Genomic DNA, 56,633 nt, shown 5'->3' on the forward strand with positions numbered 1-56,633 from the left:
GATTGACCGGGCGCGGCATGTCATTGGCCAGGTTGAACTGCCAGAAGCGGTATTGAAAACTATTGCCTGGTTGTGCTCCCAGGTCGACGTTGATGGAATGCGTGCCGATCTCGTGATCACCCGTGCTGCCATTGCCCACGCAGCATGGGAGGGTCGGCAGAGAGTCACTGGCGGCGACGTCGATGTCGCCGCCAGGCTCGCCCTACCCCATCGGCGGCGGCGCCAGCCCTTTGAGGCACCAGAGATGGAAGAGAGGGAGATTCGCGAGACTCTGGAGGAGGCCCGGCGCTTCTTCGAGGACAATGACGATGGCGGTCCGGCGAGCGAAGCCACGGACGAGGAAACCGGAGCTGAGGTTCTGGTGGACAGTGAGACCGCGTCAGATGAACAGGCGATGCAGGGGCATTCCCAGGCACGGGCGGATTCAACGGGGAAGGTAGGTACCGCCGGTTCCGGCGAACCCTTTTGATCCGCGCGTGTTTCGCCTGGACCGCACGGGCCATGAAGATGCTCCTGCTGGGCGTCGGTCACTGGCGCACACCCTCCACGGAGCCGACATCCGCCCGGTGAAGGCCGGACATGGTGTGAACCTGGTCGGTACTCTCATGGCGGCGGCTGATCGGGGTGCCGGACTAACTGACGGCCTCGTTGATCTTCGCCCAGATGATCTGAAGTGCTCTCTGCGTCGCGGGCGTGAGTCGAATCTTATTGTGTTCGTCGTGGACACCTCAGGGTCGATGTCTGCTCGTTCACGTGTCCGCGCTGTCACCGGCGCAGTTACCTCGATGCTGACCGATGCTTACCAGCGCAGGGACAAGGTCGCTGTCATTGCCGTGAATGCAGGAAGTCCTACTCTGGTACTTCCTCCGACCGGATCGGTGGATACGGCTCGACGCCGGTTGGATGACATACCTGTAGGAGGCCGCACCCCGCTTGCGGAGGGGCTGCTGATGGCACTGGACCTCCTGGAACGGGAGCACCGGCGCGAACCCGGGCGTCGTGCGCTTCTTGTGGTCCTGACCGACGGGGAGGATACCTCCGACGCAGGAAGCGGGGGATTGGTGACGGCAAGTCGCCGCATTGTCCGCGCAGGGTTGTCGGGAAATTTGGTCATCGACTGCGAGGGAAGGATGAAGGTGCGGAAGGAACTGGCGTATGCGCTCGCCGAGCAGCTCGGAGGGGCGTGCGTCAGGCTGTCGGAGATGAACTCCGACAACCTGCGTGCCGAGGTCCGCCTGTGACGGAGAAAAGGTTGGTGTGCTCAGCCGTTGTACACCTTGGGCACTGCCACCGCTTTCAGCCCCTCGGCACCGAATTCCAGACCATAGCCGGATTGCTTGATGCCTCCAAAGGGAATCCTAGGGTCGGGCTTCGCGTGACTGTTGATCCAAACAGTGCCTGCCCGGATGCGGCGGGCGACGTCCATCGCGCGCTCGCGGTCTGATGACCACACGGAGGCTCCCAGGCCCACGTCCAGCGAGTTGGCGAGTTCAACAGCCTCATCGACGTCTTTGACGCGGACGACTGGGAGCGCCGGCCCGAACTGTTCTTCCGTGACGAGCGGGTTGTCCGGGGAGATGTCGGCCACGATCGTTGCCGGGTAGAAGTTTCCGGGACCGTCCGACGGATCTCCACCCGTGAGGATACGTGCACCACTAGTGCGGGCCGCCTCTACAAGATCAGCGACGATTCGGTACTGGGCCGGATTCTGGAGCGGGCCGAGTACATTGTTCTCGTCGGACCCCGGCCCCATCGGGACCGCGCCCGCGATCTCCGCCAGTGATGCGCAGAGTTCGTCGTAGATGCCCTCGGCAGCATAGACGCGTTTGACGGCGGCGCACGTCTGCCCGGTATTAATGAACGCTCCCCAGAAGAGATCCTCAGCGATGGCGCGGGGGTCACAGTCGTCGAGGATGATCGCTGGGTCATTGCCTCCGAGCTCCAGCGTGAGCCTCTTGAGGGTGCCTGAACTCGCCGCGGCAATGGCGCGCCCCGTAGCGATGGAGCCGGTGAACATGATCTTGCCGATCTCGGGGTGCTCGCTCAGACGAGCCCCAACGTCGCGGCCACCGGAGACTGCCTGCAGCACACCGCGTGGCAACACCGAATTAATGACGTGTACCAGAGACAGGACGCTGAGTGGAGTGTATTCAGAGGGCTTAACTACCGTGGTGTTTCCCATGCGCAGGGCTGCCGCGAACTGCCAGACGGTGATCATCAATGGCCAGTTCCACGGCCCGATTGCACCCACGACCCCGATCGGCTCGTAGGACATCGTTGCATATGATTCGCCGTCGTCGACGAGCGTGTCGCCCGGGGTATCGAATCCGGCTGTCGCTCGCAACCAGTCGCTGCACATCGCAACTTCCATGCGGGAGTTCGGCCCGTTGAGTGGCTTCCCCGATTCGCGGCTGAGAAGCTGCGCCAGGTCTTCCGCGTTCTCGTCGATCGCTGTCGCTGCAGCCTTGAGGATCCGTGACCGTTCCTGATGGCCGAGCTTCTCCCACTCGGGTTGAGCCGCTGATGCCGCGGCAACGGCGTCGTCGAGATCATGCGCTGACTGATCCGGTGCGTATCCGAGAACTTCATCCGTGGCGGGATCCGGAATCGGCCGGCCTGTGGTCGAGTCTGCCCCGATCGCCTGCAATAGGTCTATGTACATGCTCAATATCTCCTCTTCGCACCGTCCGACGGTGTTGGTCGACTGTCTGCGTTCCGACTGAACCGCATGGTGAGGACAATTCTTCCTGCATGTGACCGTAAGGAATTGCTTTATTGTGCAGGACTTTTGTGCTGTAGCGTGCTGTAGTCGTTTTATCCTGAAAGTAGTCCGGGATGACGACCCGGACGTAGACGCCCCGCGGTAGGAGGAAGACGTGACGACCGGCGTAGAAACAACCAGAACGCACGACTTCGTGCAGTGGAAAGAATTGATAACCCAAAACTTCAGCGGTATTCGGGTAAGCAGCCCGTCTCCGGGATTCACGGCAGAGGCCCGCCACGTGCACCTGGGCGAAGTGGAGATTTTCGACATGCTGACCGATGCGCATACGGTCGGCCACCCGGACGCGCCATCGGTGGGGCCGGTTTCCTCGGCGGGCGGCGAGGGGCGGACTAGTCCCATGTGCAAACTCAGTCTCCAGTTGGTGGGGACGTGTCTCCTTACCCAGGACGGGAGGGACTGTGAACTCCGCCCGGGTGATCTTGCGCTGTATACCGGTGAGAGGCCGTACACACTGGATTTCCCGGAAAGGCAACGAAGCCTCGTAGTCTTCTTCCCTCGGTCGTACATTCACCTACGCGACGATGAAATCAACGGGGTTACTGCGACTCCGATCTCGGCTGATGAGGGCCTCGGAAAATTTGCCGTGCCTCTCTTTCGTCAGCTGGCACACAATCTCGATGAGCTAAGTGGTAAGCACGGCCAAGCATTTATCAGATCATCATTGGACATTCTCGTGACGGTGTTGGCCGACCATGCTCAGCGGGCGGGGCGTGGCGACGGGTTCACCGCGCCGACGAAGACCTTTCAACGGGCAGTGAGGTACATAGATGTCCATCTGGCAGATCCAGAATTGTCTCCGTTAGTGGTGGCGCGTGAGCTTTACGTGTCCGTGCGGAGCCTGCATGCGCACTTCGCGGATCAGCAGCTCACCGTCGCGTCCTACATCCGCTCTCAGCGTCTCAGTGCGATACGTTCCGATCTGGCGGACCCACTACTACGGGGAGACACAGTCCAGTCGATCAGCGCACGGCACGGCCTGTTTGACGCATCGCACGTGTCCAAGGCATTCCGGTCCGAGTACGGGGAATCTCCTCGGGCCTACCGAACCCGCTTGTGTCGGTAGGCGGAGACTGAGGGGCCGATACGGGTAGTCAGGACAGATCCCGGATTACTCCCCGTGCGGTGGTAACCCCCATTTCAAGCGCTCCGTCGACGCACACACCGCGCCACCCGTTCGCCCAGTCGGAACCTGCGAACCTCAGCCGCGTCTCGGTACTGCGGAAGTGGTGCCAGCTGTCGGTGAACTGACCTTTACGGGGTGTCGCCCACGCCTGGCCGCTCCACTGGTCGGAGACCCAGTCATGCCCGGTGCAGTCCGTCACTTCGAGGTCGGGGAGCCACTGGTCAATAACGTTCTGCGCCGAGGCGAGGTCGTTGAGGTCGAGCTTGTCATGGTACGCCCCGAAGCCGACGATGATCGTCGAGTCATCGGAAAGTACCTCTGACCGGAGCATGTTTATCGGGGCCGGTTGAGGGGCCATCCCCATAAAATTGTGACGGCCTTTGACCTTTATCCAGATCTTCGCTCCCGTCGAGTTCCATTTCTGGTCGACAACCTTCCTCATTTTGTCGGGCAGCGGAGGGTCGAAGGTGACCGTACTCAGTGCGCCTACCGGAACGGTGACAATGACGGCGTCACAAGTGATTTCTTCGCCTCCATCCAGTGTGACCGTCGCTTGGGTTGGCGAATGTGACACCTTCGATACAGGTGATGAGAGTCGGACGGGATTCTTGAGGTCTCCCGCGATGGATTCGTAGAGGCCTCGCATTCCGTTGTTCAGTTTGTACCCCAGTGTTTGGGCATCGACGGCGGCCATGTTGTGGTCGCAGAGGGCGGCCCATTGCTTGGCCATCAGTGATGACCCCTCACGTGGTTCGCCGATGAAACCACCTGACCAGTATGCGTCGGTCAGATCGATTTCTTCCTGGGAGAAATCTTCGCCAGCAAGTTCGTCGAAGACACTCCTCTGGTCGGCTGCTAGGAACTTTTCACGTAGCTTGGGGTCATCCAGGGCGGAAAGCTGATCATAGGGGTTCGGAAAAAATTCCCGGGAACCTTCGTAGATCCGGTCCATTGCGCGGAGTCGCTTCCGGTCTATTTCTTCCTCAGTGCCTGAATGGACTTTCCCGCCGGTCACCCAGTAGGCCCGGTCGACATGGGGACTGGCGTAGATCCCTTGTCCATACCGGGTGATTTCCGACCAGATGTGAGGCTGATGCCAGTGCACCCACGTAGCACCGAGTTCGAGCCTCGCCCCCATGCGCTCATCGGTCCAGGCCCTGCCTCCAATACGGTCGCGGGCCTCGACGACGTCCACATCGAGTCCGGCGAGCTGCAGTTCGCGTGCGGCGACGAGTCCGGCGAATCCGGCTCCGACGACAACTACTTTCTTGGTCATTTTGATCTCCTGACGAGATGATGTTGAGTATGGAACGGGGTGTGTAGTCTGGGATGTAGATTTTCTACGGTCAGAAGGAGACGGTTGGTCTCTCTTCGGATGTGACGTCGGGATGCGTCTGGTGGGGGAGAGGGTCCGTGTCGACAGGCTGCTTCGGGAAACGAAGTGACCAGAGGCTTCCGAGGACCCCCGCGCCGATGATGATTCCCGGCATGATGAACACCATCGACCGTGGCGATTCTTCTCCGATCATGATGTCGAAGTTCACGAGGATCAGGACCGCCACGATGAACATCGCTATCGCCGAGATGACTGGTGCGATTACTCGGGTGAATACGCTAAATCCGTGATGGTTGTGTCGGAACCAGTTCGCGACGGCCAGCGATGTCACGGCGAGCAGGAATACAAGGCCGAATGCCGCGGCAGTTGAGAACCAGGTGAACAAGGTGATCACGGGGAAGAGTTCGCCGAGTTCAGACCCCCGACCGGCGAGTGCGAACACCGCGACGACGATGACTCCGATCGCTGACTGCGTGAGGGAACCGGCGACGGGAGCCCCGTTCTTCCCGGGGGTGCTGAGGGCGCGGGGAAGTGCTCCCGAGCGGCCGAGTGCGAAGAAGTAACGTGCAGCGGCGTTGTGGAATGCGACGAGTGCCGCGAGAATGCTGGTGACAAAAAGGAGGTGCACGACGTCGGAGAGCAGTGGTGAGAAGTCTCCGAGCCACACGAACACGAGGTCTGGACCGTATTCGCGTGATTGATCCACGATCCCGGAGGGGCCGACGCCCATGGTCAGCGCCCACGTCGAGGCTGCGTAGAACAACGCGATGATGCTCACGGCGATATAGGTTGCCCGCGGTACAGTTCTGCTGGGGTCTCTGGCTTCTTCGGAGTAGATCGCACCGGATTCAAAACCCATGAAGGCTGCGATTGAGAAAGCAAGGAGTACGCCGACTCCTGGAGCCAGAAACTGGTCGGGTTGTAGTGCATCTGTTCCGACGCCCTCTGGCGCATTTATGAGTGAGTATCCCATTACGACGAGAACGACGAGGAACTCCAGGGATACGAGTATCCCGAGTACCTTCGCAGAGAGATCGACGTTACTTACACCCATCATCGCGACAATGAGCCAACCGACCGCGCCGGCTACCCACCAGGGAACGCTAATTCCCGTCCATGTCGCGAGGGCCGCGGACAACGAGAACCCGAACAACCCGTAGAGGCCGACTTGAAGCATGTTGTAGACGACGAGTGCCAGTATCGCTGCGGCGATACCGTGTCGTGGCCCGAGCCCTTCGGAGATGTAGGCGTAGAAAGCGCCTGCGTTGTGAACGCGTGAGCTCATTGCGCAGTACCCCACGGCGAAGATGATTAGTGCCGCGCCGAGGACGAGGTAACCGACGGGGAGCCCGAGTAGCCCTGAGACGGCGAACGTGGTGGGCGCGCCCCCGGCCAGTACGGTGAGTGGTGCTGATGCTGCGATGATCATGAAGACGAGGGCTGTGGTGCTCAGTCTTCCCTTTTTTAGGGTTGTAGTGTCCGTCATATGCCATTCTCCGCTCTGTGGGACCAGATCCCATTCAGTATGACGTGGAACACATGACTGTTTTTTGCTTGTAGTGCGGCTTTGTTGGTGTTGTGTGTAGTGGGTTTTCGTGTCGAAACGAACTGCAGCGCGCAGGCTACGATGTCCCGTCGTCCTGCCGTGAGGGGACCTGTGGGTCGTGTGAACTCGGTGTACTCCGCGGAGTTCCGGAACACCGGGACAGCGTCTTGAGCGATGAAGAACGCGCGGAGAACGCCTACATGATGCCGTGCGTGTCCAGGTCGTTGACGCCGGAGTAGACGGTGGAGCTGCCGGAGTAGACGGGCCATCTCTACCGGCTTACGCGCCGCCCCGCCCTGAATTACCCTGGCGGCATGAACCCGCAGACGCCGCAGAACCCGCAGCCACCGCAGCCCCGGTTCGACTTCTTCGACGAGGGGATCCCCGAGCGCCGCCACCTGCGCCGCGACCCGCTGCCCGAAGCGCATACCTTCCGCCTCACCGTGCAGATCAATAACTCGGACCCGTCGATCTGGCGGGAGATCGAGGTCCGCTCGGACGTTCGCTTGTCCCGCCTGCACGATGTCATCCAGGCGGCGTTCCTGTGGCAGGACTACCACCTGCACCGGTTCTCTCTCGGCGGCGACGACTTCGACCCTACCGCCGAGCTCTTCCTCTGCCCGTTCGACGTCAACGAACCGGAACCGTGCATCGCCGGGACGCCGGCGCGCGACGTCCGGATCGACGAAACCGTGCAGCGCCCCGGCGACGTCCTGCACTACCTCTACGACTACGGCGACAACTGGGACCTCACGATCACCCTCACCAGCGTCGGGGCCCAGACACAGGCACAGGCGCAGGACGCCCCGGCGGTCGCTTTCGTCGCCGGCGAGCGCGCCGCCCCGCCGGAGGACTGTGGCAGCCGCCGCACCGCCGAGGAGCTGGCGGGCGTGCTCCTCAACCTGGAGGACGTCGGCGAAGAGAAGATCCGGGATCGCGTTGCCGGCGTGGACTGGGCCGTTCGGGCAGAGTCGGATCCAGAGTGGGCATCCTCCCTGTTTGGCGGATTCCCGTTTTTCGAGCAGCTCCGCGGGGAGCTGAGCGATACGTTCTTCGCCGGCTGGCTCGGGGTGAGGCTGGAGGCGCTGTCGCAACCGCGTCCTGAACTTTCCACCGAGGACAAAGCAGCCGCGCTCAGCGGCATCATGCGGCTGCTGGATCTCATCGACGGCGGCGGCGACGGGGTGAAACTGACCGGCTCCGGCTACCTACCGCCGGCGATCGTCACGGAGGCAATCGTGGATCTGCCCGCGGCCAACAATCGGATCGCCAGGGGCCGTACGGAGTCGAAGATGGCGCAGATCCTGAAACTGCGCACCGCGCTGACTGCGGCCGGTCTGCTGCGTAAGAGTCGCGGTCACCTGAAACTCACCTCGAAGGGGAGGAAGGCGCTAGTGGACCCGCAGGTGCTGTGGGACCAGCTGGTGTCGCGCTTTCCGCAGCAGGTTGTCAGTGACGATGCCACGTCCTTCGACGAGGAAGTCACCCCGCTCGCCCTGCTCTCCGTCGCCACGACGCGGACACCGATGGCGGAGCAGGAGATGATCGCAGATCTGCTCACACTCTGGGGTTGGGAGACGCGGGACGGCAACCTGATCACCGGGCTGCCCTCGTATGCTGCGCGCTCGAAACATCCGATGATGCCGCTGCTGGACTACATCGGCCCGCTGGAAGGACGGGACTGGTCGCCGAAGGTGTACAGCGAGGCGGCGTCCGCGCTGGCCCGCGAGGTGTTGTGCCGGCGGTAGCCAGGCCAGCCCGTTAGCTCGGCGCGGCCTTCCCGATGCGCCAGTAGCCGCAGAAGGTCACGTTCGATTTCGACACGCCGCGGTCGCTGACGAGGTGGCGGCGCACGGCCTTGATCAGGGCGGACTCGCCGACGGTGAAGCCGTAGATATTGGCGGGAACTTCCAGTGCGCGCAGTGTCGGTAGTGCGAGGGTGCCGGGGTCGGACGTCGCGTCGCGGGTGAGCCAGTGCACCGTCATACCGGACGGGGCGTCGACGTCCTGCCTGTCGCGCTCATCGAAGATCTCGATGATGGCGTGGCCGACGGCGTCGCGTGGCATGTCGCGCAGCACGCCGAGGGCGGCGGGCAGTCCGCTCTCGTCGGCGACGATCACGGACTGTTCGGCGTCCACCGGTGCCCAGCCACATCCCTGGTCGATGATGGCGACTTCCGCGCCCGGTTCAACGGAGGCCGCCCACGGGCCAGCCACGCCGGAATCCCCGTGGATGACGAAGTCCACGTCCATCTCGGCGGTCTCGGGGCGAAACTCGCGGATGGTGTAGTTGCGGATCACCGGGCGGGTGCCCTTGGGCAGGGTGAGGAACTTGAGCAGGCCACCGACGCCGAATTTCGCCGGAAGGTTGTCCAGCCGGTCGTCCGAGCGCACGGCCAGGGCGAGGCGGAACCACTGGTCGAAGCCCTGGTAGTCGAGTTTCTCAAGGTCGCCGCCGGCGAAAGTCACCCGCATCATGTGTGGGGTGATCAGCTCCGAGCGGGCGACGCGGGTGTGCATGAGTCCGGTGTCCGCGTGGGTGATCGTGATATTCGGCAAGGTGCGTCCTCTCTGGGGTATTTCGCTTAGCTTTACCTCAAGAGGGTGCCGCTGGCAACGGCCTAACCCTCCACGTTGGCCTCGAGCCAGTCGATGGTCTGCATGCCGAAGAGGTCCGTCCCCCAGCCGTAGGGGTCGGTGACCAGCTTCTCCATGGAGCAGTCCGTGGGTTGGTAGCTGACTGCGGTCCCGCCGTCGCGGTAGGTGTCGGCCAGCGCCCTGGCGTCGGCGGCAGGGACCAGGGACATGGGGGAGTCGTCGGCGGCGCACGAGGCGATCAGTACCGCGGAGGATGGCGCCGACCCGGCTCCGAGGAGGTTGTCGTCGTAGACGTGACGGAACGCCGGATTGTCTGCCGGAGCGACACCGTCCGTGAAGAGCGCGGACAGGGGGACGAACGGCATCGTGAAGTACGTCGGGGTCTGGCATGCGGTGCGGTACTCGTCGGCGATGATTTTGCCCAACGGGGTCAGGTGCGAGTCCAGGTCCATCTCCGGGTACTTCGCCTCCAGCCCGACGAGGGTGGCGAAGGCGAAGCCGGCACCGACCGAGTTGTCGGCGGTGCGGATGAAGTTCTGTTGGTTGATGACCATGCCTTCCAGCACGGTGGCCTGCACGTTGAGCTCCGGGGCGTACTCCGCCTGCTTCTCCGCGGCGAACGCCGCGCCCACCCCGCCACCGGCGATGCCGAAAAGCCCCACCGGGGCGTCCTGCCGCAGGCCAGCGTCCTGCACGGACAGCGCCGAGCGGACGCCGTCGAGCATGGCGTTGCCGGCGTACTTCCCGGCGAAGACGCCGTGCGGTTCTGTCTGGGCGTCGTTGCCGACGTCGCTGATCATCACCGCCCATCCGCGCTCGAACATCTGCGCCAGCGGGCCCAATGCCGACCAGGACGCACCGTCCAGCGGGTTGCTGCCGGTCCACTGTGTGGAGGGGTGGCAGCGCGCGCCGACCGAGTCGTTGGCCTCCTGGTAGCCCACGACGGTTCGGGAGGCGTCGTCCCGGCCGTCGTCGGGGATCATCAGGATGCCCGTGCTGATCGACGGGCTGCCGTCCATCTCACGGGTGACGTACATCGTGCGCCACGCGCGCAGGTTGCCCGGACGGAATGCGGCGAACTGGACCTGGACCGGTTGCGTTTTCAGCAGGGTGCCGGCGGCTTCGTCGCCGGTGAGTTCGGGTTCGTCGTAGAAGTCGTCGCTGATAGGACGCAGCGGGTCCATAATTTCGGACGACGTGGCGATGCGCCCGTCGGCGAAGGTGGAGATCACGTGGTCGCCGAAGACCTCGTCGATCCCCGGTGTGCGGTTCGGGGTGTCCACCGGGTCCGCGACGGCCGGGACCGCTAGCGCGGTCGCGGTCAGAATGGCGGTGACGGCGGTGAGTGCGGGCAAAACGGGTAGGACGGATCGGTTACGTCGGGTCATCGGATCTCCACGGTGAAGGTCTGGGCGGCGTTCATTGCGATGGTGTCGAGGCTGAACAGGGGACGGTGCTGCTGCATCTGCACGGCCATGGGGGTATCGAGCTGCACGGTGAGCTCGTCCCACCGGTTGGTAACTTGGTCGGTGTAGCCGGGGAGGAGCTGGTCGGTGATGTAGTCCCAGCGTGAGGGCAGTACGGACCAGTCCCAGTCGGGCAGGGGGACGGTGACCTCGGCGGTGCGTCCACCGGGCAGGGGCTGGGTGAACTGGATCGGGCTCCAGGAACGCATCGGTTCCACGCCGCCGACCGACGGCGATCCGACCATGGTGCTGGCGTAGGTCACGGCTTCGCCGAGGCCGTTACGGTAGGTGCGCACCTGGTTCCAGCGTTCGCCGATCACGGTGTCCTGCTCCCGACGCAGCAGCACCGCGTTACCGGCGGCGATGCGTGTCGTGTCACCGGAGGCGATGTCCCGCCAGGCATCCAGGACCTGGTTCGGGAACACCCCGGCGTCGGCCATCTCTTGCAGGGCGGGGAGGCCGCCGTCGGTGTAGGCCTGGTGCATCGGCATGAGGTCGCAGAAGATGGCCTTCTGCATAACCAGGATCTCGCCGATGAGGTGGTCCAGGTCGCCCGGGGTGAGCTCCGGGGCGGTGGCGAGGGACCTGAGTCCGGACGGGAGCTGGGCGACGGCGTCCGGGCCGGCAGCGTCGCGGACGGACGCGACAATCTGCCGGGCGACGGGCTGGACACCGTTGATGCGGTAGACGGTGGCGGCGAGGTCCATGTCGAGTAATCCGCCGCCGAAGTCGGCCCCGGAGAGCCCTCCCATCCCGGCCCACTGCAGTTCACGGTGTTCGCGTTGGAAGCGGACGTAGCGCTCGTAGCTGCGTTCCAGGTTGCTGGTGTTCGCGGCCACGCCGTCCCGGGGCTCCCAGGTGTCGAGGTCGATGCCGGCGGTGTCGGCGACGATGCGCAGCCAGTGGTCCTGCAGCTCGGCGGCGGTGCCGGTGAGCTCGCCGGTTGATCGTTCGGGGCAGGCGATCGCTGGGGCAGTGGTGGGGGAGGTGGCGGCTGTCGGGGCGGTTGCAACCGTGGTGGCGAGGATGGTGGCGAGCACGGTGGCGAGTGCTGTGGCGAGTGGGGTGGCGGTGCGCGGGGGCATGCTGGCTCTTCTCTGAGGTCAGTGTTGAGCTGATGCTATATGCGCCCAGGGGTATATATGCGGTGAATGGGATAAATCGCCGATGAGTTGCCGCTCAGTTCACCGCGTGACCCTGCGCCGCAACGACTCCAGGTGCAGGGCGGTGGTGTCCAGTTCCTTGAGGTGGTCGATTCGTTGGTCCCAGTCGAGCGGGGCATTGGCGGGGCTGAGTAGTTCCTCGCCGTACTCGACATGGAAGTTGATGTCGTCGAAGAGTTCCCGGGTTGCGGGGTTCACGGACTCGGCGAAGTAGGCCTTCTCTAGCAGGGTGCCCACGCCACGGTTGCGCTGCAGGTCGTCCCACGCGGTGATCGAGGAGGACAGTCGGCGGGAGGACTCCAGCGACAGGCTCGTGAGGGTCTCGTCGAATTTATCGAGAGATGCCTGTGTACGGGGGCGCTCGTAGACTCCGTGCCAGAACAGGATGAGTGCGCCGAGGGCACCGACGACGCCACCGATGATCAGTGCAACGCCGAGGACTACCAGGCCGATCTTGATGGCCCATGCCAGGATGAAGATCGCCACGGCGAACAGGATGATCAGGCCGCATCCGCTATTGTCGGACTGGTTTTTGCTGCTCATGATTCCCAGCCCCTTAGCTTCCGATGTCCATGTTGACGCCCAAGTTGAATAGCCAGATTCCCAGCAGTACGGCCAGGATTGCGCCGGCGATGCTCAACACAGAGAATCCCAGCGCCTTTTCCCAGGTGTAGGTGTGGGAGTGGGTGACGCGGAGGGCCTCGCCGATCTTCTTGAGGTCGTCGGTCGTGGACTCGAGGGTCTGGGTGACGAGTGCGCGCCGTTCGACGTCGTCATCGGAATCTGCGGCCATCGGGATGCCGATGCGGGGCGCGGGCGGTGTCGCGGAGAATGCCTGGCGGCGCTGCTCCACCACGGCGTCCAGGTCCAGTTCATTCTTCATGAAAAATACCCTACAGGGCACTGTGGACATGGAAAACGCGGGAGGATCTGCTCTCGAACGTGTGGACGATAGAGCCGTGTCTGGTTGTCGAAGGTATGGGCCTTAGCTTCTCAGGGGGACCTCGTCATAGTAGGCGGAATGGCTCTTCACCTGCGAGGAGACATCGTGGTCGACGATGTTCGGGTAGTCCGAGCCGATACCCGAGTGGCCTGCGGCGACCTGCCCGAGCTGTGCGCTCCGGTAGAGATAGTGCAGGATGGGGTCGTTCACCGAGTGGCAGTTGTGGACGGTCCCAGAAACCGCCTCACTGACCGGCCGCCACGAACGTTTCGTGCCGATGGCTGCGCCCATCAGGTGGACGTCGCGGATCTTTGGGGTGGACCCAAAGCCAGCCATGGCGGCCGCGGCGGTGACCATGACGCGTCCGCCGAGGCTGTGGCCCATCAGGACGAACTCCTCCTGCTTCGACTTGGTGAGCAGCGCCGCCAATGCCGCCCCGGTCTGGTTCGCGCGGTTGACCGCGGTGTGCCAGGGATTGCTGAGTAGGGCGCCGCCGGCAAGGACGGGGGCGACCGGGGCGATCTTCGCCGCGGCCTTCTTACTTGCCCTTCCGACGACGGCGAGCAATCCCTTCTTGCCGACGTGGCCGAGGCCCATCGCGCCGGCGATACCCGCAAGGTTCTTCAGCTCCTTGCTGCCCCAGTTCAGCAGGTACACAGGGGAATCTGGGTACCTCCTGGTCGCGGCGCGAACGGCAGTGTGCCAGTCACCGTTGGTCTCGTTCATGAACCCTCGGGCGATGACCACCGGGACACCGTCGCCGTCCCGGATTTTCTCGATATTGAAAGAGGAGTCATCGCCGATGTAGCTGCCCAGAATTCGGTCGCCGTAGACGCCGCCGAGCAATCCCCCTGTGGCGGCGACGACATAGGTGCCGCCGGCCATTCCCAATCCGCCGGCGGCCACGGCACCTCCGCCGAGCGTTGCTAGTCCTGCATTCGTGGCCACCGCACCGGTGAATCCGAGGAACTGAGCCCCGACGAACCCGCCGATTGCAGGGGCCGCGAGCCAGGCTCCTCCGGCGAAGAGCCCGACCGCACCAACTCCCATCGTTGCGCGGTTGGTGGCGCGGGCCAGGTTGGGCTTCGCGAATTCGACGGCGGTCTTCCACTGCTCTAGATCATCGATCTGCTCGCCGGCGCGCTCGAAAGAAGGGATGTCGTGCCGGTGTTCGGCGCAGTAGGGGACTAGTGACTTTAGTCCTGTGGGCTTTACCGCGAGGTTCGCGCAGCCCGGTGCAGTGCAGTGCACGGTAGGGGTTCCGCAGTTGTGGCACAGGTAGCTGCTGCGGACGCCGCCGGCGTTGTCGATCTGGTGGTGGGTGCCGTGCTCGACACAGTTCGAGCACCATCCGGTGGTCGACTCCTCGCCGAGCGACTCGGCATATCCGGCGATGGTCTGCGACTGTTTGGCGAGTTCCTCGGCGGCCGCGCGGTGGTCATCGGCAATCTCGCTGGCCGTGCGGGATGTTTCCTCATCGGAGTCGGTCAGCTCGTCGGGGAGGTTATCCACCGTCGTTTCTGCATCGGATTCCTCCGCGGCGTCCTCCATCGCTGACGCCACGGCGTCGGCGGCCAGACTCTGTGCATGCTCGGTCGCCGCACTCCACAGGCTCTGGACGATCGCAGCATTGCAGGTCAGTTTCTCGTCGCCGCTGACGCGCGGCTCCGGGGCGCCGAGATTGCCGTGGACGCGGGCGAAGAGTCCCTTTGGGGACCAGACTTCGGCGGTGAAGTCTCCGTCGGAGGTCGCCGGATCGAAGTACACGGTGTCTGAAAGCTTTTTCACCAGACTCATAGTACTGCCTTCGAAATGATTACCGAATCGATCACCGCGCACACGGCGCGCCCGGTCCCGCCGGTGCCCGGTCTACCCGACCGGTGCGTCCTCCCGGTGGTGTGGCAACCACCGGAACACCCACGGGGCGGCGAGGATCGCCACCGCGAGCACAAGCGTCGCGGCACCCAGGCCCAGCGTCCAGCCGGCGATCACCGCGATGGGCGCGATGATCGTCATACCGATCTCGAAGGGGGCGAAGCCCACGTAGGCCACGCCGTATTCGGACATCGTGCCGGATTTAAGCTTCGGGTCCACGATCTTCAGCAGGGCGATACCGGTCGCCACCGCCGCGGTCGCCCAACCCCAGCCGAAGAGGCCACGCTCCACCCAGTTCTCACCGAAGAACGTCGGCGCCATGATGCAGCAGAAGAAGATGCAGAAGATCACGCCCAGCACGAACAGCACCACCAGCGGGATCCAGTAGTCCGCGATGGCCGCCGGCACGATCGAGGCGATGCCGAAGGCAATCAGGTAGTCGGTGGACGCCCCGGAGATCGACGACACCGTGTCGCGGTCCAGGTAGTCCGGCGTGCGGAACGCCCGCAACAGCAGCTTGCCGATGATCCCGATGACGAAGGACATCGCGAACAGCGGGATCGACACGTCCGGGAACACGCTCGTGATCCCCTGATTGACCAGGTAGGCGACCATCACGGTGAGTGCCAGGATGCCGACGTGCAGCGCCAGTGGCTCTACCGACGACGGGTTCGTGGTCGCCCGGCCGATGGAGGGACGCTCACTGACCTTGTCGATGTAGCCGGAGCGCAGGTCCCACGGCAGCTTCGCGGGGAGTTCCGTGGTCTTGCCCTTGCGGATACCCCAGGACGCGAAGATAATGCCGCCGACGATGGCGGCCAGCGTGCCCACCGTCGCCGAGGTGAAGCCCAGCGAACTGGCGCCGGCAGCACCGGCGGCCTCCAAGGAGGAGCCGACGGCGGCCGCTGTGCCGAAGCCGCCGACGAAGCCGACGGGCAGCATCATGCCGAACCAGTCCTCCGTGCCCCATACGGGCTGGAAGAGCAGCACGCCGAGCAGGATGAACACACCCCACTGGGCCAGAAACATGCCTGTGGAGAATGACCACATCGTCCTCGCACCGGTGCGCACCGAACGGTCGAACTGCATGGAGTACGGCATCGCCGCGAACACCACGGCGATGAGCAGGGTGGTGTAGTCGCCCATCGCATCTGATAAGCCGATCAGGCCCAGGACCTGAGGGCCGAGGATCAGCCCCAGCAGGCCGGCGATGATGGGGCTGGGCAGCAGCAGTGACCGGAACACCGGCACGCGTCGACGCAGCATGCTGCCGATGACAATCAGCAGGGATATCCAACCGACGTCGGTCAGCATGGTGAAAGGGGTGTACTCCACATGGCCTCCTGGAGGGGGTCGGGACCGGGATGTTTTACCGGGTGATCTCCCGGGTCGGTCCTATGGCAGAAGCCTGCCGTCCCCCGTAGGTGTGGGGGACGGCAGGCGGAACTCGCACACCCTATCCTGTGGCGTGGCCCATAAGCGACACGGCAGGGCGGAACGTGGGGGAGGCGGGGGAGGAAGGTTCAAATCCTGTCAGTCACCCCACCCGCACCCTCACACCCGGAACACCCCGGCCCCGTGCCGCCAGCGGTAGTACGCCAGGCAGGCCAGTGTGAAGGGCACACCGAAGTACAGCGACGCACGCTGCGACGGGTCGAAGCCCACCCCGATCAGCGAGGCGATGAGCAACACCAGCGCGGCGCCCGGCACCCAGGGGAACAGCGGGGAGTGGTAGGCGAGGTCCTCGACCAGCCCTCCTGAGGCGGTGTAGCGGCGGCGGAAGGCGATCTGGGAGGCGGCGATGGCGATCCACACCGCCACCACCGCGAAGCCGGCCACGGAGACCAACCCAAGGAACAACGAACCGGGTGCCACCACGCTGGACAGCAGCGAGGCCAGCCCGCCGAGCATGGACACGCACAGCGCGAGCATCGGGATCCCGCGCCGCGTGGTGCGCGCCAACGCCGCCGGTGCCTGCCCCTCGGAGGCCAGCGAGTGCAGCATGCGGGTGCAGGAGAACAGTCCTGAGTTGCCGGCGGACAGCAGCGCGGTGATGATCACGAAGTTCATCACGTCGGCCATGTGCGGCAGACCCACCACGTCGAAGACGGTCACGAACGGGCTCTCGTCCAGCCCGGCCGTGGAATAGGGGATGATCGCGGCGATCACGGCGATCGCGCCGATGAAGAACACGGTCAGGCGGAACACCGCGGTGCGGATGGCCTTCGGGATCGTCTTCTCCGGGTCCTTGGTCTCACCGGCGGCGACACCGATGAGCTCGGTGCCGGAGAATGCGTAGAACACCGCCAGGGTGGTGATCAGGATGCCGCCGATGCCGGTGGGCAGCAGCCCGTCGGGGGTGTTGAAGTTGCCGAGCCCGATCGCCCCGTCCGACAGCGGGTTGATGCCGATGATCGAGGCCGCGCCGACCACGATCAGCGCCACCACGGCGATGACCTTGATCAGCGACAACCAGAACTCGGATTCGCCGAAGACCTTCGAGGACACCGCGTTGAGGGCGAAAAGTACGGCGGCGAACACCGCACACCACACCCACACCGGGATGTCCGGGAACCAGCGCTGCATCAGGATGCCGATGGCGGTGAACTCGCTGCCCAGGGCCACGGCCCAGCACAGCCAGTACAGCCAGGCGGTGGTGAAACCCCAGGCAGGGCCGAGGTTCCGGGTGGCGTACACGTGGAATCCGCCGGAGACCGGGTACACCACGGCCAGCTCGCCGAGGCACGTCATCACCAGCCAGGCGACCAGCGCGCCGATGGCGTAGGCGATCACCGCGCCCAGCGGTCCCGCCTGGGAGATGGTGTAGCCGGAGGACACGAAGAGCCCGGAGCCGATCACGCCGCCGAGTGCGATCATGACCAGGTGGCGCGAGGCCATGGTGCGTTGCAGCCCGGTGTCCGACGTTTCAGGAGGTTCGGATCTGTCCGGGGCGTCCGAGGAGACTGTCATGGCTGACACTTTACGGTCCGGTCTACAGTGGACCGGATGATAGACCCCTTTCTTCCCCGAATGATTCTCGACGGCGGCCTCGGCACCCGCCTGGCCGACCGTGGCAACGACGTCACCGGTTCGTTGTGGTCGGCGCAGATCCTGCGCGACGACCCGGCCGAGGTCACCGCCGCCCACCGTGATTTCTTCGATGCCGGTGCCGACATCGCCACCACCTGCTCCTACGAGGTCACCGTCGACGGCCTCGTCGCCGCCGGCGTCGACGCCTCCGAGGCGCCGGACGTCGCGGAGTCGCTGCTGCGCCGCAGCGTCCAGCTCGCGCAGGACGCTGCCCAGGAAAATGCGCAGGACGCAGCGGGCGACGTTCTCGTCGCCGCGTCCGTCGGCCCCTACGGCGCGGGCCCGGGGCAGGGCACGGAGTACGACGGTGATTACGGACTGAGCACTGCCGAACTGGCGGCGTGGCACCGTCGTCGGATCGAGATCCTCGCCGACACCCCGGCGGACGTCCTGCTGGCGGAGACCGTCCCGTCGATCCGTGAGATCGAAGCATTGGCCGAGGAACTCGACCGGGTGGGGCGTCCGGCATTGCTCAGCGTGACTGTCGCGGCCGGACGTGACGGGGTGCTCAGCGACGGCACGGACCTGGCGGAGATCGCCGCCGTGGCGTCCGGCTCGTCGGCGATCCGCGCGGTCGGGGTGAACTGCGGGTCGGCGGGGGACGTGCTGGCCGGTGTGCGCCGGCTGGCCGAGTTCACCGACCTCCCGCTGATCGCCTACCCCAACAGCGGTGAGACCTGGGACCACGTGAACCGGGTGTGGGTGCCGCGCAGCAGCGAGGGCCCGGGCCTGCTGCAGAGCGTGCCGGACCTGCTGGACGCCGGTGTGCACATCATCGGCGGCTGCTGCCGGGTCACTCCGCGCGAGATCACGGCGCTGCGCGATCTCGTGTCCGCTCACTGAACTCCCACTGACCGGAGCGGGAATCCTCCGACACATCACTAGCCCTACCGTGGTGTAGTAGACGCTTATGTTGGACGTGTAACCTGGCTCTCCATGTATGATTCACCAGCTTATTTGGTTGGGGTTCTGGCGGTGTCGATCGTCCTGCTGATCTTCCTGATCAACTGGCGCACGAAACTCCACCCGTTCCTCGCGCTATCCGTTGTGTCCTTCTTCGCCGCCGTCGCCGCAGGGCTCCCGCTCGCCGACATCCCGGAGACCCTCATCGACGGTGCCGGGGGAACCCTCGGTGAGACCGGCCTCGTCGTCTTCCTCGGCGCGATGCTCGGCCGCCTGCTCGCCGACTCCGGCGCGGTCGGACGCATCGCCGACCTCGTCGTGGAGCACAGTTCACCGCGCACCGCCCCGTGGGTGATGACCGGCGTGGCCTTCCTCATCGGTATCCCGATGTTCTTCGAGGTCGGCCTGGTCGTGCTCATGCCGGTGATCTACGGCGTCGCCCTGCGCCTCGACGTGGCTGCGGGCCGTCCGAAGACCTGGTACCTCAAGATCCTCATTCCCGCGATCGCGGCGCTGAGCTGCCTGCACGGCATGCTGCCGCCGCACCCCGGCCCGACGATCGCCGTCAACGGGCTGGACGCCAACATCGGCCTGACCATCGGCCTGGGCTTGCTGTGCGCGGTGCCCGCCGTGATCCTCTCCGGGCCGGTCTACGGTCACTTCATCGCCCCGCGCATCTCCCTGGAGCCCGACGAGAAGCTCGTGCGCCAGTACACCGGCACCACACCGGCACAGCTCGAGGCCGACACTGCCGCGGCGACTGCGGCTACCACCGCAGGCGGCACGGGTGCCGCAGCGTCCGACGCGGACGGCTCGGACGGCGAAGCGTCCGGCGCAGTGGCCACCGAGCCGCGCCGCGGCGAGGAGTCCGGCACCGTGCTGCGTCCGGTGCCCACCTGGCTGGCCTTCGTGTGCGTGCTGGTGCCTGTGGTGCTCATGCTCTTCGAGACGGTGGTGGACCTCGTCGCCCCGGATTCGGCGCTGAAGACCCCTGCCGCGCTGCTCGGCGAGCCGGTCATCGCCATGTTCATCGGCGTGCTCTTCGCCGCGGTGGTGCTGTCCACGGCGTCGAAGATGAGTGGCGCGGACGTGAAGAAGTCCTTCGGCAGCTCGCTCGGTTCGGTCGCCGGTGTGGCGCTGATCATCGCCGGTGGCGGCATGTTCAACTCGGTGCTCAAGACCTCCGACATGAACGACGCCATCGTCGACGTGGTCTCCGGCATCGACATGAACCTCATCGTGCTGGGCTGGCTGATCGGGCTGATCCTGTCGTTCTGCACCGGTTCGGCCACGGTCGGCATCGTCAGCGCCACGGGCATCCTCGCCCCGCTGGTGGTGGGCATGCCCTCGGCGTACGTGTCCCTGGTGGTCATCGCCATCGGTTCGGGTTCGGTGGGTCTGAACTGGATCAACCACGCCGGATTCTGGTTCGTCAAGGAGTCCTTCGGCATGACGCTGGGCCAGGCCACCAAGACGCATATGACGGTGCAGACCCTGGTCTCCGTCTTCGGTCTGCTCATGGCGCTGCTGATCTCGGTGTTCGTCTAGTTCGTGTAGAAGGGGTGCATGAGTAGCACTATCGGCACCCCAATCCGTACCGCCGTGATCGGCTTCGGCCTGTCCGGACGCATCTTCCACGCCCCGTTCATCGCCGCCGCCCCCGCCTTCGAGTTGCGCGCGGTGGTCACCACCGACGGTGCGCGCCGGGCGGCCGTGCGCGAGGAGTATCCGGACGCCGAACTGCTGGACTCCGCCCAGGACGTCTTCGCCCGCGCCGACGCCTTCGACCTGGTCGTCATCGCCACGCCGGGGGACTCGCACGAGGCCCTGGCGTCCGAGGCGCTGGACGCCGGGCTGCACGTGGCGCTCGACAAACCCTTCGTGCTCACCGCCGCGGCCGGGCGCGCGCTCATCGCGAAGGCGCAGGACGCCGGACGCTGCCTCACCGTGTTCCACAATCGGCGGTGGGACGGCGACTTCCGCACCGTGCGTTCCCTTATTGACGCCGGGGAGTTGGGGGAGATCACTCGATTCGAGTCACGCTTCGAGAAGTTTGAGCCCACCCCGGGTGACGCTTGGCGCTACTCCGGACGGCCCGTGGACGGTGCCGGGGTGCTCTTCGACTTAGGCTCGCACGTGATCGACCAGGCGCTGCAGCTCTTCGGGCCGGTGGATCTCGACTCGGCGCCGGACTCGATGCACGTGGAGATCGACCGGCGTCGAGCCGGCACCAGCGCCGATGATGACGTCTTCCTCGCCCTGCACCACACCTCGGGAGTGCGCTCGCACCTGTGGATGAGCGCGGTGCGCCCGAACCCGGGCCCGCGGTTCCAGGTCGTGGGTTCGACGGCCGGCTACACCAGCTGGGGGATTGACGGTCAGGAACAAGCGTTGAAGGACGGCCTGCGTCCCGGCGACGCGGGCTTCGGCGTGACCCCGCCGGAGTCGTGGGGGACTGTGTCGGGCGAGAACTCAGGTGAGGCTGCGCCGCGCACGGTGGAGACGCTGGACGGTGACTACGTCGCCTTTTACCGGCAGCTCGCCGTGGCGATCCGTGGGGAGGGGTCTGTGCCGGTCGACCCTGCGGACGCTGTCGCGGTGCTCGAGATCATCGAGCGCGCGCTGGCGGTGGGGTGGTCGGATGAGGGTTGATAACTCGATGTCTTAGACTAGTCTCATGCGTTTCTTTTATCCCATCGCTCCCATGCGTAACTCTGGTCCCGTTTGTACCGTCGCCAGGAGGGGAGTGGCCCTGCTCAGCGCGTTGGGGATATCGCTGGGTATGGCGGGAACCGGGGTGGCGCACGCCCAGTCCTCCCTGCCCTCTCTTCCGTCGGGCAGTTCGACGAACCGCTGCGTCGTCGCGATCGACCCGGGACACAACGGCACCCGCACCGAGGACTTCGACCCGGTCACCGGGGTGCGCATGATCGACTACCCCAATGAGCAGGAGGACGTCGACGCGATGGAGATCGCCCGCGCCGTCGAGCAGCGCCTGGCGCTGGTTGGCGTGGACAGCGTCCTGCTCAAGGAGTCGGTGGACGACGACGTGACCTACCGCGAGCGGGTCGACCGAGCGTCGGACGCCGGGGCGTTCGTGGGGGTGTCGGTGCACACCACGCCCGGCGGGGCGAACTCGGCGATCTTCCCGCAGCGTCAGGGTGGGCAGCGCACCGGCACCGGGCAGGACGGCCAGTCGGCCACGGTGACCTTCGAGAGTTCAGCGATGGCGCAGGAGTCAGAGCGGCTGTCCGGCGTGGTGGCGGGATCGCGCTCGCTGCTGGAAGGCACGCAGGTGCCCGTGCGTGACAATTCCTTTAATGGACGAGACCCGCTGTGGGAGGGTGACATCCCGGTGATCTCCCTGATCGCCGACACTCCCTGGGTCTACAGCGAGTTCGGCAGCGCGACCGGCGGGGGAGCGCACGGGATCACGGACGCGGAGAAGGCGCGCTACATCAACGGGCTGTCGGCCGGGTTGGTCGCAGCGGCGGCGACCACGCCGTCCTGCGGTGTGTTGGGAAGCTAACAGCCGGGGCGTGGTTCAAGCTTGAGCGAAGCGTCGTCGCAAGAGCACGTGGTGGGAGATTTCAGCTTCATCCCCGCTGGCGCGGGGCGCACGACCGCCACATGGTCCGGTCAGCGTCGTAGTACGGCTCATCCCCGCTGGCGCGGGGAGCACACGTGCTGAACAGTGGTTTTCGGAGCCGATTCTCCATTATAGATACGACTGGGGTGAGCAGCTCGGCTGCCGACATCGTGGAAACTGGCGCGAGGAGCAGATGCTGACGGCGGTGTTGAACCGCGCTGGTGAAGGGGGTAGCTGGAGCTCAGGCCAGGCACAGCTTCTGTGGTCCGCGACGCCCCTCGCGAGGCACTGTGATCTGCCGTTCAGGGGCCATAAATCTAACTATTTCTGGAGTTATATCCAAGCGGCGGTGTGTTCCGGAAGTGGCTAATCTCGGGGGTAACGCGGGGCCGTCAACCCGGTGGTCCCACACCCTCCCGGAAGGACTGGACCGCACCATGAGAGCAGCACGTTTCTACGACCGTGGCGACATCAGGGTCGAGGACATCGACCAGCAGCCGCTGGAGCCCGGCACCGCCCGCATCGACGTGGCCTGGTGCGGCATCTGCGGCACCGACCTGCACGAGTACCTCGACGGCCCGATCTTCTGCCCGGCCTGCGGCAAGCCGCACCCGATCTCCGGGGAGGACGCTCCTGTCACCCTCGGCCACGAGTTCTCCGGTGTGGTCAGCGAGGTCGGCGAGGGCATCGACGACCTGAAGGTCGGCGACCACGTGGTCGTGGAGCCCTACATCATCGCCGACGGCGTGGACACCGGCCCGGAGTCCACGACCTACCACCTTTCCGAGAACATGAACTTCATCGGCCTGGCGGGGCGTGGTGGTGGACTCTCGGAGAACGTGGTCGTGCGTCGCCGCTGGATCCACAAGATCTCCGAGTCCATCCCGCTGGACCAGGCTGCGCTGATCGAGCCGCTGACGGTGGGCTACCACGCCGTGGAGCGTTCGGGCCTGCTGGCCACCGACGCCAAGGGCAAGACCGCCCTGATCGGTGGCGCCGGCCCCATCGGCCTGCTGACTGCCGCAGTGCTCAAGGCCATCGGTGCCCGGGTCATCATGTCGGAGCTCTCCGAGCTGCGCCGGCAGAAGGCGCTGGACTCCGGGGTGGCGGATGTCGTCCTGAACCCGGCCGAGGTCAACGTCGTCGACGAGGTCAACGGGCTGACCGACGGGGTCGGCGCGGACGTTGCCTTCGAGTGCACCTCCGTCCAGGTCGTGCTCGACACCCTGATGGACGCCCTGCGTCCCACCGGTGTGCTCGTCGTGGTGTCGATCTGGGGCCACAAGTCCGACTTCGACATGCACAAGCTGGTCATGAAGGAGCTCGACGTGCGCGGCACCATCGGCTACGTCAACTCCCACCCGTCCACGATCGAGCTGGTGGAGTCCGGCAAGATCGACCTTTCCCCGTTCATCACCGGCAAGATCGGTTTGGAAGGGCTGGTCGACGAGGGCTTCGACACGCTGATCAACCGCAACGAGACTGCTGTGAAGATCCTCGTCTCCCCCTCCGGTAACGGACTAGACTGACTGGTCTAGTGTGGTGGGTGGACGACGTTTCACCCACCACGAGGAGACCAGCATGACTAGCGCCACCAGCGCCGCAAGCAGCACCACCCGCCGCGTCCTACGCGCAGCCGGGGCGACGACCGTCGCCGCCGCGCTCGCGATGGGCGCGGCGTCCTGCGCGTCCGACGGAAACGACGGGCAGGACGGGACGATCCGCGTCGGCGCGTCGCCGGGGCCCTACAGCGAACTCTTCCGCGAGGGCGTGGCGCCGATCCTCGAGGACGAGGGCTACGAGGTCACCTTCGACGACTTCTCCGAACTGCAGCAGGCCGACATCGCGCTGCAGGAGGGCAGCGTGGACCTCAACGTCGATCAGCACACCGCCTACATGGAGAACTTCAACAGTGAATCCGGGGCGGATTTGGCGGCGATCACGCCGATCCCCACCGTGCCGGCGGGCCTGTACTCCTCGCGCCACGACAGCCTCGACGCGATTGCCGACGGGCAGTCCGTGAGCATCCCCGAGGATCCGTCGAATGCCTCGCGCGCCTACCGCATCCTGGCCCAAGCCGGCTGGCTGACCTTCGCCGACGATGCCGACGAGACCAACCTGACCGGTGCCGACATCACCGACAACCCCCACGACCTGGACATCCGCACCCTGGATTCTGGGTTGATCTCCCGCGCGCTCGACGATGTCGACTGGGCCGTGATCCCCGGCTCCATGTCCTACGCGGCCGGAGTGGACCCGGACCTGCAATTGCTGCAGGAGGAGTTGCTGCCCGATCTCGAACTCGTCGCCGTGGTGCGCGGTGAAGACACCGACACCGACTGGGCCGATGCCGTGGTCGAGGCCTACCGATCCGATGAATTCGCCGACTACCTCGACGGACGCGGCGAGGGCGACTACTGGTACGTGCCGGAGGCGCTGCGATGAGTGACCTCTATACCGACTCCCTCGACCTGCTGCAGGCGATGGTGCGCAACGCCTGCGTCAACGACCTCACCGCCGACTCCGGCCAGGAGGTCCGCAACGCCGACACCCTGGAGGCCTTCTTCGCCGAGGAGATCGCCGCCGGGTCCGTGCAGGTCACCCGCCTGCAGCCGCGCGAGGGGCGCACCAGCATCATCGTCACCGTGCCGGGCAGCGACCCGGACGCTGGACCGCTGACCTTCCTCGGCCACACCGACGTGGTCCCGGTCGATCGCGACCGCTGGAGCGTCGACCCCTTCGGCGGCGAGGTCATCGACGGCAAGATCTACGGCCGCGGCACCGTGGACATGCTGGGGCTCACCGCGCCGATGGCGGTGGTCACCCGCAACATCGCCCGTGCAGCTGCCGCCGGTCGGCCACCACGTGGGACGCTGACCTTCGTTGGCGTCGCCGATGAGGAGGCCCGCGGTGGGCTGGGTGCGAAATGGCTCTCCGAGCAGCACCCGGACGCCTTCAGCTGGCGCAATTGCGTCTCCGAAACCGGTGGCTCCCACCTGCCCACCACCGACGGACAGGACGCCGTGGTGGTCGTCGTCGGGGAGAAGGGTGCCGCCCAGCGGCGTCTGCACGTCTCGGGCGACGCCGGTCACGGCTCCCAACCCTTCGGCCGCGACCTCACCGTCGCCCGCCTGGCCGCAGTCGCCGGACGCATCGCCGCGCACCGTCCGGCCGTGTCGCAGGACCCGCTGTGGCAGGGCTTCGTCGAGGCCTTCCGCTTCGGCCCCGACGTGCAGGACGCCCTGCTCGCGGGTGCCGACGACGATGCCTACCTGCAATTCGGGGACCTTGCCCGCTACGCCGATGCGGTATCGCACCTGACCATCGCGCCGACGGTGCTGCGCGCCGGCCAGGCGATCAACGTCCTGCCGTCCAGCGGTTACCTGGAGCTCGACATCCGCCCGCTGCCCGGGCAGGACGACGACTCCGTCGACGCCGAACTGCGCGCCGCCCTCGGCGAGCTGGCCGACGAGGTGAGCATCGAACGGCTGATCTCTGAACCGGCGGAAGTATCGACCACCGACTCCGCGCTGTACCGGGCGATCGGGCAGACGGTGGGGGAGTTCTTCCCCGAGGCGAGGATCGTCCCCGCCCTCGCCGCCGGCGGATCCGATCTGCGCTTCGCCCGGCGTCTTGGCGGCGTGGGCTACGGCTTCGCCCTCAACGCCCGCGAGCGCACGTTGGCAGAGGTCAACGCGCAGCTACACACCCACGACGAGCACCTGTACCTCGAAGATCTGGATTTGACGGTCAGGGCGTATGCCGACCTGGTAGACACGTTCCTGTGCGGAGACTACAGATAACCACCCTCGCCACCGGTGCTTTTGCCGTGGCATCCCTCATCGTCGGCTGCTCCTCCTCAGGGGACGGGCAGGACGCACCGGCGCCGACCTTCTCCCCGGAGACGACGTCGGCGACGGCTACCGACACCCCGACCGACGCCCCGACGGTCGTGGACGTCGACCCGGCCGACTTCGAGCGTGACGGGCGCACGATCTTCAACTTCCGCACGAGTGCTTCGGACTCGGCGGACATGGGCCTCTGCGTGGTCGCCGAGGACAGTGCGGCTTCCGACTCCGCATCCGTGACCTGCAACGGAACCGCCCCGGACGACGCTCCGGACATCCAGGTTCCAGCCTTCGAGCGCCAGCGTCCGGGAGCGGCGACGATCACCGCCGAGGGTGTCACCTACAACGTGCTCGAGGGCGTGCCACCCGCCCCGGGGGAACTGCAGGACGGCGAGAGGCTGAACGTCGGGGATGCGTCCTGCACTCTGGAGGACAGTGAACTCGACTGCACCGTGGGCGAGACCGGCCTGACCATCAGCGGGGATGACCGCACGATGACCATCACCGGCGACGTCCTCGACTCCGAGTACCACGTGGACCCCAATGAACCTGAGACCTCGGAAACCTCTGTGGCTCCGTCCGAGATCACCGAGGACTACACCGAGACCGACGAACCGGTGTCGGCCGGCACGACCTGCGGGGCGGCGTCCGGCAACACCTTGGTGGAGGTCCGCGAGGGTTCGGTGTCGTGCCTGACGGCCGAGGGCGTGATCGACGAGTACCGCGAGCGTGCCTCGTCCGAGGGCGGCGGCAACACCCTGGCCATGAAGGTCGGGGAGTGGGACTGTTCCATTCCGTCCGCCGGGCGCAGCGCGGAGCTTCAGGCCGGCGAGATCTGCAATGGCCCGGACGACGTCGTCATCGCCACGCCCCCAGGCTCCGTGCCCCAGTAGACGGACCCCAGTAGGCGCGCCCCGGCTGCCATGTCACCTGAGTCATGCCCCAGGGCGAGAATCGCCCATTTTTCTGCCTGGGGCATGACTCAGGTGACATGGGCGGTCAGGTCAGGCCCGGGCGGCGCGCAGTCCGCGGTAGCGGTTCACGGCCGCGGCGATCTCGTGGCGGCGCACTCCTGCCAGACGCCCGGGATGGCGTCCGGCACCGTGGGTGGACAGCACATCCAGCCCATCGTGGTCGACCCGGGAGACGACCTCGTCGACCAGTTCGGCCAGGGGAGTGGTGCCGTCGAGGTCCAGGCCGGCGAGCGCGGCGGCGATGGCGTTGGTCTGCGAGGAGTCGACCAACTGCGACCAGGCCGCCAGGTCGATGTGGTCCTCGTCCGACTTCCCACCGGCGCGCACCGAGTGCAAGCCCTTCGCCTGCGGGGGACGCGGCCCCTTGCCGCCGCGTCCCGGGGAGGAGAACGGCGCACGTGCCAGGGTGCGGGGAGCAGGACGCCGCATCGGCTCGGTGTGTTCGACCGATTCAGCGAGCTCGGCGGCGCGCGCGGTGGCGTCCACCGGGTGGTAGCTGTCCAGCATGATCACAGTGTCGGCGACGTCGATGAACATGCCCGAGCCACCGGCGACGAGCACGGTGGAGACACCCAGGTCATCGTGCAGGGAGCGGGCGCGGTCGACCAGCGGGGTGATCGGCTCCTTTGCCGCGGGCACCAGGGTGCGCATGCGGTCGTCGCGGATCATGAAGTTCGTCGCCGAGGTGTCCTCGTCGATGAGCAGGGTGGTCGCACCGGAGTCCACCGCTTCCACGAGCCCGGCGGCCTGGGAGGTCGAGCCCGAGGCGTTGGTGGTGGAGAAGCACCTGGTGTCGGGAGTTTTCCCGCTCGTCCCGCCGGGCAGGTCGTGGAGGAAGGCGGAGATGTCCACGTCGGTGACCGGGCGGCCGTCTTCGGCGCGCAGGGCGACGGCATCGGGGTCGGTGACGGCGAATTCACGCCCGTCGCCGGGCACGTGGTTGTAGATCCCCAATTCCAGGGCGCTGAGCAGCGTGGACTTGCCGTGGTAGCCGCCGCCGACGATCAAGGTGACGCCCTTAGGCACGCCCAGCCCGCTCACCGTGCGTCCCGAGGGCAGCGTCACGGTGTGCCGCAGTGAGTCCGGGGCCTCGAAGGGCACCGCGCTGGTGAGAGGACGCTGCGAGTTGCCGGCCGCACGCGGCAGGACCGAACCGTCGGCCACGAAGCCGACCAGGCCCTCCCCGCCGAGCCAGGAGCGCAGGAACTCCTGGTCACGGTAGGCGCTGCGGGCCTGATCGAGAACGTCGAGTGCGGGAGCATCGAGGTCGAGCAGCGCGTCCTGCACCACCGCGGGCAGCACGTCGCACAGCAACGTCGCCGCCGCCCGGCCGCGGATGCGTCGGCCCTGGGCGGGCATCGCCGCCTCGAGCCGGACGGTGAGGTGGGCGTCCTGACCTTTCTGTTCGATGACCACGCTGCTTCGGTCCAGGACCTGCTGGCCGGGTGCGTCGACCGACAGGAAACCCGCGCCCTTGCCGCCGGAGGGGTTGTGGGTACGCAGGGCGGTGGCCACGCGCCGGGTGAGGTGGTCGCGCAGCGGGATCTCGCCGGGGGCGTCGCCGGGGATTCCGGTCGCCGACCACGGGACGCTGACCTGGATCAACGACGGCGGGGCGAAGGGGTCGGCCTGCACCTTGTCGATTGACAGGGTCACCTGCGTGCCGGAGGTGGTGTGCAGCCGGTGAGTGCCGCGTAGTTTCTTGTATGCGCCGTAGCCTGCGCCGTCGAGTCCGGTGAGAGTGCTTCGCAGGTCGGAGGCTGCGTCCGGTCGTCGTGTCATGTCTGTGCAGGGTAACAGTCCGGGCGGGCCGCATCCCACGGAGCAACCCCGGAGGATGGTCGCACCAACCTCCGGGCTTGCTGTCTATCGCAGCGCGAAGCCGGCGCGCTCCAGGAAGCGGCGCAGCAGGTGACGCTTCGTCTTCGTGGCGGCCTTGTCGGATACTCGGTGCAGCGTCTGCGTCGACCACTGCGGGTGCTGGCCGTAGCGGGCGAAGTAGGCGCCCAGGGCCTCGTCGTAGTCGGCGAGTAGGGCGGCACGCTCACTCTCACCGGCTGAATCGGCGGAGTCGGCACCACCACGGTCGTTGTAGTGGTCGTGGTGCACGAAGAGCTCCATCGGCAGCCGCGGCTTCACCCCGGCGTTCTCCGCAGGGGCGCCGTAGCCGATCGCCAGACCGAGGAACGGGACCACGGTCTGCGGGATGCCGAGGATCTCCTGCACCGCGCCAATGTCGTTGCGCATCGATCCGAGGAACACCGTGCCCAGCCCCAACGACTCGGCGGCGATCGCGGCGGTCTGTGAGGTGATGCCGATGTCGAGCACCGAGGTCACCGGCTCATCCAGGTAGTCCAGCGCCCCGAGGTCGTGCGGGGGACGCGTGGACACCCCGTGGATCTCCTCGGCAGGACCCGCTCCACCCGCGCCACCTTCGGCGTCTTCGGCATCCTGCTCACTCTTGACCTGCGCGGCATGGAAGCGGATCTGGGAGAAGTCCACCATCCACACCAGCACCACCGGGGCGGTGGCGACGTGCGCGGACATCCGCGCGCCGATGCTCGCCAACTGCTCCTTCACCGCCTGATCACGCACGGCGACCACCGAGACAGTCTGCTTGTTCGACGAGGACGGCGCGGACTGCGCGGCGGCGAGCACGGTGTCCAGGGTCGCGTCGTCGACCGGCCGGTCCTGCCACAGCCGGACCGAGCGGTGGGCGGTGATGGTGTCGAGAGTGGAGTTCCACTGCTGCGGCGACCACGACTGGGCCCGGCCGTAGCGACTGGTCAGCCGGTCGTCCGGTGATTGGGGTTCCGTCATTCGCGTCCTTCGATGTCGTGGAGTTCTTCCGGCCCATCCCCGGCGAACATGCCGCGCAACCGGGCCAGAGCGTCCTCCCAGTCGGGCACCGAGGCCTCGGCGATGGCCTCAGCCTGCGCCCCGTAGATGGTATTGGTGAAGGTCAGGCAGGTTTCCTCGCCCTCGGCGTCGAGCTCGAAGCGCAGGGTCTCGTTGTTCCAGCTGTATTCCAGCACCGACGGCGGACGGTACGTGGTGACCTGCCCCTGCCCGGCGAGCACGGTCCCGGTGATGAAGGTGAGTTGGCGTCCGGCACCGAAGACCAGCAGGGAACGGTCGTAGTCGAGGCTGTCGACGAACCACTGGCGCAACTGTCCGGCCCGCGTCAGCGCGCGGAAGGCGCGGGTCGGTGTGGTGGCCAGCTGCGTCTGCAGGGTGAGGCTCGCGGGGTCCATGACGTGCCTACATCGAGTTCAGGGGTGTTTGGTGGGCACTATCGGCACCGTCGCCGCTGTCGATTTCCCACGTCAGCTCGGCATCGACCCCGGGCGCGTGCTCGGCGAGTTTGGCGCGTATCCCGGCCTCGAGGTCATCGAAGTCATCGCCCCATACGACGGCACCCTCGACGCCGGCGACGGCGGCGCACCACGCTGCGGCGGCTGAGCCGTCCGCGGCGCCCGGTGCGTCCTGCACAGAATTGTCGCGCACGACGGTGACGGTGTAGCTGGCCTTCTGATTACTCATGCCCACCACTTCTACACGCTCACCCCAGCCTGTTGTCGGACACCCACCTCGACAGGGAGTGTCGGTTGGTCTGCTGGGTCTTGCGCAGCACGTTGGAGACGTGGGTTTCCACGGTCTTCACCGAGATGAACAGGCGCGCGGCCATCTCCCGGTAGGTGTAGCCGCGGGCGAGCAGGCGCAGGACCTCCTTCTCGCGCGGGGTGAGCGTGGACAGGACGCTCTGGTCGGCGTCGTCGGGCAAGGGCGCGGGTTCTGCGGCTTCTGTGGTTTCGACGGGCTCGACGGCCGCCGCCTCGGCCGGCCCGGCGGTGAAGGCGTCGAGCACATAGCCGGCCAGGCGCGGGGAGAACACCGCATCGCCGGAGTGCACGCGCAGAATGGAGTCCACCAGCTCATCACCGCTGATGTTCTTCGTCACGTAGCCGCGCGCACCGCCCCTGATCAGCGAGATCACGTCCGTCGGGTCGTCGGACACGCTCAATCCCAGTACGTGCGGAAGGTGGTCGGACGCGGCGAGATCGCGCAGCACCTGCAGCCCGCCGCCGTCGGGCATGTGTACGTCGAGCAGGACGACCTGCGGGGCGACGTCCCGGATGCCGGCGACCGCGTCGCCGACGGTGCCGGCCTCACCGACGACCTCCACTTCGGGACGCCCCGTAAGTTCGGCGCGCACTCCGGTGCGAAACATCGCGTGGTCGTCGACGAGGAACACCGAAACCGTCACTGTGCATGCCCTTCCAGCCGCAGGATGACCTCGGTGCCGAACTGCCCCGAGTCGATCTCCACGCTACCGCCCACGCGCCGCATCCGGTCCATGATCGACGAGCGCACCCCCTGCCGGTCGGCCGGAATGTCCTCGACGCTGAAGCCGGGGCCGCGGTCGCGCACGAAGAGTTCCAGTGCGCCTGGCCCGCTCACCTCGCCGACCTCGAGGTAGACGTTGACCTCGCGGCAGCCGGAGTGTTTCGCGGCATTGACCATCGCCTCGCGTCCGGCGAGGAGAAGGGCCACGGAGGCGTCGTCGGTGTCGCGGTCCTCGCCGACGATCACGGGACGGATCTGCACGCCGAAGGTGTCCTCCACCTCGCCGCAGGCCACGCGTAGTGCGCCGAAGAGTGTCTCGGTGCGCACCGACTCACCGGGGGCGAAGAGCCATTGGCGCAGCTGACGCTCCTGACTGCGCGCGAGTTGGGCGATCTCCGGCTCGCCGGATTTCTTCTGGATCAGGGTGAGGGTCTGCAGCACGGAGTCGTGGATGCGCGCGGCGATGCGCGCACGCTCCTCCTCGGCGGCACGCTCGCGGGCGGTGGCGTTGGCCATCGACCACAGGCGCAGCCACAACGGGATGAGCACCACGATGAGCCCGGCGATGATCGCGACCGCGGCGATAAGCGCCGGCACGATCACCCCGCCGGTCCCATCTGTGTCACCGCTGTCGTCAATACTGATGCCGAAGACGGTGACGCCGATACCAACGACCAGCAGCAGCAGCCCGCCGACGAGGCTGGCCCACTGCAACCCGCCAGGGATGCGCGACGCCGGGCCGTCCTGCCCGGGGCGTCCGGCGAGGGCATTGGGGCCGAAGGTGCGCCACACCAGCAGCACACCGCCGGCCAGCAGCAACGCGCTGACCGCGACCTGCGGGCGCGTCGCCGCCCCGGCGAGGAAGATCACCACAGCCAGCACCACGATCAGCCGGTCGACGCCCCGCACCGGACGGTTCACCAGGCCCAGGTCCAGGCCGCGGGCGCGGCAGGACGCCACGGACGTGGGGTTGCTCGCCTCGGCGGCGGTGCCCACCCGCGTGGTGAACACCCACAGCGCGGCATAGGAGATGAACCCCAGCCCGGCGACCATGTTGGCCAGGGCGAAGAACAGGCGCACCACGGTGAGACGCACGCCCAGGTGGGCGGCCAGGCCGGTGCACACCCCGGCGACGAGTTTGCCCTCGGACACCCGGAACAGGTCGGGCGCGGGGGTGCGTGCCGTGCGCGCGCCCGCCCGGGGACGCGGGACAGGGGAGTGACTCATACCCACAAGCCTGCCAGGGCGAGGGGCCCGCAGGGTATCGGGGACAACCCTGAGATTCGCGGTCAGGGCCGATCTCAGGGCTCATCTCAGGGCCATCCCCGATGTGCTTTGCTGGAGCTCCGCGAAGAATGAGGACCATGAGTTACACGGCACAGTCAACGACCCCAGGCACGGGCAGTCCCCGGGGCAACTTCGAATCCACGCTGCGTCGGATGTGGGAGACCCGCCCCGTCCGCTTCCCGCGCAGCCAGTCCACCCGCTCCTGGTTCTTCGGCGTGTGCGAAGGCATCGCCGTGCGCTACCAGGTCTCGCCGCTGCTGGTGCGCCTGGTGTTCGTCCTGGCGACATTCGTCGGCGGTGTGGGCCTATGGGCCTACGGCATCGCGTTGCTGGTCATGCGGCGCTACACCGTGCCGCGTTCCCCGCTGGACGTGCTGATGCGCGGTGAGCGCGACCCGCGCTTCGCCGAGGACCGCTCGCTGGCGATCGGCACCCTGATCGTGGGCGCGGTATTCCTCGTTTTCGGCGGCATCCTCAGCGGTGGGATCACCCTCACCGGCATGGTGGTCTGCGCGGCAGTGACGGGTGTGGCCTGGTGGCTGCTCTACGAACGCCAGCCGGTGGCACCGGTCGGGCTGCTGGAACGCGATGACCACCAGGGATGGCAGGGGCCGGCACAGGGGCCGACCCAGCCGGCTTACGAGCCGACGCAGCCGTCTTACGAGCCGACTCAGGCTCCGACGCAGGGGCAGGACGCTGCGCCGACCGTTGACCTCGGCGACGTTGCCGCCGCGCCGGGTTTTGAGCCGCCGCGTCGTCAGCCGCCGTCGTGGGATCCGCTGGGCACCGCCCCCTTCGCCTGGGACCTGCCGGACCCCGGTGAGCCCGGCGACGGTGACGCAGATGCTGCGTCCGGTGCGTCCGGCGCTCCGAAGAAGAAGCGCCGCGGGTTGCGCGCCCTGATCGTGACTATCGTGTTGGCCGTTGTCCTGGCCGTGGTTGCCGGAATCATCGCGCTCGGCGCGATCCTGGCTCCCCGGTGGGGTGGGGTGACATCCACGGACGGCAGCACGTACTCCGGGACGTTCACCGGTGATTCCCCGCAGATCCATGAGGTACCTGCGTACAGCAGCTACTCCTACACGATGAGTTCGCCGACGCTGGACTTCACCGCAGCCACGGTGGAGCAGGACAGCGTGATCGACCTGTCGACCACCATGGGGTCGGTCACGGTGCTGTTCCCGCGCACCACCGACGGGCCGTCTTACCGCGTGCACCTGAACTGCGAGTCGGTGACGATGGCGGGTGTCGACTGCGGCACCCTGGACGGCGCGCTGGTCCGCGGTGCCGATAGCACTGGTAGCACTGACAGCGCTGACAGCGACGTGAACACCCTGACCGTGAACGTGGACTCCACGATGTCCGAGGTCACCTTCAGTCAGGTGAGTTAGGCCCGTGGGTTGGGCGGGCTACCCCGCCTAACCCACGTGGAGGGGGATCGGCCCGATCAGGATGCCGACGGCCAGCATGACCAGGGAGACCACGACCGCCCGCCACAGCACCTTGCGGTGGTGGGCGCCGAGGTCGACGTTGGCCAGCGAGACCAGCAGCAGGATCGCGGGGACCAGAGGGGACTGCATGTGCACCGGCTGGCCGGTGATGGACGCCTGGGCCATCTGCACCGGCTCGATGCCGAAGTGGGCGGCGCTCTCGGAGAGCACGGGCAGAATGCCGAAGTAGAAGGCGTCGTTGGACATGAAGAACGTCATCGGCATCGACAGCAGGCCGGTGATGGGGGCGAGGTAACCGCCGAGGGAGTCGGGGATGATCCCGGTGATCCACTCGGCCATGGCGGTGACCATGTCCGTGCCGTCCAGCACGCCGACGAGCACGCCGGCGGCGAGCACCATGCCGACCACGGCCACGATGGAGCTGGAGTGGGCCACGATCTCGTTGGCCTGGTCCTTCAGGCGGGGGAAGTTGACGGTCAGGGCGATCGCCGCGCCGACCATGAACACATAGGCCAGGGGGAAGAGATCGGCGACGAGCAGCACCATGACGACCACGGTGAGTGCGAGGTTGAACCACAGCAGCGTCGGACGCAGCGAGGCCCGGTTCGGGTCGAGCATCGTGTCCGCCATCGAGGTCTGCTGGTGGACCGGCGGGACGTCGCCGGCACCGCCTGCGGCGGCTGCGACGTCCGCATCAGTGGATTCGTTGCGCGGGGTCATCCCGGTGAGGTGGGAGGTCTCCAGGCGTCCCAGCCGCTTACGCTCGGCGAGGCCCATGAGCCAGGCGAAGACGAAGCAGATCACCAGTCCGGCGGCCAGCGACGGCAGCATGGGGACGAAGACCTCGGAGGGCTCCACGCCCAGCGCTGCGGCGGCGCGCACGGTGGGCCCGCCCCAGGGCACGATGTTCATCGTGCCGTTGACCAGGCCGGCCACACAGGTCAGGATGACCGGGCTCATGCCCAGTCGCAGGTACAGCGGGAGCATGGCGGAGGTGGTGATGATGTAGGTCGTGGAGCCGTCGCCGTCGAGGGAGACGACGCCGGCGAGCACGGCGGTGCCGAAGACGATCTTCGCCGGGTCATTGCCCAGGATCCGGGTGATCCAGGTGATCAGCGGGTCGAAGAGTCCGACGTTGATCATGATGCCGAAGTACATGATGGCGAACATGAGCAGCGCGGCGGTCGGTGCCATGTCCTTGACGGCGTCGATGACCATGTCGCCGATGCCGAGGCCGGCGCCGCCGATGAGGCCGAAGACGGTCGGCACCAGGATCAGTGCGAGCATCGGTGTCATCCGACTGGTCATGATCAGGGCCATGAACGTGAGGATCATCAGGAAGCCGAGTGCGACGAGGATCCCGTCGGACGGTGTGTGGCTCAGGTTGTAGTCTTCTGCGAGGAGCAGGGTGTCTGCGGTGGTCATCGCATCTCCTTCGGGTGTGTCTGACCGGACAGTCGAAGATTAAAGTGATGCAGGCCACCTGACGATCCTTGTGTGCGTTAGATCTCCTTGAGTGCAAACATTGACTTGTGTGCATTTTGTTCATCGATGCCGTCGTGGGTGAAGTAAACTCCACGACGTGCGTTTCTCCACGAAAGTTCTGCTGCTGCAGCTCGCGACGGTGGTCGCCGTCGTCGCCGTGTGCTCGGGGATCTTCACCTGGATTTCGGTGGAGCGGCTGAAGTCGCAGGCGATGGACTCGGCCGTGTCGATCGCCCGGTCCGTGGCGGAGGATCCCCAGGTGCGCGCCGCGGTGGCGGACGTGGCGGACCTGGCGGACACGGAGTCGGACACGGACCCTGCCGCTCTCGTAAACCTCGCCGCCGGAATAGAGGCGCGGACCGGAGCCCTGTTCGTGGTGGTCACCGACGCCGACGGTATCCGGCTGGCACACCCGGACCCTGAGCGGATCGGGGAGCGGGTCAGCACTGACCATGAGGCCGCCTTGCGCGGCGAGGAGGTCACGGCCTGGGAGACCGGCACGCTCGGGCAGTCCGCCCGGGCCAAGGTCCCGGTGTACGCGCCGGACGACTCGGCGCGGGAGGTCGCCGACAGTGAGCCCGTCGGCGAGGTCAGCGTCGGGTTCCGGCGGGCGAGTGTTTTCGACGATCTGCCCCTTGTTCTGGTCGGGGTGGCCGCGGCTGGGGCGGCGGCTCTGGCCATTGGGGCGCTCGCCAGTGTGCTGATGCGTCGTCGTTGGGAGCGGCTGACGCTCGGGGTGCAGCCCGAGGAGCTGGTGGCGCTGGTCCGCCACCAGTCCGCGGTGCTCGACGGGGTGGACGACGGCGTGCTGTCGGTGACCCCGGATGGTGCGGTCGAGGTGTGCAATGAGGTCGCTGCGCGGCTGCTCGGCGCGGATGGACTTGGCACGGGCCCGGGTACCGACACCACGGTCTCTTTGGCTGACCTGGGCCTGCCCGCCTGGGTCGTCCGCGAGCTCACCGGGGACGAAACGACCGGTGCCCGGCAAGGCGCGCGTCCAGCATCGCTGGACAACGTGGTTGTCGGCGACCGCGTCCTCTACATAGATTCTCACCCGGTGACCAGGGCGGGACGTCACCTCGGCACCGTGGTGGTGGTCCGTGATCGCACGGACCTCGCCGCGCTGACGCGCAGGCTGGGCACCGTGCAGGCGATGGGCTCCACGCTGCGGGTGCAGCGCCACGAGTTCGCCAACCGGATCCACGCCGCCTCCGGGCTCCTGGATGCCGGACGCATCGACGACGCTCGGGCGTTCCTGCAGGACATGGCCGAGCGCGGCCCGGTGGATTTCCCGCTGCAGGGCGCGGAACTGCTTGATGAACCGTTCCTGCAGTCCTTCCTCGGCGGCAAGTCGATGGAGGCCGGTGAACGTGGTGTGGGCTTGCGGGTCGGGGAGGACACGCTGGTCCTCGGCCAGATCGGCGGTGCTGGCAGTGCTGGCGCAGTCGAGGACGTGGCCACGGTCCTGGGGAACCTCGTGGACAATGCCGTGGCGGCCGCCCTGCGTACTGAATCGGCGGACGGAGAGAGGTGGGTGGAGGTCACTGCGATGCAGGACGACCTGGCGCTCACCCTCATGGTGGCGGACTCCGGACCTGGACTGGACGCAGTCGATCCCGGCAACACCGAGAGCCCTGCCGCTGAACCTGTGCCTGACCCGATCCACGGCCACGGGATCGGGCTTGCCTTGTCGCGCGAGATGCTGCGCCGGCGCGGCGGCGAACTCTGGGTCATCGACCGCGGCGGCACGCGTCCAGGTCACGGGGCAGTATTCGGCGTCCGGCTACCCGGTGTATTCGGCGCAACTGACGGTTCAACCACTTCAGACGAGGAGACACGATGACGCACCACCAGGACGCCCGCTCGACCGCACGCACACCGCGCAACCTGCGTGTGCTTGTCGTCGACGATGATTTCCGGGTCGCCTCGATCCACGCCGACATCGTCGCCTCGGTACCGGGTTTCGAGGTCCAGGCGACGGTCGGTACCTGCGCGGAGGCCAGGGCCGTATTGGAGGGACGGGACGCGAACGTCGTGCCGGGGCTCGTCCCGGACCTCGTGCTCGCCGACGTCTACCTGCCCGACGGGGACGGTATCGAGCTGGTGCGTACGGCACGCGTCGACGCCTTCGTATTGTCCGCGGCCGTCGAGGCGTCCACCGTGCGGCGGGCCTTTACCGCCGGGGTGCATGCCTACCTGGTGAAACCCTTCAACCGAAGGGAGCTCGTGGAGCGCCTGGAGCGCTACATCAGGTTCCGCCGGGTCACCGGGACACCTCATCCATTGCGGCAGGAGGAGATCGACCGGGCGATGGCGGTGATGCACGCGACGACGCAGCCGGCCACCGCGGCCGGAAGTTCCACCGAGGATCTCGTCCTCGAGGCGTTGGGCTCCGGTGAGCACTCCGCGACGCAGGTGGCCGAGGTCGCCGGGGTGTCCCGTGCGACCGCGCAGCGCAGGCTGTCGGCACTGGCGGGGCGGGGAGTCGTCACCGTGCGGCTGCGGTATGGAAGTTCAGGACGCCCCGAGCACCTGTATTCGCGGTCCTCGGGGCGGGGGTGGTGAGAGCGCCGGGTCATCCGGCACTGGGAGTTTAGGCGTTGGGCTCGGGGATCATCCGCGCCGAGGAGTCCTCGACGATCGCCTTGCCGAAGGGGAAGCAGGTGACCGGAATCATCTTCAGGTTCGCCCAGGCCAGCGGCAGTCCGATGATGGTGATGGCCTGCAGGGCGGCGGTGGCGATGTGCCCGAGGGCGAGCCACAGGCCGGCGACGAGGAACCAGATGACGTTCATCAGCCCGGAGCCGAAACCGGCGGTGGACTTGGTGACTACGGTGCGGCCGAAGGGCCACAGGGCGTAGCTGGCCATCCGGAATGAGGCGACGCCGGCGGGGATGGTGATGATGAAGACGCAGGCGATCAGGCCGAAGAGGATATAGCCGAGGAACAGCCAGATTCCGCCGGTGACCAGCCAGAGAATGTTGAGGACGAACCGCAGGATTGTCATGGCCCCCATGCTAGCGGCATCGGCGTGCAGCCGGGGGTGGGTGAGCCGTCGGCAGCAAGGCCATCCGGGATGTCACGGGATGTCACCTGAGTCATGCCCCAGGTCGAGAATCGGCCATTTTTGTTCCTGGGGCATGACTCAGGTGACATCGCCTAGCGCCGCGGCAACGTCCACGCCGCCACCAGCAGGACCACGGCCGCCACGACGACCCCGTAGAACACCCCGGTCGTGGCATCGACCACCGAGCCGCCGCCGGAGTAGACCGCATTCGATACCGTGCCGTACACGGCCACGGCCACGGCGCTGCCCGCCGAGCGGGCGAACATGGTCAGACCGGTGACCTCGGCACGCTCAGACCAGCCGACCGAGGACTGTGCGGCCACCACGTTCGGTGCGGCGGTGAAGCCCATGCCTGCGCCCATCACCAGGGCGACAGCGACGATGAGCCAGATGTTCTGCTGGCCGACCACCAGGAGCAGCAGGACGGTACCGACCATCACGATCGAGGTGCCCAGGGTGATCGAGGCGCGGAAGCCGTGGGGGACGTAGATGCGTCCGGCGTTGGCACTGGCCAGCGGCCAGGCGATGGTCAACGCGGCGACGGCGATGCCCGCGGCGACGGGAGTGGCCCCGGCGGCACGTTCCAGGTAGGTGGGCACGAAGCTGGTCAGCCCGAGCACGATGGCCCCGATGGCCGCGGAGATCACCACGGCGTGCACGATCAGGCGCCGCGACAGCAGGTGCAGGTTCACCACGGGTTCGGCGGCGCGGCGTTCCACCAGCACGAACACCGCCAGGACCATAACCCCGCCGAGGAAACAGACCAGGGAGGCGGTGGAGGTCCAGGCCCAGGCTTCGCCACCTTCCAGCAGACCCAAGAGCAGCATGGTGAGCCCAAGAGTAAGGAGCAGGGCACCTTCGACGTCGATGCGGTGGCGGGTGCGCTCCACCTTCTCGTGGAAGTTGCGCCAGACCATCACCGCGGCGAGCAGGCCCAGCGGGATGTTGATCACGAAGATCCAACGCCAGGACACGTACTGGGAGAACAACCCGCCGAGCAGCGGCCCGAGCATCGAAGAGATGGCCCACACGCTGGCCAGGTAGCCCTGCACCTTGGCGCGTTCACGCACGGAGTAGATGTCGCCGGCGATGGTCTGGCCCATCGGCTGGACCGCGCCGGCACCGATGCCCTGGATGATGCGGCAGAGGATGAGCACGGTCATCGAGGGCGCGGCGACGGCGAGGGCGGAGCCGAGGACGAAGACGCCGATGCCGGTGAGGATCACCGGTTTGCGTCCATAGGTATCGGCGAGTTTCGAGAAGACCGGCACGGTGACGGCCTGGGCGAGCAGGTACCCGGAGAACAGCCACGGGTAGCGGGAGAATTCGCCGAGGTCGTCGACGATGCTGGGCACGGCGGTGGCCAGCACGGTGGCATCGACGGCCATGAGGGCGGAGGACAGCATGATCGCGACGAGGATGGGGCCGCGGCGGTCCCGGAACACTGACAAGGCCATTTCACCAATGATAACTACCAGCATCGTGTGGGATGCCGGGAAGGTGTACGTTCTCTGGCGCTTCACTGGACCGGTGTGGCACGGTGGGGGTGACACTACTGTGAACTACAGATACTGGAGATGAGTCCTGTGCGTAATGTGACTGGAACTCGACGAGGCAAGACCCTGCCCGCGGCAGGGCTCGCCGTGGCGGCTGCCGCAGGCCTCTTCCTTGCTGCCTGCGATAACGACGGTGCCGGTGTCGAGGAGGCACAGGGCGGATCCGTGAGTGCTGACCCGGCCGACGCTGCGCTCTCGGGTGACATGCCCAGCGAGCAGGACGCCGGGGACGCCGGGGACGCCGCAGCGGGCGACGCCCCTGAACCGACGCCGGGCTCGGCGTCCACGGATGGCTCGGCAGGTACCGACGGCGCTGACGGTGCCCCGGCACCCGACCCCGTGCCGTCCTCCGGCGATGGGCAGGCGGGCACCCAGCAGAGCCGTCTTGAGCTGGCCGACTACACCGTCCCGCTCAACGGGCAGGACTCGATGGTCTGCATGTTCCGCGATAGCCAGGAGGCCGATGGCTTCGATTGGGGTTGCCAGGCGGAGAATTTCCACGCCGGTTGGCAGGCCACCCGCGGCGGCGACGCCAACGGTGTGGCCTACCGCGTCGGCGGCGACCCGGTGCTCTACGGGTTGCTCGGCAATGCGGCGAGCCCCTCCCAGGCCGGTGCCCTCGACGACGGGAGCGTCACCGAGATCGGCAACCGCTTCGTGGTGGATACCACGCAGCCGGACGCGGCGCTGATCACCACCGATGGCGTTACTGCGCGCGTCACCGCCGACTCCTACGAGATCGTCGGCTGAGTTTCCGTCGCTGAAGCGTCGGACGTTGCGTCGGACGCTTCGTCTGCCGCAGCATCACGCTCGCCGGGCAGCGGGCGACGCCGTACGAGTGCGGCGTAGATGGCACCGGTGATGTTGTGCAGCACCGCGGCCACGGCGCCGGGTAGGGCGGCTTCGGGGGAGAAGAAACGTCCGGCCATGCCGGAGGCCAGTCCAGCGGACTGGGTGCCGATCTCGATCGCCATGGTGCGGTTGACCGGCTCAGGCAGGCGGAAGAGTCGTCCGGTGAGGTATCCCAGCAGGTAGCCGCAGAGGTTGTGCAGCAGCACTGCGGCGAAGACGATCAGCCCGACCTGGGCCAGGCGTTCGGCGTTATTGGCCACCGCGGGGAAGACCACGCCGCCGATGCCGAGGATCGACAGCCACGGCAGCACGGGGGCGACCTTGTCGACCCACCGATTGAGCACGGTGCGGATCAGCAGGCCACCGACGACGGGCAGCAGCACGGTCTGCACCAGGGTCAGCGCCATGCCGGCCCCGTCGACCTCGGTGCGGGTGTCGGCGAGCAGCAGCATCAATGCCGGGGTCAGGATGGGGGAGACCAGGGTGGACACACTGGTCATGGCCACGGAGACGGCGACGTCGCCCTTGGCCAGATAGGCGATCACATTGGAGGCGGTGCCGCCGGGCACCGAGCCGAGCATCAGCAGGCCCACGGCCAGCGCCGGGTTGAGGCCGAGTAGTTTCGCCACGCCGATGGCCAGCAGCGGCATGATCACGAACTGGGCGATCACGCCGACGATCACCGGGGTGGGGCGGGTGGCGATGATCTTGAAGTCGGGGATTGTCAGCGTCAGCCCCATGGTGAACATGATGACCATGAGGAAGAGGTTGATGTGGTCGGTCAGGGGAATAAATACGGCCGGGGCGAGGAAGGCGGCGAGTGTGCCGGCGAGGATGAACACCGGGAAGGCCGTGACGGCGATGGCCGCGGAGCGGTCCTCCTTGTGTTTGGCCTCAGGGGTGGGTGCAGCGGCGGAGCTTCTGTCGTGATTCGTCATGCTTCACGAATGTATCGGTAGCAGAACGATTATCCTAAAATGTGACGCCAAGCGTCCCAAACTGTGAGAATATTTTTGGTGGGAGTCACGTTAACCGGGGATGAACACTGCGACAACAGTCCCCGACAACCCTCATCTCGCCCGGCGGCACCACCCCGGGGCGGATACCGTGATCTCCCGTCGAGGCAGCCGGTGGACGGCCGGTGCCGATGCGAGAAGATGGAGAATACGACTGTGCCGATCAGGCCGCTGGGAATCAGGACGCCGGGAAACAAAACACTGCCGGACGCTACGGCACCCGGAGGTGTCTCCCGCCGCCGCTTCCTCACCGGGGCGGTCGTCGCCGGTGCCGGGCTCACCGTCGCCGGCCAGGCGCAGGCGCAGGACGCTCAGGGCACCGCGCAGGACGCTGCAGCGTCCGGTGCGTCCGGCGCTTTCCTGCATTCCGTCGCCTCCGGCGACCCCTGGCCGGACAGTGTGGTGATCTGGACCCGGGTGACCCCCACCCCGGAAGCCACGCCCGGGTCCGGGGCGGGCGAGCCGACGACGGTGCGCTGGGAGGTCGCCACGGACTCCAGTTTTGGTGCGTCGATTGTCGCCTCTGGCGAGCAGGTCACCGACGCTGCGGTGGACCATACCGTGAAGGTCAACGTCACCGGCCTGACCCCGGCGACCACCCTGTACTACCGCTTTACCGTGCTCGACGGACCGGCCACGGGGGAGACCTCGCGGGTGGGACGCACCCGCACCTCACCGGCGCTGGAGGCAGATCCCGGCAATGTGCGCTTCGGGGTGTGCTCCTGCTCGAACTACGAGGCCGGATACTTCCGCGCCTACCGCGAACTCGCCGACCGTGACGACGTGGAGTTCATCCTCCACCTCGGCGACTACACCTACGAGTACGACTCCGGCGAGTACGGCGCGGCCTACGGTGAGATCGTGCGCATCGTGGAACCTGCGCAGCGTACCCGCACCCTCACCGGGTACCGCATTCGCCAGGGTCATTACCACCGCGACCGCGACCTGGCCGACTTGCACGCCGCCAAGCCGATGATCTGCATCTGGGACGACCACGAGTTCTTCGACAACGCTTGGCGCGACGGTGCCACCGGCGACTCCGAGTACGGCGGCCCGGCAGAATATGCCGAGGTGCGCCGCGCGGCCACTCAGGCCTACTACGAGTGGATGCCGGTGCGCGCCGGGAAGGGTTTCAACACCGGGGAAGACCGTCACCTCTACCGCCACCTGCGCTACGGACGGCTGTTCGAACTGATCCTGCCGGACCTGCGCACCTACCGTGACCTGCAGGGGCCGCTGAATACGGTGAACGACTCCTCGCGCACGATGATGGGAACCGACCAGTTCGGCTGGTTCGGCGACGTGCTGACCACCTCCTCGACGACCTGGCAGTTGATCGGCAACTCGGTGATGTTCGCACCGATGACCCTGCCGAATACGCTCGACCCGCGGGTGCACGACTGGCTCGTCGATCAGGTTGGCGTGCCGCCGGACGGGGTGGCGCTCAACACCGACCAATGGGACGGCTACATGGTCGAGCGTCAGCACATCATCGACCTCATCGCCGCGCGCCGGGCGAAGGGGTCGCAGCCGGGGCTCAACGTCGTCTTTCTCACCGGCGACATTCACTCCTCGTGGGCGGCGGATATCCCGGCGTCGGCGGGGGACTACCGGTTGCGTCGCGATACGGATGTCGTCGCCGCGGAGTTCATCGTCCCCTCTGTCACCGCGGGCAGCGCCTACGACGCCATCGTGCCGTCCCCGGTTGCCGCACCGGCGGTGAAGGAGGCGTTGCGCCTGGGCGAGGACATTCTGACCACGGTGGATCACTGGTACAAGTACGTGGACCTGAGCCGCCACGGCATGATGGTCGTGGACGTGGACTCCACCCGCACCCAGGTCGACTGGTACCACGGCGATGTGCTCCACGCTGCCTCCCCGGTGGAATACACGACCAGCTGGCAGACCACGGTCGGCGACCCTGGCGCGACGCCGGCGGGAGGGGAGCTGGACCGCGCAGCTGCGGTGTACGGCCCCGCTCAATAGGATGGCCGCATGAGTGAGACAAACGACAGTCAGGCGGCAGCCGCCGATACCGCCGTTGCCGATGTACGCGAGGCGCTGGACGCACTGGCAGACCCCGGTGTGTTGGCGGTCAACGAGCGACACGGTGATGACCATGCGGTGAACCTCACCAAGTTGCGCGCGGTGGCGAAGGAGGCCGGGACCGGGCGCAAGCCGCCGGTGAAGCATGAGCTGGCGCTGGACCTGTGGGCGACCGAGGATTCGGCCTGCCGGCTGGCGGCGACGCTGCTGCTGCGTCCGAAATCCCTGGACGCCGACACCCTGGACTCAATGCTGCGACAGGCGGGCACCCCGAAGGTACACACCTGGTTGCTGAGCTACGTGGTGAAGAAGAGTGCGCACGTCGACGAGCTGCGCGAGCGTTGGTTTGAGGACGCCGACCCCACCATTGCCTCTGCCGGTTGGGCGCTGACCACCGAGAAGGTGGCCGCCTGGGACCCCGTGACAGAGGAACAGGCCGAGCAGGCCGGCGAAATCACCGGCCTGCTCGACCTGATCGAGTCCACCATGGCAGACAGTCCGGACACCTTGCAGTGGTCGCAGAACGAGTGTCTGGCGCAGATCGGCATCAACCACCCGGACTTCCGGGAGCGTGCCGTGGACATCGGTGAGCGCCTTGGGGTACTGAAGGACTATCCGACGCCGAAGAACTGCACGTCACCCTATGCGCCGGCGTGGATCGCGGAGATGGTGTCCCGCCAGGAAGCGGGAAACTAAACTCCCCGCCCTTACTCCGCCGGCGGCGCCGGCGGGGTGGGAGCGCCCTTGGGCGGGGCGATGCGGGAGTAGGCCGCGGTCGCGCCGGACGCACCGGCCGAGGCGTCCTGCATGGCGCCGGCGGCGCCGGCACCCGCAGCGTCCCCTGCATTCTCTTCGGCACCCTCGCCGATCCAGGAGCCCGCGGAACGGCCCGGGGCGGCGTCCCAATTGCCGTCGACGAGCTTCTTCTGCACGACCAGGGCGGCGGCGAAGACCGCCACGGCCACGGCCACGATGACCACCAGGCCCCACACCCCGGCCGGGGCGTTGCCGATGAGCAGGCCGAACCAGCCGAAGTCGGCGTCGCCGAAGGTGGTGTTCTCGCCCGACATATCGCCGAGCACGTTGATCAGGAACGCCGGCAGGATCGTGATGATCACACCGTTGACGAACGCGCCGAGCACCGCGCCGCGGCGTCCACCGGTGGCGTTGCCGTACACGCCGGCGGCACCGCCGGTGAAGAAGTGCGGCACCAGGCCCGGCAGGATCAGTGCGGCGCCGAAGGCCGGGTTCAGCCACGTCGACAGAATCACCAGGGCGACCAGGCCGCCGGAGAAACTGGAGATGAAGCCGATGAGCACGGCGTTCTGCGCGTAGGGGAACACGATCGGGGCGTCGAGCGCGGGGATCGCACCCGGGACGACCTTGGCGGCGATGCCCTGGAAGGCGGGCACGAGCTCGCCGAGGATGGTGCGCACACCGAAGAGGATCACGGCCACGGCCACACCGAACTGCAGACCCTGGGTCACCGCCTGCATCAGGTAGTTGCCCAGGTCCGTGGCCACGGAGTCCTCACCGAAGGCGGCGAAGGCCTCGTCCTGCCCGGCACGCACCACGTAGAGGATCGCCAGGACCAGGTACATCAGCACCATCGACAGGGCGGTGGCGACCATGGAGTCGCGCAGGAACCGCAGGCCCTCGGGGACCTTCAGGTCCTCGGAGGACTTCGACGCCTTGGCGCCCTTGCCGCCGACGGCCTTGCCCACCGCACCGGCGGCGATGTAGCCGGCGGTGCCGAAGTGGCCGATGGCCACCGAGTCATCGCCGGTGACCTTGCGGGTCCAGGGGTGCGCCAGGGCGGGGAGGGCGACCATCAGCACGCCGAGCAGCACCGCGCCCAGGCCCACGACGATCCAGTCGGCGTAGTCCGCGGTGACCAGGATGATGGTGATCATCGTGGCCATGAACAGCACGTGGTGGCCGGTCAGGAAGACGTAGCGCAGCGGCGTGAAGCGCGCGAACAGCAGGCTGACCACGTAGCCGAGGATCATCAGCCAGGCGACCTGGGAGCCGAACTCCTCCTGGGCGATGCCGGCGATGGCCTCGTTGGTGGGCACCACACCGTGCATGCCGGTGGCGCCTTCGATCATCACGCCGAGCGGGTCGAGAGAGTTGGTGACCAGCGTGGCGCCGGCACCGATGAGCAGGAAGCCGAGGATCGCCTTGATCGCGCCGCCGGCGACCTGCCCGGCACTGCGGCGCATGGCGATCAGGCCGATGGCGGTGAAGATACCGATGAGGAACGCCGGGACGGCGAGGATCTCGTTGACGATGAACGTTGGAATGGCGAGCAACCAGTCCATGGGGATTCTCCTTTTGAGGGGGTTCTTGCAGGGCCGTTCTTACAGGGCGTAGAGCGCGCGGAGCGCGGAGTCGATCTCGCGGGGGCTGGTGAAGTTCTCCACGACCCAGACCGGGATCCCGGGGTCGCCGAGGGTCTTGGCGATCTCACCGGAGGTGAGGATCAGGTCGGCGTCTTTCGCCTTGCCCTTCGCCGAGATGGTGTCGGTGGCCTCCACGGAGACCAGCGCGTCCCAGCCCCAGCGTTTGAGGACGTCCTCGGTGGTGTTCTTCAAAAACAGGCTGGTGCCCAGCCCGTTGCCGCACACGGTGAGGATGTGGTTGCGCGAGTTTCCGCCGGGGTAGCGCTCCCCGTCGGGAATCGAGTAGGACGCACCGGCGGCGGTGCCGGCCGCGGCGGTGCTATCGGCTGCGGCGGTGCCTGCCGCGGCGCTGCCGGCGTCCGACGCGGGCGCGTCGCGTCCGTCGAGGATGGCGAGGATCTCCTCGGGGCTCTGTGCGGCGTCCAGTTTCGCCCGGGTGGACTTGCGTCCGACGACCTTGGCCAGTTGCGCCATGGCGCTGGTGTGGGTGGTGGCGTCGGTGGCGGCCAGGGCGACGACGAGGGTGACCGGGTCGTTTTTCTCGTGGCCGAACTCCACGGGCTCGGCCAGGCGCACCCAGCTCATCGCCGTCTCGTGCACGGCCTCGCTGGGGCGGGCGTGGGCGAAGGCGAAGCCGGGGGCGACGACGATGTAGGGGCCGTTGTCGATCACCGAGTCGATCATTGCGGTCGTATAGGCGGCGTCGATCGAGCCGGTGGATTCCAGGAGTTCCCCGGAGTGCGCGACGGCTGTCTTCCAGTCGGCGGCAGTCACATCCAGGTCGATCCTGCTTTGTGACAGGAGGGAGGTGAGAGTGCTCATGAGGTTCATCCTAACGGTGATCTGAGTAGGTAAGGAACCTAGGTAAACGTTGCCCGTGTCGTCGCCTCGGGGCCGGTGTTCGAACAACAAGGCAGTGTGCGACCCGGCGGAAGTTTCCATGTCCGTGGCGTGTCGTAGTCTCAGGGGGGAACGCACCGCAGCAGGAGGAGAGGCACACACCATGGAACGCGAACCGGGCTACTCGGCGCAGAATCCCTACCAAGGGCAGGGGTACGGGCAGGGACACGGGCAGAGTCAGGGACGAGACTCCACGGTCCCGCCGGAACTGCGGGCCTACGTGGGCCGCGGCACCCTGGATCCGCGGGCGAGGCTGTCGAAGTACCGGCCGACGCTGGTCAAGCACGCCGCCGCCTGGACCGGTGTGGTGCTGGGGATCGTCATGCTGAGCTCGATCTTCACCTCGGTGTCCGGGGCATCCGGGGAGATCGTCAGCGAGATCCTGATGAGCGTCGGTCTGGCCATCATGACCATCGCCCCTGGGGTGTACTGGCTGCTGTGCAACCGGCGGGACGCGCGGACGGTGAAGCAGTGGTTGCAGACGAACCAGGACTACCGGGTCAACTGGCAGATGTTGGCCAGCGATGAGCGCGCCGTTTTCGCCCGTCCGGAGGAGCTCCCGGTGCTCCCGCAGCGGCACTGGAAGTCCGTGTGGTTGGTGATCCTCGCCGGGTTCCTCGTGGCGATGGTCGGCGGCATGCTTAATCCCGAATCCACCACCGCCTGAGGTTCACCCCACGTAGCATCACCGCCATGAAGGTCAGTACAGACGCCAGCACCGATGAACTACTCGCCGGGGTCAGTGTGGTCTCACTGGCGGTGAATCTGCCCGGTCCCGTCGCAGCGCACCGCCTACGAGGTTTGGGCGCGGCGGTGACGAAGGTCGAGCCACCTTCCGGTGACCCGCTGGCGCTGGCCGCCCCGGAGTACTACGCGCACCTCGCCGAGGGCCAAGACGTGGTGGGCCTCGACCTGAAGTCCGCCGCCGGTACAGAGCGGCTGCACGCGCTTCTTGAGGACGCTGACCTGCTGGTCACCTCGCACCGTCCGCGGGCGCTGGCGGCGTTGGGGCTGGACTGGGAGCAGCTGCACGCTCGTCATCCCCACCTGAGTCAGGTGGCGATCACCGGTAGTGCGGGGGAGGCGGCAGATACTCCGGGCCATGATCTGACCTATCAGGCGGCGGCGGGCACGATCGCCCGGCATGACAACGTGCCAGTGATGCCGACGCTGCCGGTAGCGGATCTGGGTGGGGCCGAACGGGCGGTCGCAGACGGCATCGCCGCGGTACTCCGGGCGCAACGCACCGGGCAGGGGCGCCACGTCGAGGTCGCGCTGTCCGGGGTCGTCGACGACTTCGCCGCGTCCACACGATTCGGGCTCTCCGGGCCGGGGAAGATCCTGGGCGGCGGCTACCCGCTCTACGGGATCTACCCGGCCAGCGATGGTTTTGTGGCCGTGGCGGCGATCGAACCGCATTTCGCCACGGCACTGGCAGCACTGATGGGGGAGGAGTCGGCATTCGAGGTGACCGCGGAGAAGCTCCGGACGTTCTTCGCCGCCGGCTCTGTTGAGCATTGGGCGGCGTGGGCCGCGGAACACGACCTGCCGGTAGCCCCGCTGCGCTGAGCAGGGACTAGCGGTCGGGACTATCGGCGCAGCGGCAGGCGGAAGGCGGCGCGCGGTGCGACGTCCAGCCCAGCGTCCTGCTCTGCGGCACGTACGGCACGCAGATCGGGGCCGAGATTGGCGGCGTCGAGGGGGAGGAAACCGAGGCCGCGATAGAGCGGGCCGTTCCACGGCACGTCGAGGAAACTGGTCAGGCACACCCCGGCAAAACCTCTGTCCTGAGCATGTTTTACCGCCAGTGAGATGAGGCGGGTGCCGAGGCGTCGTCCCCGGCACGACGGATCCACCGAAACCTGTTCAATCAGCAGGTCGCCGTCGGCCAGCCCCACCCACAGCCAGGCGACGAGATCCGAGTCGCCGGCACCGCTACTGTGACCGTCTATGACGAGCACGCGGTGGGCGTCCACTGCGGCGGTCAGTTCGGAGCAGGACGGCGGGTCGTCGTCGGCGACCATGTCGAGCCCCACGTCACGGAAAGGCTCGCCGGCACGTCGTTCCAATGCACGTATGGCGGCGACGTCCTGCCTGCCCGCCAGTCGTGCGGGGGCCGGGACGTCACCGCCGGTGAAGGAGCAGTCGCAGACGCCTATGAGACGGGGGAGGACTGAGCGCCGGGAGCGTAGGGCTCGGTGTCTCCCACGGTCTCCGGCTCACCGTCGGAACCGTAGACCGTCGCACCCTCGGAGGGCTCCTCGCTGCTGGAGGCCGAGGAACTCGTCGGAACGCCGGCACCCTCGTAGCCGCTGTCCGGGGTGACCTCGGTCGAGGGGGCGGTTCGTTCGCTGTCGTTCTCGCTCGGCGGCTGGCAGGCGGTCGCCCCCAGCGCCAGAACGGCGGCAGCGAGTAGGGCGGTGGTCCGGCGGGTGCGGGTCATCTCATCTCTCCTGAGTGAGTCAGCTGTGGATCAGCGGAAGGTAGTCACGTCCTCCCGTGGAGTACTCGTCTAAGAGCATAGTTGGTCGGACCTGCGCATCGGTACACGGGCAACCCTGGGGTACATCCGAAAGGCGGGACCGGCACTTTTCCGTGGGCACCCCGTGAACACCGGGGGCAACCCACGTGCTGACCGGTCTGGCCTTTGGTGCCAGTGTCGGCGCATCGGCGCGGTACCCTGTGAGCCTGGACAAGGGCCAGTGGTGATGACTGTGCCCTTGACGAATCCGCGAGGAACCCACGAGGAGCCCGCGAGGACCCCACGAGGAAAGGACACGGCCATGAGCTCGAACGATCGCTCGAACGGTCGCCGGGATATGCCGGACGACGGTGAGTTCCAGGGGGACGAGACCCCGACAACAGCATGGAACTCCGCCGGCCGGTCCCCGCAGGATGTCCCGGCGGACGAGAATCCGACCACCGTCTGGAACGGTGGCAATGGCGCACAGCCTCCCCAGTACCGCTACGGCAACGAGGACGAGACGCAGGTCATCCGCCCCGGTCAGCCGAATGGGCAGCCGAATGGGCAGTATGACCAGCAGGGCTATGGCCAGCAGGGGTACGACCAGCAGCCGTACGGTCAGCCGGGCTACAACGGCGATGGGTACGCACAGCAGTCCTATGCACAGCAGCCCTATGCACAACAGCCTTACGACCAGCAGCAGTATGGCGAGCCGCAGTTCGGTGCGGCGCAGCCTGGCGGCAACGGTGGTAACGGCGGCCCCGGCGGAGGAGGCGGCCGGAAGCGTGGCGGCAAGTTGGCCGTGATCGTGCTGATCGTCGCCGCACTGGTCGCTATCGTGCTGGCGCTGGTGACGTTCGTCTTCAACCGCAGCGGCAACGAGACGCCCGCCCCGGCGTCCACCACGCAGTCGACCCCCGTGCAGAGCCCGGAGGACACCCCGGAGGACGACGGGAACACCAGCGACGAGCCGTCGTCACCTGGCTTCCAGTTGCCCAGCGACATCGAGATCCCCACCGACCTCGAGGACCTGCCCAGCAACCTGCCGGAGATGCCGAGTCTGGATCCGGACATCCTCGATCAGCTCAACGACACCCTGGACCAGTTCCGCGACGAGCTGCCCTGACCAGTTGCCCTGAGTAACTGGGCGGACCACCCCCGCGCCTGGGCACGGCACCGGGGGTGGCAGGTATGAATTGTTGCATGAGCCGACAAGCATCACCCCTGAACATTTTCACCTCCACCTTTCCTCTGCCGCAGACCCGCGCGGCGCTCGAGGACGCTGGCGCGGTGATGGTCGACGACCTCGCCGAGGCCGACGCCTTCATCTGCCACGGTGTGGCCCCCACCGATTTCCCCACGCTGCCCGACCGGGTCAAGTGGGTGCAGCTGTGCCAGGCCGGTATCGAGGGCTTCTTCAAGCAGGACGTCATCAACGCCGGTGAGCAGGGCGACCGCCGCTGGACGAACGCTTCGGGGGTGTACGGACGCCAGGTCGCCGAGAGCGCGATGGCGCTGCTGCTGTCGGTCACCCACATGCACAAGAAGATCGCCCGCGCGGCCAGCTGGTCGGTGTGGCGCGAGGTCGACGACAACACCCGGTGGCTGCACGGCACCACCGTGACGATCGTCGGTGCCGGCGGCATCGGCCGGCACCTCATCGAGATGCTCGCCCCGTTCGGGGCGTCCGTCATCGCCGTCAACCGCACCGGGCATCCGGTGGAGGGAGCGGAGCGCACACTGCCGATCGAGCAGGTCGCCGAGGCCGTCGCGGCCGCCGATCACACCGTCGTCGCCGTGCCGCTGACGGACGCCACCAAGGGCCTGTTCGACGCTGACCTGTTTGCGTCCTTCCGCCCCGGGGCGACCGTGATCAACGTTGCGCGTGGGCCGGTCGTCGTCACCGACGATCTCGTCGCGGCCCTGGAGTCCGGCCAGCTCGGCGGGGCGGGACTCGATGTCACCGACCCCGAGCCGCTGCCGGACGGTCACCCGCTGTGGGAGATGGACAATGTGACCATCACGACGCACTCGGCGAATACCCGCGCCTCGATGGATGCCCAGCTCGCCGGGCCCACCGTTGAGAACTACCGCGCCTTCCTCGCCGGGGAGCGCATGCCCACCGAGATCGAGCCCGCGAAGGGCTACTAGAGGGGACGCTAGGGGCGCTGCGCGGCGATGCCGCGCACGTAGGCGCCCGCCATGCGCGCCTGCACGCGGCGTCCGATAGGCCCGCCCACCCTGGTCAGCAGACTGCCTGGTCGGGAGAACGCGCTGACGGTGGCGGTGACGGTGCCATCGGCGTGCAGGGTCACGGTGAAGGCCTCCTCGCCGCACTCCACGTGCCCCGGCAGTGTGCCGTAGATCAGTGCGTCCGGCCCGGCGGTCAGGACAAGACACGGGGAGTCGAGCGGAGTGAGCAGCCCGCGCCCGGGGGTCACGGTGACGACATCCCCGACCGCCATCGGCGCGGTATCGTCCAGCGGCGTGTCGGCGCGGTGCAGCGGAGCGCCGGCCAGGCGGTGCGCGCGCCCGCTCATCAGGTTGCCGAGCGCGCGGGCGTGATCGTCCTCGCCGTGACCGATGACCCGGCTGGTGCTCAGACAGTGGAACCCCTGATGCTCCAGTCGCTCGGCGACCCCGGTGTGACCGTCGAGGTCGTGCACCGAGGCCGCGAGTCCTCGAAACTCGCCGGGGTAGGTGAGGTCCCGCTCGGACACCGGGTGCCGGGGTGCGCGGGGAGGGGAGGACGGGAGGCGCAGTCGCATTCCCCCGAGGCTACCGACATGGCTGGCTCCCGTGCCCCGGTACTTTCGCGCCAGAGAGCATATTTTGCCGACACCGGCTACAATGCCCCACGTACATCCTCCCTGCCACAGCGAAGGAACACCCAGCATGCCCAGAAAAACCGTGACAGCCGGGAACGCCGGTACCCGTTCGAACCGTGTCCGGGGCCGTGTCCCGAGCCTCTTCTCGGGGCGAAAGGCGGGACGCGTCCTGTCGGCAGGTGCCATGGCGGTCGCGCTGGTGACCGGCGGGACCGCCGTCGTGGCTCCCGCGGTGGCCGGCGCGCAGACCTCCACCCACGCCGGTGCTGGCATCGTGCTCACCCTGGGCAATGGTTCCGAGGCGCTGTGCACCCTGAACTCCGTCGTCGAGAAGGACGGCACGTTCTACGGTGTGACCGCCGGGCACTGCCTCAGCGAGGCCGAGATCGGCTCGCCGGTGGTGAAGGTCTCCACCGACTCCGGGCAGCTGCTCGCCGACGCCGAGGACATCGCCGCCGGTGGAGTGGAGCTCGGCGGCGAGGCCAACCCCTTCGACCCCTACGCCGGGCTCGACGACGTGGGTTGGTTCCGCCTCGACGAGTCGGTCACCCCGAACGACGGGCAGGTCTCCAGCGTCGCGCACACCGGCATTCCGGTGCTCGACGACGTGCTGCGTGGCCACAGCCAGCCCCTCGGCGATCCGGTCCCGGTGACGCAGAACCTCGTCGGCTCCATCGTCTGCAAGGACGGCACGATGTCCGGGCGTACCTGCGGGCCGGTCCTGGCGGTGAATACCGATACCCAGGAGATCACCGCCCTGATCCCGGCGATCAGTGGCGACTCCGGTAGTCCGCTGCACGTCGCCGGTGCCGACGGTAAGCGCCACATCGTCGGTGCCCTGTCCAATGGCACCCCGGTGCTGTTCAACACCTTCGACGGGACCCGTGAGCACCTCCCGGCTGTCGGGGCGTGACCTTTTCGTTGCCGTTCTCCCGAATTTTCCGGAGTCACCTCTGAAGGACGCTCCAGTGGGCTGTCAGGAAACTCCAAGATTGCGATCGTAGTGTCGAAGACATCGCCACCACAGATGGCGAGGTGATATCCAGAATTGCCGTCGCGAAAGGACTCCGTATTCGGTAGCTGAGCATTCTCCTCTTGAAACGTCAGCAGATGACCCCCGGTTCGTCAGGAGCCGGGGGTCATCTGTGTCTGCGTGTGTCTGTGTGCACGCCCGGTGTTTTGGGGTCCTATGTACACTCGAACGTCACGTTGTCCACACGACCTCAACCATTCGGGAACAGCGGTGCCCTGATCGGCCGGTGTCCCCGGAGGAACCGGAATTCATGTGACTTCCCCGACCGACAGTTCAGCGACCGACAGCTCACCTGCCAGTCAGTCGACACGCGGAGCGTCAGGGGAGGGGGTGGATGAAAGCAGTGGTACCAGGCGCGGTCCGGACCCGCTGATCCTGTGGGTCTCGGCCGGGTTCATCGTCGTATTCGTCGCGGTATGCGTGATCTTCGGCGACAGCGCCCGCGATAACTTCGCGGTGGTCTCCAACTGGCTGATGACGAACCTCAACTGGCTCTACATCGGCGGGGTGACCATCGTGCTGCTCTTCCTCATCGCCGTGGCGTTCAGCCACTTCGGGCGCATGCGCCTGGGCCCCGACGGGCAGAAACCGGAGTACTCGCTAAAGAGCTGGTTCGCGATGCTCTTCGCCGGTGGTCTCGGCAGCGTCCTGATGTTCTGGGGTGTGGCCGAGCCGATCAACCACGCGGTGAACGTGCCCATGCAGGACGCCGAACCGATGTCCCATGAGGCCGTGAACGAGGCCATGGGCTTCACGATGTACCACTTCGGCATCCACATGTGGGTGATCTTCGCCCTGCCCGGACTGGCGCTCGGTTACTTTATCTACAAGCGCAATCTGCCCCCGCGGGTGTCCTCGGTGTTCGCCCCGATCCTCGGCGGGGCGATCTATGCCTGGCCCGGCAAGCTCATCGATGCCCTGGCCATCATCGGTACCGTCTTCGGCATCGCCGTCTCCCTGGGCCTGGGCACGTTGCAGATCGAGTCCGGCCTGGGCACCGTCTTCGGGATCGAGGGCTCCACCCTGTTGCTGGTAGGCATCATCGTGGTCATCGTCGGCGCAGCCTGCTTCTCGGTGGCCGCGGGCCTGGACAAGGGCATCAAGAACCTGTCGAATATCAACATCGTGATGGCCGTGGTGCTGCTCGTCTTCGTACTCATCGCCGGGCCCACGCTGCTGTTGCTGCGCGGCACCATGGACACCGCCTCGCTCTACGCCGAGTGGCTGCCGAGGCTGATGTTCTGGTCGGACGCCGACCAGATCACCCGCGAGGGTTGGCAGGGTACCTGGACGGTCTTCTACTGGGCGTGGACGATCTGCTGGTCGCCGTTCATCGGCATGTTCGTCGCCCGGATCTCCAAGGGCAGGACGGTCCGGGAGTTCGTCGGCGGCGTGCTGGTGCTGCCCGCGCTGTTCATCCTGATCTGGTTCGCCGTGTTCGGCTACGCCGGCCTGAACGCCGAGCGCACGAACCCGGGGAGCCTGTCGGGGCCGGTCGTCGAGAACGGCGACGCGGCGTCCTCCCTGTTCATCCTTCTGGAGACCATGCCGTGGAGCACCTTGGTCAGCGGCTTCGCCCTGGTGGTCGTGGCGATCTTCTTCGTCACCTCCATCGACTCCTCGGCGTTGGTGACCGATATGTTCGCCGTGGGGGAGGAGAACGTGACCCCGACCTACCAGCGGGTGCTGTGGGCGGTGTCGATCGGTGCGGTGGCCGCGGCGATCTTGGTCATGTCGCCGGACGCCGGGATCGAGGCGTTACAAGAGGTCTCGATCATCATCGGGCTCCCGTTCTTCCTGATGTTCTTCGTGATGATGTACTCGCTGCTCAAGGGCATGAACAATGACTTCCACGCCCGCCCGGAGCCGGTGACCCGCCAGTGGGACAAGACCGACTCGCCGGAGGCGCTGGAGGAGAACGAGAGCAAGCCGGCACCCGGCTACGACGATGACGGCGAGGAACTGCCCCGGGCGTCCTACGACGCCGACGGCAACTTCATCATCCCCGGCAGCTTGATCGTGGCCGGTGATGTCGGCGTGGTCGGCGGCATCGGCGATGCCGATCCCGGGGACTACGACGTTCTCGGGGAGACGCAGGACGCGCAGGACGCTCCGGACGCTCAGGACGCTTCGGACGGTGCCGACGGTGCCGACAGTTCAGGCGGGCGCCCCGGGTGACGCCGGTCGCGGTTCGCCGCCGACCGTGAGCCGGGTTACACTATCTAGGCATAACCATATAGGCAAGTGCAGGAACGACAGCTCTTTTGAGCATGAAGGAGAACACCATGGTTCAGCGTGTAGGCGTCATCGGGGCAGGTCAGATGGGCGGCGGCATCGCCGAGGTCGCGGCCAAGGCCGGCAGCGACGTCCTGGTCTGGGAGGGCAAGCAGGAGGCCCTCGACTTCGGTAAGTCCAAGATCGAGAAGTCCCTGGCCAAGGCCGTGGACCGCGGCAAGCTCAGCGAGCAGGATCGCGACGCCGCGCTGGCACGCCTGACCTTCACCACCAAGTTGGAGGACTTCGCCGACCGTGAACTGGTCATGGAGGCGATCATCGAGAACGAGGCGATCAAGAAGGATGTCTTCGCCAAGCTCGACGCCATCGTCGAGGACAAGAGTGCCCCGCTGTGCTCCAACACCTCGTCGCTGCCGATCCAGGCC

51 protein-coding genes and 1 pseudogene (2 of these 52 only partly in view) are annotated in these 56,633 nt (G+C 66.9%); 26 read left to right on the plus strand and 26 right to left on the minus strand.

Features of this window, described 5'->3' with window-relative positions; translation table 11 throughout:
- Window positions 1–469, plus strand: partial view of an ATP-binding protein gene (locus ACT3SZ_RS07905; RefSeq protein WP_444617991.1) — the end only. The gene continues 635 nt to the left of window position 1, outside the view; only the last 469 of its 1,104 coding nucleotides appear in the window; the start codon falls outside the window, past its left edge; the stop codon is at window positions 467–469.
- Window positions 470–476: 7 nt separating this feature from the next.
- Window positions 477–1,241 (plus strand): vWA domain-containing protein, encoded by a 765-nt coding sequence (locus tag ACT3SZ_RS07910; protein ID WP_444617992.1) that lies wholly within the window; start codon window positions 477–479, stop codon window positions 1,239–1,241.
- Between the two features lie 20 nt (window positions 1,242–1,261).
- Here ACT3SZ_RS07910 and ACT3SZ_RS07915 read toward each other — a convergent pair whose 3' ends face one another.
- The gene (locus ACT3SZ_RS07915) at window positions 1,262–2,662 is read right to left on the minus strand and encodes an aldehyde dehydrogenase family protein (RefSeq protein ID WP_444617993.1); all 1,401 of its coding nucleotides are present in this window, start codon (window positions 2,660–2,662) and stop codon (window positions 1,262–1,264) included.
- Window positions 2,663–2,876: 214 nt separating this feature from the next.
- On the opposite strand from ACT3SZ_RS07915, the gene ACT3SZ_RS07920 reads away from it, so the two are divergent.
- Window positions 2,877–3,848, plus strand: coding sequence for an AraC-like ligand-binding domain-containing protein (locus ACT3SZ_RS07920; protein WP_444617994.1), 972 nt, complete (start codon window positions 2,877–2,879; stop codon window positions 3,846–3,848).
- 28 nt (window positions 3,849–3,876) lie between these two features.
- Here the strand turns inward: ACT3SZ_RS07920 and ACT3SZ_RS07925 are convergent, their stop codons facing one another.
- Window positions 3,877–5,184, minus strand: a complete 1,308-nt coding sequence (locus tag ACT3SZ_RS07925) for a flavin monoamine oxidase family protein (protein WP_444617995.1) — start codon at window positions 5,182–5,184, stop codon at window positions 3,877–3,879.
- A 70-nt stretch (window positions 5,185–5,254) separates the two neighbouring features.
- A complete protein-coding gene (locus ACT3SZ_RS07930; protein ID WP_444617996.1) occupies window positions 5,255–6,730 on the minus strand; it encodes an APC family permease in 1,476 nt (491 codons plus the stop codon).
- A 131-nt stretch (window positions 6,731–6,861) separates the two neighbouring features.
- Between ACT3SZ_RS07930 and ACT3SZ_RS07935 the strand changes: the two are divergent.
- Together ACT3SZ_RS07935 and ACT3SZ_RS07940 are read left to right on the plus strand one after the other, a co-directional pair.
- Window positions 6,862–7,029 (plus strand): annotated as a pseudogene (locus ACT3SZ_RS07935) (2Fe-2S iron-sulfur cluster-binding protein); the annotation flags it as partial.
- 75 nt (window positions 7,030–7,104) lie between these two features.
- The gene (locus ACT3SZ_RS07940; protein WP_444617997.1) at window positions 7,105–8,538 is read left to right on the plus strand and encodes a plasmid pRiA4b ORF-3 family protein; all 1,434 of its coding nucleotides are present in this window, start codon (window positions 7,105–7,107) and stop codon (window positions 8,536–8,538) included.
- A 13-nt stretch (window positions 8,539–8,551) separates the two neighbouring features.
- On the opposite strand, the gene ACT3SZ_RS07945 is transcribed toward ACT3SZ_RS07940, so the two are convergent.
- The 8 genes from ACT3SZ_RS07945 to ACT3SZ_RS07980 all read right to left on the minus strand — a co-directional run bounded on the left by ACT3SZ_RS07945 (window position 8,552) and on the right by ACT3SZ_RS07980 (window position 17,805).
- Window positions 8,552–9,349, minus strand: a complete 798-nt coding sequence (locus tag ACT3SZ_RS07945) for a siderophore-interacting protein (protein WP_444617998.1) — start codon at window positions 9,347–9,349, stop codon at window positions 8,552–8,554.
- Between the two features lie 62 nt (window positions 9,350–9,411).
- Window positions 9,412–10,776 carry a lipase family protein gene (locus ACT3SZ_RS07950; RefSeq protein WP_444617999.1) on the minus strand — a complete coding sequence of 455 codons (1,365 nt, stop codon included), beginning with the start codon at window positions 10,774–10,776 and terminating at the stop codon, window positions 9,412–9,414.
- Window positions 10,773–11,939 (minus strand): hypothetical protein, encoded by a 1,167-nt coding sequence (locus ACT3SZ_RS07955; protein ID WP_444618000.1) that lies wholly within the window; start codon window positions 11,937–11,939, stop codon window positions 10,773–10,775. Before ACT3SZ_RS07955 ends, ACT3SZ_RS07950 begins: the two co-directional genes overlap by 4 nt.
- 99 nt (window positions 11,940–12,038) lie before the next feature.
- Entirely contained in the window at window positions 12,039–12,560 is a 522-nt protein-coding gene (locus ACT3SZ_RS07960) for a hypothetical protein (RefSeq protein WP_444618001.1), read from the minus strand.
- A 13-nt stretch (window positions 12,561–12,573) separates the two neighbouring features.
- Window positions 12,574–12,900, minus strand: a complete 327-nt coding sequence (locus tag ACT3SZ_RS07965; RefSeq protein ID WP_444618002.1) for a hypothetical protein — start codon at window positions 12,898–12,900, stop codon at window positions 12,574–12,576.
- A gap of 102 nt (window positions 12,901–13,002) precedes the next feature.
- The gene (locus tag ACT3SZ_RS07970) at window positions 13,003–14,748 is read right to left on the minus strand and encodes a DUF726 domain-containing protein (RefSeq protein WP_444618003.1); all 1,746 of its coding nucleotides are present in this window, start codon (window positions 14,746–14,748) and stop codon (window positions 13,003–13,005) included.
- 81 nt (window positions 14,749–14,829) lie between these two features.
- Complete coding sequence (locus ACT3SZ_RS07975) at window positions 14,830–16,170, minus strand: sodium/glutamate symporter (RefSeq protein ID WP_444618004.1); 1,341 nt, start codon at window positions 16,168–16,170, stop codon at window positions 14,830–14,832.
- A 219-nt stretch (window positions 16,171–16,389) separates the two neighbouring features.
- Entirely contained in the window at window positions 16,390–17,805 is a 1,416-nt protein-coding gene (locus tag ACT3SZ_RS07980) for an amino acid permease (protein ID WP_444618005.1), read from the minus strand.
- Between the two features lie 36 nt (window positions 17,806–17,841).
- On the opposite strand from ACT3SZ_RS07980, the gene mmuM reads away from it, so the two are divergent.
- The 8 genes from mmuM (at window position 17,842) to ACT3SZ_RS08020 (ending at window position 27,158) form a co-directional block, all read left to right on the plus strand.
- On the plus strand, window positions 17,842–18,768 hold the full coding sequence (mmuM, locus tag ACT3SZ_RS07985) for a homocysteine S-methyltransferase (RefSeq protein ID WP_444618006.1): 927 nt from the start codon (window positions 17,842–17,844) through the stop codon (window positions 18,766–18,768).
- A gap of 93 nt (window positions 18,769–18,861) precedes the next feature.
- Window positions 18,862–20,376, plus strand: a complete 1,515-nt coding sequence (locus ACT3SZ_RS07990; protein WP_444618007.1) for a GntP family permease — start codon at window positions 18,862–18,864, stop codon at window positions 20,374–20,376.
- 18 nt (window positions 20,377–20,394) lie between these two features.
- Entirely contained in the window at window positions 20,395–21,480 is a 1,086-nt protein-coding gene (locus ACT3SZ_RS07995; RefSeq protein WP_444618008.1) for a Gfo/Idh/MocA family protein, read from the plus strand.
- Between the two features lie 94 nt (window positions 21,481–21,574).
- On the plus strand, window positions 21,575–22,357 hold the full coding sequence (locus ACT3SZ_RS08000; RefSeq protein WP_444618009.1) for an N-acetylmuramoyl-L-alanine amidase: 783 nt from the start codon (window positions 21,575–21,577) through the stop codon (window positions 22,355–22,357).
- 497 nt (window positions 22,358–22,854) lie between these two features.
- The gene (locus ACT3SZ_RS08005; protein ID WP_444618010.1) at window positions 22,855–23,946 is read left to right on the plus strand and encodes a 2,3-butanediol dehydrogenase; all 1,092 of its coding nucleotides are present in this window, start codon (window positions 22,855–22,857) and stop codon (window positions 23,944–23,946) included.
- A gap of 52 nt (window positions 23,947–23,998) precedes the next feature.
- Window positions 23,999–24,862, plus strand: a complete 864-nt coding sequence (locus tag ACT3SZ_RS08010) for a MetQ/NlpA family ABC transporter substrate-binding protein (protein ID WP_444618011.1) — start codon at window positions 23,999–24,001, stop codon at window positions 24,860–24,862.
- A complete protein-coding gene (locus tag ACT3SZ_RS08015) occupies window positions 24,859–26,220 on the plus strand; it encodes a M20/M25/M40 family metallo-hydrolase (protein WP_444618012.1) in 1,362 nt (453 codons plus the stop codon). Before ACT3SZ_RS08010 ends, ACT3SZ_RS08015 begins: the two co-directional genes overlap by 4 nt.
- Complete coding sequence (locus ACT3SZ_RS08020) at window positions 26,202–27,158, plus strand: hypothetical protein (protein WP_444618013.1); 957 nt, start codon at window positions 26,202–26,204, stop codon at window positions 27,156–27,158. Before ACT3SZ_RS08015 ends, ACT3SZ_RS08020 begins: the two co-directional genes overlap by 19 nt.
- A gap of 111 nt (window positions 27,159–27,269) precedes the next feature.
- On the opposite strand, the gene ACT3SZ_RS08025 is transcribed toward ACT3SZ_RS08020, so the two are convergent.
- The 6 genes from ACT3SZ_RS08025 to ACT3SZ_RS08050 form a co-directional block, all read right to left on the minus strand.
- The gene (locus ACT3SZ_RS08025) at window positions 27,270–29,021 is read right to left on the minus strand and encodes a P-loop domain-containing protein (protein ID WP_444618014.1); all 1,752 of its coding nucleotides are present in this window, start codon (window positions 29,019–29,021) and stop codon (window positions 27,270–27,272) included.
- Window positions 29,022–29,105: 84 nt separating this feature from the next.
- Complete coding sequence (locus ACT3SZ_RS08030; RefSeq protein WP_444618015.1) at window positions 29,106–30,059, minus strand: nitroreductase family protein; 954 nt, start codon at window positions 30,057–30,059, stop codon at window positions 29,106–29,108.
- Complete coding sequence (locus ACT3SZ_RS08035; protein WP_444618016.1) at window positions 30,056–30,493, minus strand: SRPBCC domain-containing protein; 438 nt, start codon at window positions 30,491–30,493, stop codon at window positions 30,056–30,058. Before ACT3SZ_RS08035 ends, ACT3SZ_RS08030 begins: the two co-directional genes overlap by 4 nt.
- 7 nt (window positions 30,494–30,500) lie before the next feature.
- Window positions 30,501–30,782, minus strand: a complete 282-nt coding sequence (locus tag ACT3SZ_RS08040) for a hypothetical protein (protein ID WP_444618017.1) — start codon at window positions 30,780–30,782, stop codon at window positions 30,501–30,503.
- A 19-nt stretch (window positions 30,783–30,801) separates the two neighbouring features.
- Window positions 30,802–31,470, minus strand: a complete 669-nt coding sequence (locus tag ACT3SZ_RS08045) for a LuxR C-terminal-related transcriptional regulator (protein ID WP_444618073.1) — start codon at window positions 31,468–31,470, stop codon at window positions 30,802–30,804.
- Window positions 31,471–31,502: 32 nt separating this feature from the next.
- Window positions 31,503–32,813 carry an ATP-binding protein gene (locus ACT3SZ_RS08050; RefSeq protein WP_444618018.1) on the minus strand — a complete coding sequence of 437 codons (1,311 nt, stop codon included), beginning with the start codon at window positions 32,811–32,813 and terminating at the stop codon, window positions 31,503–31,505.
- Between the two features lie 137 nt (window positions 32,814–32,950).
- On the opposite strand from ACT3SZ_RS08050, the gene ACT3SZ_RS08055 reads away from it, so the two are divergent.
- Entirely contained in the window at window positions 32,951–34,264 is a 1,314-nt protein-coding gene (locus ACT3SZ_RS08055) for a PspC domain-containing protein (protein WP_444618019.1), read from the plus strand.
- A gap of 27 nt (window positions 34,265–34,291) precedes the next feature.
- On the opposite strand, the gene ACT3SZ_RS08060 is transcribed toward ACT3SZ_RS08055, so the two are convergent.
- Window positions 34,292–35,749, minus strand: a complete 1,458-nt coding sequence (locus tag ACT3SZ_RS08060; RefSeq protein WP_444618020.1) for a CitMHS family transporter — start codon at window positions 35,747–35,749, stop codon at window positions 34,292–34,294.
- Window positions 35,750–35,906: 157 nt separating this feature from the next.
- Here ACT3SZ_RS08060 and ACT3SZ_RS08065 point away from each other — a divergent pair, with 157 nt between their 5' ends.
- Both ACT3SZ_RS08065 and ACT3SZ_RS08070 read left to right on the plus strand, forming a co-directional pair.
- Window positions 35,907–37,652: an ATP-binding protein gene (locus tag ACT3SZ_RS08065; protein ID WP_444618021.1), complete on the plus strand. Its 1,746-nt coding sequence runs from the start codon at window positions 35,907–35,909 to the stop codon at window positions 37,650–37,652.
- Complete coding sequence (locus tag ACT3SZ_RS08070; protein WP_444618022.1) at window positions 37,649–38,374, plus strand: response regulator; 726 nt, start codon at window positions 37,649–37,651, stop codon at window positions 38,372–38,374. The genes ACT3SZ_RS08065 and ACT3SZ_RS08070 overlap by 4 nt, the downstream gene beginning before the upstream one ends.
- 28 nt (window positions 38,375–38,402) lie before the next feature.
- Here the strand turns inward: ACT3SZ_RS08070 and ACT3SZ_RS08075 are convergent, their stop codons facing one another.
- Window positions 38,403–38,807 (minus strand): YccF domain-containing protein, encoded by a 405-nt coding sequence (locus ACT3SZ_RS08075; RefSeq protein WP_301443664.1) that lies wholly within the window; start codon window positions 38,805–38,807, stop codon window positions 38,403–38,405.
- A gap of 161 nt (window positions 38,808–38,968) precedes the next feature.
- A complete protein-coding gene (locus ACT3SZ_RS08080; protein WP_444618023.1) occupies window positions 38,969–40,333 on the minus strand; it encodes an MFS transporter in 1,365 nt (454 codons plus the stop codon).
- 120 nt (window positions 40,334–40,453) lie between these two features.
- On the opposite strand from ACT3SZ_RS08080, the gene ACT3SZ_RS08085 reads away from it, so the two are divergent.
- Entirely contained in the window at window positions 40,454–41,182 is a 729-nt protein-coding gene (locus ACT3SZ_RS08085; RefSeq protein WP_444618024.1) for a hypothetical protein, read from the plus strand.
- On the opposite strand, the gene ACT3SZ_RS08090 is transcribed toward ACT3SZ_RS08085, so the two are convergent.
- Window positions 41,164–42,222: a bile acid:sodium symporter family protein gene (locus ACT3SZ_RS08090; RefSeq protein ID WP_444618025.1), complete on the minus strand. Its 1,059-nt coding sequence runs from the start codon at window positions 42,220–42,222 to the stop codon at window positions 41,164–41,166. The genes ACT3SZ_RS08085 and ACT3SZ_RS08090 overlap by 19 nt on opposite strands.
- Window positions 42,223–42,441: 219 nt before the next feature.
- Here ACT3SZ_RS08090 and ACT3SZ_RS08095 point away from each other — a divergent pair, with 219 nt between their 5' ends.
- Complete coding sequence (locus ACT3SZ_RS08095) at window positions 42,442–44,286, plus strand: alkaline phosphatase D family protein (RefSeq protein WP_444618026.1); 1,845 nt, start codon at window positions 42,442–42,444, stop codon at window positions 44,284–44,286.
- Between the two features lie 9 nt (window positions 44,287–44,295).
- Window positions 44,296–45,042 carry a DNA alkylation repair protein gene (locus tag ACT3SZ_RS08100; RefSeq protein ID WP_444618027.1) on the plus strand — a complete coding sequence of 249 codons (747 nt, stop codon included), beginning with the start codon at window positions 44,296–44,298 and terminating at the stop codon, window positions 45,040–45,042.
- A gap of 11 nt (window positions 45,043–45,053) precedes the next feature.
- Here the strand turns inward: ACT3SZ_RS08100 and ACT3SZ_RS08105 are convergent, their stop codons facing one another.
- A complete protein-coding gene (locus ACT3SZ_RS08105) occupies window positions 45,054–46,667 on the minus strand; it encodes a PTS ascorbate transporter subunit IIC (protein WP_444618028.1) in 1,614 nt (537 codons plus the stop codon).
- Between the two features lie 39 nt (window positions 46,668–46,706).
- Window positions 46,707–47,570, minus strand: a complete 864-nt coding sequence (locus ACT3SZ_RS08110; RefSeq protein ID WP_444618029.1) for a PTS sugar transporter subunit IIA — start codon at window positions 47,568–47,570, stop codon at window positions 46,707–46,709.
- A gap of 181 nt (window positions 47,571–47,751) precedes the next feature.
- On the opposite strand from ACT3SZ_RS08110, the gene ACT3SZ_RS08115 reads away from it, so the two are divergent.
- Window positions 47,752–48,315, plus strand: coding sequence for a hypothetical protein (locus tag ACT3SZ_RS08115; protein WP_444618030.1), 564 nt, complete (start codon window positions 47,752–47,754; stop codon window positions 48,313–48,315).
- A gap of 26 nt (window positions 48,316–48,341) precedes the next feature.
- Window positions 48,342–49,217, plus strand: coding sequence for a CoA transferase (locus ACT3SZ_RS08120; RefSeq protein ID WP_444618031.1), 876 nt, complete (start codon window positions 48,342–48,344; stop codon window positions 49,215–49,217).
- 20 nt (window positions 49,218–49,237) lie between these two features.
- Here ACT3SZ_RS08120 and ACT3SZ_RS08125 read toward each other — a convergent pair whose 3' ends face one another.
- Together ACT3SZ_RS08125 and ACT3SZ_RS08130 are read right to left on the minus strand one after the other, a co-directional pair.
- Window positions 49,238–49,717 (minus strand): GNAT family N-acetyltransferase, encoded by a 480-nt coding sequence (locus ACT3SZ_RS08125; protein ID WP_444618032.1) that lies wholly within the window; start codon window positions 49,715–49,717, stop codon window positions 49,238–49,240.
- 86 nt (window positions 49,718–49,803) lie between these two features.
- On the minus strand, window positions 49,804–50,091 hold the full coding sequence (locus tag ACT3SZ_RS08130) for a hypothetical protein (protein WP_444618033.1): 288 nt from the start codon (window positions 50,089–50,091) through the stop codon (window positions 49,804–49,806).
- A 340-nt stretch (window positions 50,092–50,431) separates the two neighbouring features.
- On the opposite strand from ACT3SZ_RS08130, the gene ACT3SZ_RS08135 reads away from it, so the two are divergent.
- Both ACT3SZ_RS08135 and ACT3SZ_RS08140 read left to right on the plus strand, forming a co-directional pair.
- Window positions 50,432–51,238, plus strand: coding sequence for a hypothetical protein (locus ACT3SZ_RS08135; RefSeq protein ID WP_444618034.1), 807 nt, complete (start codon window positions 50,432–50,434; stop codon window positions 51,236–51,238).
- Window positions 51,239–51,315: 77 nt separating this feature from the next.
- Entirely contained in the window at window positions 51,316–52,263 is a 948-nt protein-coding gene (locus ACT3SZ_RS08140; protein ID WP_444618035.1) for a D-isomer specific 2-hydroxyacid dehydrogenase family protein, read from the plus strand.
- 8 nt (window positions 52,264–52,271) lie between these two features.
- Here the strand turns inward: ACT3SZ_RS08140 and ACT3SZ_RS08145 are convergent, their stop codons facing one another.
- The gene (locus ACT3SZ_RS08145; RefSeq protein ID WP_444618036.1) at window positions 52,272–52,880 is read right to left on the minus strand and encodes a DUF1990 domain-containing protein; all 609 of its coding nucleotides are present in this window, start codon (window positions 52,878–52,880) and stop codon (window positions 52,272–52,274) included.
- 127 nt (window positions 52,881–53,007) lie between these two features.
- On the opposite strand from ACT3SZ_RS08145, the gene ACT3SZ_RS08150 reads away from it, so the two are divergent.
- The 3 genes from ACT3SZ_RS08150 to ACT3SZ_RS08160 form a co-directional block, all read left to right on the plus strand.
- Window positions 53,008–53,853 carry a hypothetical protein gene (locus tag ACT3SZ_RS08150; RefSeq protein ID WP_444618037.1) on the plus strand — a complete coding sequence of 282 codons (846 nt, stop codon included), beginning with the start codon at window positions 53,008–53,010 and terminating at the stop codon, window positions 53,851–53,853.
- 450 nt (window positions 53,854–54,303) lie between these two features.
- Window positions 54,304–56,151: a BCCT family transporter gene (locus ACT3SZ_RS08155; protein WP_444618038.1), complete on the plus strand. Its 1,848-nt coding sequence runs from the start codon at window positions 54,304–54,306 to the stop codon at window positions 56,149–56,151.
- Between the two features lie 107 nt (window positions 56,152–56,258).
- Window positions 56,259–56,633 carry the beginning of a 3-hydroxybutyryl-CoA dehydrogenase gene (locus ACT3SZ_RS08160; RefSeq protein ID WP_444618039.1) on the plus strand. 480 nt of this gene lie beyond the right edge of the window, so only the first 375 of its 855 coding nucleotides appear in the window; the start codon lies at window positions 56,259–56,261; its stop codon lies beyond the right edge, outside the window.

Source organism: Corynebacterium sp. AOP40-9SA-29 (genome assembly GCF_052377405.1).
Classification (GTDB): domain Bacteria; phylum Actinomycetota; class Actinomycetes; order Mycobacteriales; family Mycobacteriaceae; genus Corynebacterium.

Excerpts from the sequence above, each read along its gene's own strand:
- ACT3SZ_RS07915 (WP_444617993.1), bottom strand. The coding sequence starts at position 2,662 with ATGTACATAGACCTATTGCAGGCGATCGGGGCAGACTCGACCACAGGC.
- ACT3SZ_RS07925 (WP_444617995.1), bottom strand. The coding sequence starts at position 5,184 with ATGACCAAGAAAGTAGTTGTCGTCGGAGCCGGATTCGCCGGACTCGTC.
- ACT3SZ_RS07930 (WP_444617996.1), bottom strand. The coding sequence starts at position 6,730 with ATGACGGACACTACAACCCTAAAAAAGGGAAGACTGAGCACCACAGCC.
- ACT3SZ_RS07940 (WP_444617997.1), top strand. The coding sequence starts at position 7,105 with ATGAACCCGCAGACGCCGCAGAACCCGCAGCCACCGCAGCCCCGGTTC.
- ACT3SZ_RS07950 (WP_444617999.1), bottom strand. The coding sequence starts at position 10,776 with ATGACCCGACGTAACCGATCCGTCCTACCCGTTTTGCCCGCACTCACC.
- ACT3SZ_RS07955 (WP_444618000.1), bottom strand. The coding sequence starts at position 11,939 with ATGCCCCCGCGCACCGCCACCCCACTCGCCACAGCACTCGCCACCGTG.
- ACT3SZ_RS07960 (WP_444618001.1), bottom strand. The coding sequence starts at position 12,560 with ATGAGCAGCAAAAACCAGTCCGACAATAGCGGATGCGGCCTGATCATC.
- ACT3SZ_RS07965 (WP_444618002.1), bottom strand. The coding sequence starts at position 12,900 with ATGAAGAATGAACTGGACCTGGACGCCGTGGTGGAGCAGCGCCGCCAG.
- ACT3SZ_RS07980 (WP_444618005.1), bottom strand. The coding sequence starts at position 17,805 with ATGACAGTCTCCTCGGACGCCCCGGACAGATCCGAACCTCCTGAAACG.
- mmuM (WP_444618006.1), top strand. The coding sequence starts at position 17,842 with ATGATAGACCCCTTTCTTCCCCGAATGATTCTCGACGGCGGCCTCGGC.
- ACT3SZ_RS07990 (WP_444618007.1), top strand. The coding sequence starts at position 18,862 with ATGTATGATTCACCAGCTTATTTGGTTGGGGTTCTGGCGGTGTCGATC.
- ACT3SZ_RS07995 (WP_444618008.1), top strand. The coding sequence starts at position 20,395 with ATGAGTAGCACTATCGGCACCCCAATCCGTACCGCCGTGATCGGCTTC.
- ACT3SZ_RS08005 (WP_444618010.1), top strand. The coding sequence starts at position 22,855 with ATGAGAGCAGCACGTTTCTACGACCGTGGCGACATCAGGGTCGAGGAC.
- ACT3SZ_RS08010 (WP_444618011.1), top strand. The coding sequence starts at position 23,999 with ATGACTAGCGCCACCAGCGCCGCAAGCAGCACCACCCGCCGCGTCCTA.
- ACT3SZ_RS08015 (WP_444618012.1), top strand. The coding sequence starts at position 24,859 with ATGAGTGACCTCTATACCGACTCCCTCGACCTGCTGCAGGCGATGGTG.
- ACT3SZ_RS08025 (WP_444618014.1), bottom strand. The coding sequence starts at position 29,021 with ATGACACGACGACCGGACGCAGCCTCCGACCTGCGAAGCACTCTCACC.
- ACT3SZ_RS08030 (WP_444618015.1), bottom strand. The coding sequence starts at position 30,059 with ATGACGGAACCCCAATCACCGGACGACCGGCTGACCAGTCGCTACGGC.
- ACT3SZ_RS08035 (WP_444618016.1), bottom strand. The coding sequence starts at position 30,493 with ATGGACCCCGCGAGCCTCACCCTGCAGACGCAGCTGGCCACCACACCG.
- ACT3SZ_RS08040 (WP_444618017.1), bottom strand. The coding sequence starts at position 30,782 with ATGAGTAATCAGAAGGCCAGCTACACCGTCACCGTCGTGCGCGACAAT.
- ACT3SZ_RS08045 (WP_444618073.1), bottom strand. The coding sequence starts at position 31,470 with ATGTTTCGCACCGGAGTGCGCGCCGAACTTACGGGGCGTCCCGAAGTG.
- ACT3SZ_RS08050 (WP_444618018.1), bottom strand. The coding sequence starts at position 32,813 with ATGAGTCACTCCCCTGTCCCGCGTCCCCGGGCGGGCGCGCGCACGGCA.
- ACT3SZ_RS08055 (WP_444618019.1), top strand. The coding sequence starts at position 32,951 with ATGAGTTACACGGCACAGTCAACGACCCCAGGCACGGGCAGTCCCCGG.
- ACT3SZ_RS08060 (WP_444618020.1), bottom strand. The coding sequence starts at position 35,749 with ATGACCACCGCAGACACCCTGCTCCTCGCAGAAGACTACAACCTGAGC.
- ACT3SZ_RS08070 (WP_444618022.1), top strand. The coding sequence starts at position 37,649 with ATGACGCACCACCAGGACGCCCGCTCGACCGCACGCACACCGCGCAAC.
- ACT3SZ_RS08080 (WP_444618023.1), bottom strand. The coding sequence starts at position 40,333 with ATGGCCTTGTCAGTGTTCCGGGACCGCCGCGGCCCCATCCTCGTCGCG.
- ACT3SZ_RS08085 (WP_444618024.1), top strand. The coding sequence starts at position 40,454 with ATGAGTCCTGTGCGTAATGTGACTGGAACTCGACGAGGCAAGACCCTG.
- ACT3SZ_RS08090 (WP_444618025.1), bottom strand. The coding sequence starts at position 42,222 with ATGACGAATCACGACAGAAGCTCCGCCGCTGCACCCACCCCTGAGGCC.
- ACT3SZ_RS08095 (WP_444618026.1), top strand. The coding sequence starts at position 42,442 with ATGGAGAATACGACTGTGCCGATCAGGCCGCTGGGAATCAGGACGCCG.
- ACT3SZ_RS08100 (WP_444618027.1), top strand. The coding sequence starts at position 44,296 with ATGAGTGAGACAAACGACAGTCAGGCGGCAGCCGCCGATACCGCCGTT.
- ACT3SZ_RS08105 (WP_444618028.1), bottom strand. The coding sequence starts at position 46,667 with ATGGACTGGTTGCTCGCCATTCCAACGTTCATCGTCAACGAGATCCTC.
- ACT3SZ_RS08110 (WP_444618029.1), bottom strand. The coding sequence starts at position 47,570 with ATGAGCACTCTCACCTCCCTCCTGTCACAAAGCAGGATCGACCTGGAT.
- ACT3SZ_RS08115 (WP_444618030.1), top strand. The coding sequence starts at position 47,752 with ATGGAACGCGAACCGGGCTACTCGGCGCAGAATCCCTACCAAGGGCAG.
- ACT3SZ_RS08120 (WP_444618031.1), top strand. The coding sequence starts at position 48,342 with ATGAAGGTCAGTACAGACGCCAGCACCGATGAACTACTCGCCGGGGTC.
- ACT3SZ_RS08130 (WP_444618033.1), bottom strand. The coding sequence starts at position 50,091 with ATGACCCGCACCCGCCGGACCACCGCCCTACTCGCTGCCGCCGTTCTG.
- ACT3SZ_RS08135 (WP_444618034.1), top strand. The coding sequence starts at position 50,432 with ATGAGCTCGAACGATCGCTCGAACGGTCGCCGGGATATGCCGGACGAC.
- ACT3SZ_RS08140 (WP_444618035.1), top strand. The coding sequence starts at position 51,316 with ATGAGCCGACAAGCATCACCCCTGAACATTTTCACCTCCACCTTTCCT.
- ACT3SZ_RS08145 (WP_444618036.1), bottom strand. The coding sequence starts at position 52,880 with ATGCGACTGCGCCTCCCGTCCTCCCCTCCCCGCGCACCCCGGCACCCG.
- ACT3SZ_RS08150 (WP_444618037.1), top strand. The coding sequence starts at position 53,008 with ATGCCCAGAAAAACCGTGACAGCCGGGAACGCCGGTACCCGTTCGAAC.